Below are 57671 nucleotides of genomic sequence, written 5' to 3'. Positions count from 1 at the left end.
AGCATTGATATTCCACTGACTAGTTTGCCCTTTTCAGTTGTTGCTCCCATGTCCTCCTACCTCCCTGTAGATATTTCGTTTTGAATCTTAACTCTATTATACTAAAATTCTGGTATGTTATATAGTTTAATATATACAAACATAAATTTCTTCAAAGCCACCCACAGACTAAAGCCAGTCTGTTTGACTGGCCTTGTAATACAAGCATGCTATTTCTTACTTCAATACGCTACTTGCTACTTACTACTTACTTATACTTGTGCGAACCTCATCTAAAGCCTTTCCCTCTGCCAATTGCTCCTTTAAAAATTGGACAGCTTCCTCTATCATCCGATCTATTTGCTTTTTTGTAAAGATTACTCTTAGAGGCATTGGAAGCAATTCATATAGCCGATCCACAACCATTTCATATTTTAATGGTCCAGTACCGCTTCCTAATAGTTTTTCTGCCTCTACTACAAGGGCTAAGATAATATTTCTTACTACTTCATCATTACTTTTTTTGTAAGTTAATATTACAAGCCCTATGAATACCAAAGTTGCAATAATCTCAACCCAATAATTATTTAAGAACTCCAGAATTAATTCCATTACGTCCCCTCCTTTTCCCTATACTCCTATAATATGCAATAATAAAAAGTCTGTTAATTAGTTAAAGACATCTATCGTCAAAAAATAAAAAAGAGCAGTATCATCATTGTCTGATGAAATGCCCTTAGATTAAATCATACATTTCTTTTATTTAAAAATAGTTTTTAAATCCTGTCCTTTTCTGTATAATAGGCAATACCAATAGCGCCAGGTCCAACATGCATCCCGATCACTGGTCCGATATCAACAATGGGAATCTCAGTAGATAGACTTTCTTTAATATTTGCTGCTACCTCCTTAGCCTCCTGAAGGCAGTTGATATGATGAACAACGATTTCCCCTAGCCCGAAGTTTTTCATGTCTGTCAGCATTTCCTCCACCATGGTGGCTATAGCTTTTTTCTTTGTTCTGACCTTCTTTAGTACAGTGGTAACCCCCTCTTCCACCGTAAGCACAGGGATGATTTTTAAGAAATTACCCAAAAGGGCATTGGCTCTACCAATCCTTCCCCCCTTTTCTAGATACTCTAGATTGTGGGGAATAAATAAAAATCGACTTCGATTCATATTGTCCTTTACCACTTTGATTACTTCTTCAAAGGTTCCACCTACTTGTGCCTTTCTCGCGGCTACTATTGCAGCAAATCCCAACTGCATACAAGTGGATTTAGAGTCTATGATTTTTATTTCTGCATCTGGATATTTTTCTAAAACCATGTTTTTTGACATATGTACCGTAGAAAAGGTCCCGCTTAATCCAGAGGATAGGAATACTCCTACTAGAGAATCTCCCACCTTTGCTGTAGCCTCCATCTCATGGATGATCTCTCCAATGGCTGGTTGAGAGGATTTGGGAACGCCCTTCTCAGCCATCTTTTTATAAAAAGTATCGTTGTCAATTTCGGTTTCTTTAAAAGATTCATCCTCAAACTTAACGCTTAGTGACACCATCTTAATTCCTAACTCTTCCCTTACTGACTCGTCTAAATAACCTGTGCTGTCGGTTAGTATTTTTACACCCATAGCATAGCTACCTCCTAAAAGTCCTTTTATTGTCCTTTGTAAAAGGAGTCCTTCATGAGAAGGACCCTGATTTATTTTCACTACTCAGATCTATGGATTAACGAATTACTATTTTAATTCCTATCTACTGGTTTAACAACTCAGTTAACTTCTCTTGGACATAATCGACTAATGGTGTTTCACCAATAGTAATTTTGTTCTCATCATGTAAATCAGGCTTTACCCTAAAGAAATTGATGATTAGCTTATTGTCTACTATAGCATACTCGTCTAAGTGACCTGGAACAAAATAGACTTCTAGTTCGTCATGTTTTTCTGGTAGGTTAGTGCTATTTAACTTTTCTTTTACAGATTCTAAGTTAAGAACCTTTAATGGAGTCACCATCATATCAGTATATCCTAAGTCCTCCATCATCCACATATTGTTATTCCAGTACTTTCTTTCCTTTTTACTTCCACCATTCAATAATTCTCGATTGGAAATGGCACTAAGCACTACCCTGACTGATTCTTTATTAAAACCTTCACCATATATGTATTTCATTTCTGGGAAATCAGCCATATTGTTTAGATAGGCTTCTCCCACCTTTTCTCGATCCTTTGTCGCTTGCCAAAAATAAAGCATACCTTCTACTGTGTCAAGTTTCACTACAATTCTCTTAATCATAGTACCCCTCCTTTGTTAATCTTACCAACTTATTATATGACAAAATAGAAAGTAAATCCACCTCCCACAATCTTTTTAATTAGTTTTTTACCAGTGACAGAGAAGATATAGTATTTCATCACGCCAGAATGTAGCCTGTTCAAAATGACTTAGATTCAAGGAACAAGTAAAAACAGGGATCGCCACGTATGAAATAAATACGTAAGGGTGCTGTTTTTATGAAGTGACGAAGAAGATAAGGTATTTTCAACAGGCTAGATTAGGATGACTTGATGACACCCATTACTATAGGCAACCTCCCCTAACCTTTTCATTTCCTCATCAGTAGGAGAAGAGGTATTAATTAAATCCCCTCTGACCCCTAGAGATCTGTACTTGATTAACTTATATCTAATATCAGGATTTAAGGTAGCTATTAATTTACTGGTTTGCTCTACATTTCTTTGATTGTCCAATACTTCTGGTACAATTACTGTTCGAATTTCATATAACTGATCGCGAATGGCGAGATGTTTAATATTTTCTAGTACTACATCACAGTCTACTCCTGTGAGCATTTTATGTTCTTCCGAATCGATGGACTTTAAATCCACCATGAATTGATCCACTAAGGATAAGAACTCCTTTTCCTTCCATAGGGGAACTGAGGCATTGGTATCTACGTAGATGGAAAGCCCCAACTTTTTAATCTCTCTGAAAAGCTCCACTAAGAAAGGGATCTGTAGGGTACATTCTCCCCCCGATACTGTAATTCCAGAAATAAAAGCCTGTAATTTTTTCAATTCTTCAAGGATTTCCTCCACTGTCATGAACTTCACCCTAGGGGTGCTATTAAGATTGCATGTCTTTAGACATTCATGACAATGGGTGCAGCTTTCTTCATTCCATTGGACTTTTCCAGCTTGATGTTTTAACGCTTCTGCAGGACAGGTTTCAACACATCTGCCACAATCGGAACATTGGTTGATGGTTTCTGGATTATGACAATAGAGACAGTTTAAATTACAACCCTGTAGGAATATTGCGGTGCGGTTTCCTGGTCCATCTACAGAGCTGAAGGGAATGATTCGATTGACTGCCCCTCTATTCATCTTTTCTTAACTTTCTATCTAACACTTTTTGATTTTTCACCGCACCTAATCCCAATACCACAGCATCATTTAGCACCTGTCCTCCAGCTTCTAGTTTTTCCATATCAGATCGTTTTACAAGATAGCCAGTAATCCGAACAACATCGCAATCGGTACAATAGAGGGAGAAGTATCTCATGCCTATATTGAAGGCCCCTTTGATAATATCTAAAATGTATTTTGGATTTCCCTTCGCTGTCTCGTCAAACTTAAAAATATCACCAATTCCCGATGGGAAAAATTCGTGGAACTTAGCTGATTGCATTAGATGTTGAGGAATTGACGGTTCATCCCCTATTGGAATACGACAACCAGGACTAATACCGTGGTCAAAGTCAGTTCCCACCTGAGCATGTAATAGATATTTTCCATCTGCACCGTTGCAATAGGGGGCTGGATGTTGACTTACCAACTCATACATTTTTTCTATGATCCGATAGCCCAGTTGATTTGCCTTTTCTCCGTGACCGAATCTATCTTTTAAGTCTTTTGCCTGTAATAGGTGGTTGACTCCCTCTGCTAGTCCAAACATTCCAAACATGGCTGTAAAGTTGTCGATATCAATTAGTCCCTCTTTTACTAAAAAGCTAGTTTGGAAGAATTCACTCTCTTCTACTAAGAACTTTACCCTTTGATCCATATATCGAGTCATTCGCTTAATGGCATCTGGAAGGATAGTCTCCATAAAATGCTTTTCGTCTTGGGCTTTTTGGGCTAAAGCTGATAAGTTTAATCTTACTAAAGTATGGCTTCCTCCACCGATTTTCAAACCATTATAGCAACTAACAATTCCGTAGTTACCTAAATCATTTGTAAAGATTTGATGATTAGCAAAGCTTGGTTTTGCTGTAACAAGGGCTGTTTCAATTGCCTTAATGGCTAAATCATCTGATGTTTCGTCACTGTACTTTAGGGTGATATTCGGGATTGCGTTTTCTAGCTCTTTTTCCACCTCTAAAATAATTCTTCCTGCCTTTGTATCGTGGGGGCCTATATTTCCATGACAGAAGGAATCCGTCAAGGTTCGATCTATATGGGTTAAAAATAATTTAATTGCCTGTCTTGCTTCGTTTTCATCTTTAATAAAAGGTTCCAGTAGGGTATCAATGTTTCCGATATAGACAGGAAAGGAGGTAATGGATGGTACATGTTTATATAAGATTAAGAGACTGTTCACAGCTTCCCAAATGTTTGTTGGTGGTTGTAGCTTTAAAAATTGGCTACCTTCCTCCATGAATTTTTCATAATTAGGAACAATATATCTTGGTCGATAGGGGGCATTTCCTTCAAATAGGTCGCAGATGATCCCCTCTTCTCGATAGACTTGTACCTCATCATCTATTTTTAGCACATTTATAGTGTTTTCTGCTACCCGTGCTAAGCCGATCAATTTCTGCTGGTAGGTTAAGGTTTTGTCTTTGATGGTGCTTAGAGCTTCATTCATGTGATCTGATCACTCCCTGCTTGTTATGTTAGGTTGAAACAATTATCCTAATAACATAATTGTAACATAAAAAAAACAGTCAAGAGAAGTCCCTTGACTGAATATTATTCCACCATATTTATTATATATAAATTCCATCAGTTTTCATATAACTCTCCTATATAATCATTTTCTGATAATGCCAACCACCATACTGCTAAGGTTCCAATAATAGACACAAAAGGAATGACGGTTCCCAGTATTGCTGTAAAGATAATGATGGCAAATACGCCAACCCCCGATTCAAAACCTGCGAAGAATCGAAATGTGACATATAACCCCAATAATACATTGATTAATGGAATAAAAATTAATACTAATGTCCACCATCCGCTCATTCCAGCAACATTAAGTAGTAAAATGATATTAAAAATAGGTATAAAAGCGAAGATTGCATCTTTATATCCCGCTTTTTTAGACAATAAATATATAGGATAACTGGTAACGATATGAATAATGATTACCATTAAGAAACTCATCCCTGGGTAATTGTACATACTTCTTCCCCCTTTTGGCCTTTTTAACATATTTATGCAGTCAAGTGTTTTGAGGTTCTTGTTTTTAAAAACAGGAATAGGATTTTGTTTGATATTCATTATGTATCAACTATTTTTCTCCACAAAAGCCATTTTGGGCTGATTGCAGGTGGGGCATCTCCAATCCTCTGGTAGGTCCTCAAAACTTGTGCCTGCCTTAATTTCGTGGGTCCAATCCCCTCTTTCAGGTTTGTAGACATAGCTACATACAGTGCATTGATGATGATTCATATTTTTTTCCATTTCTTTATCTCCTTTACTTCTAACTTCTACTTGCTAAGCTATTTTGATTATACCCAAAAAGACTTCTAGTACTACTTTAATTTGTCATTCCTTTTTAGTTTTCCTCCCCTTCAATAAATAGTTGTTTTTTCCATTGAGTTACCTGTATTAGGTCTAGTCATAAAACATCCTTCATATACTCCAATGAAGGATATTTTGGAGGGAAAATTAATGATTATTTTAATGAGTATAAAAAAATTAGTCAGGATTTTAGTAACGCTTATTGCAATATTACTGGCAATATTTTTAAGTTTTTCATGGTATTTTAACTGGTTTTCATCCCATGAGATGGCAGCTGTTTTCTCCAGTGAAGAGATTAACCTCATGCTGACAGAGGAGATTCATCAGCTTTTACACCTTAGGAATCAGACCTTATTAGAGAAAAATACAGCGGCTTTAAGTAGCCTATATAACCAAAAGTTGCGAAATGGTGTTTGGGCATATGAACATGAGCTTAAAAAAATGAAGTACCTGCATAAATGGTCGGAGAAACAAGCTGTTACATTTAAGGATATTGATTCAGATGTCATTGTTAGATATTCAAAGCCAAAGGGTGAAGGATTTACAGTTGGTCTATTGGTTTCCACGGAATATCAATATAGTTACAATGATACGCCTGAGGTTACGGATATCTTTAGAATCGGCACTTATCATACTTTAGATTTGATTCCCAATGGAGATAGCTGGGTGATCACGAAGGAATGGTATGCCGATCCCTTTGCTGACTCCCTTCACCTAGATGAGATGACAACAGAAGTGATGAAAAAAATTATTACATCAGGGCAACCAAAGGATCTATCGGATTTGAATGAAAGAAGAGTAAAGGCATTGGAGTACATAGATCAATATTGTGGAGCCGCAAGCTTACCGGAGTTTGGTTTTAAGTATAATCCTAAGTACGGAAATTTCAACGCTCAAGGGGGAAATTGTGCCAACTTTGCTTCTCAAATGCTCTTTGAGGGTGGTGGATTTAGAAAAAATAGAACCTGGAACTATGAAAAAGGTGAAGGTAGCAAAGCTTGGCTAAATGCAAATGCCTTTAATGATTATATGCTCAACAGTGGTAGGGCTTCCCGTATTGCCTATGGCTCTTATGATCAAATTCTGAAGGCCTCCTTTAAACTGTTACCGGGGGATTATGTTGCCTATGAAAAGAAGGGTAAGGTTACCCATATTTCAGTTGTTTCAGGGCAGGACTCAAAGGGGTATGCCTTAGTAAACTCCCATAATTCAGACCGTTATCGGGTTCCGTGGGATTTGGGGTGGAACAATAAAGGAATTAAATTTCATCTTGTTCGCGTCCACTATTAAATCATCTATATCACCAATTCACAATTGATTCGTCTTCCAAGGCAAAATAATCAAAACAAAACCCCAGTTCCCAATACTATGCTAACTACATAGGATGATGGTTTGCTGGGGTTTATATGGTATTATTAAAAAATTTGTTTGTGGTTATGGCAGAGTTCCTGTCCATCCTCTGCTTCTAATTTAGACACATCTTCAATTTTTATTCTCTTAGACAAGATATACGTTAAAAGAAAAGCTGCCAATGTTCTGACCCCCAATAGAAGCCAACCGTTTGCCCCTACTGCAACAAAAAGCAAAGTATCTTCAAACACTGCATGGCAGGTTATTAGGAATACAGTGATTAGGAATAAATCCCTTTTGGACAAATTCCCTTCCTTCGCACTTTGAATGATTACTCCTGCACCATAGGAGAGGCCGAAAATAATTCCCACTAAAAAAGGTAGCACTGATTCTTGGGAAGTATTAAAAATTTTAGATAAGAAACTAAAGGGTCCTGTTGCTTTATCTAGTACTTGATAATCCTTCATAAGCTGCATTACAATCATAATAGGGATGATGATTATTGCAATTGAATAAACAGAATTAAAACTCCCGAGGGCAGCTTCCTTCAATATATCCATCATAGTAATATCCCCATCCTTCCTATAATTATTCCCGATACCACCGCTAGGCTCACTCTAATAAAGACAACCTTAAATCCACTAATCCCTAGCTTTTTGGCTACTGCCGTCTCAACCAGTTGTGAATGGGAGAAGGATAACATCATGGAAAGGGTCGTGATTTCCAATGCACTGAGGTCTACAGCTTTGATAGCTCCTATTGCCGCATAGATATTTAAGAAATTTCCCAAAACTAAAATAATAGCTGCTTCCCCTGGGAGATTAAATAGAGCCATGACAGGTTTAAATAGCTCTGCCACCCAACCTAAAATCGGTGTGTATTGTAAAAAAGTGACTACAAAAAATACTGGCACAATGATTTTAGCCAGCATCCAAGTGGTCTCTAGCCCCTTCTTAAATCCGTCAATTACTGATTTAACAATCATTTTTTTCCTCCTCACGTGTTATGCTCTAGATAGTTTTATCGCTTTTTACTTCTTTGCTTACGCTTTTACTCTTCTCCTGCTTTTTAAAAATTCATCGCTGGTCAACATTCGATTGCAAATTTTATTTTGCCTCACTAAGTATTATATAATATTTTTTGACTATAAGAAAATATTTTATTTCTATTTATACTAGTTTCAATAAAACCATCTCAACATTAGCCTATTCAAAGTCATTAGTAGTGTCCATCACAGGAATATATTGTGGTAGTTGTGTCTATTTCCATGATAGAAAGAACAATTAATTTAAGCTATAATAATTATTAGCTTTCTATTTTGGACTAGAGGGGTGTGATACGATGGCGGATTTTACTAAAGATTTGAAGGAATCAAAGGTTTTAATAAAGGAGGATGTCCTTCGTATTCGGGAATATATTTTAACTAAATATCCCCATTACTCCCCCCAAAGTCGGGCAGAGGTTTTAGCCAATGCCATTGATGGAATCGTGGGCAAACACTTAGAGGGCTTTTCTCCCTATTACCGACACAGAATTCAGGAGCAGATTTTCAAAGGCCCTCTATTAAAAAATCCCGATGGTATTTTTTTACTTGATGTTTTTGAAGTCTCTCTTATCCTTTCCCTTGAAAACAAGGATGAGCAGTTCCTATATGACCTCCATAACTGGGTGAATGGGAATATTAAGTCCCCTATTCAGTTGTCGGAAATCATTACATATCAAAATAACTATCAACATAGTCTACATAATGAAAGTAATGCTCTAAATATTAATGAAGAACATATTGCTTTGGACTTACATTCACAACATGCTTTACTGGAAGATGAGACTCCATTAGAAAATAGTGTGACAAATCATTTTAATGAAATTCATCCGATAAATGTAGAAGTAAAAGAAACAACAAATCGTAATCCTGTTACTTCTAAATGCAAGTTAGTAGCTTATAATCCTAAGTCCATCAAAAAGACCCCTGAGAAGCTTTCCTTTCCCAAAGGCCTTTTAAAATCTGCAAAATTACATACATATATTGCTGTATCAGTACTCATACTATTTTTTGCTGGTCGTTTAATGGTGTCAGTTTCGGCGGATGAAGATACGATCCCAGTCCTTGAATCTCCCAATAATGTCGTTCATTCCCCAGCCCATCTACCTCTTCATTTTCATTATAAGGAGATTAATGGTGATAAGCTGAAGGCATACTTAACTACGAGAAATTCTTTATTGAAGGAGGAACCCTACTTCACAGCCATACTTGATGCAGCTAAGGAATTTGGACTCAATCCCCTTGTATTGTTTGCCATTACAGGTCATGAGCAGGGATTTGTTCCTAAGGATCATCCCGCTGCTTTAAAAATTGTCAACAACCCCTTCAATGTCTTCCATAGTTGGCAGGATTATAACACTGACATAGGTGACTCTGCTAGGATTGCTGCCCGAACTGTCATTAATCTATCAAAGGACCGCCCTGATGACATGGATGCATTCCAATGGATTAACCGTAAGTATGCCGAGGATAAAAACTGGTGGCAGGGTGTAAAATCCATCTTCAATCGATTAGAAAAAGAAGTAGAGTAATTTTGAATATAGTTATTTAATCAACATACCTAGTTCCTTTAACTCTTTACTGGTGAGATCTCTCCATTGACCGATTTTCATCTCACCCAAATGAATGTTCATGATCCGTATCCTTTTGAGTTTTACTACTTCATATCCAAAGACTTGACACATTCTCCTTATTTGTCTATTCAGCCCTTGGGTTAGAATAATGTTAAAGGTCTTGTCATTGATTTTCTTTACTTTACAGGGCTTGGTTTTTGTACCAAGGATTCTAACTCCCTTTGACATTCCCTCGATAAAGGAATTGTTGATGGGCTTATTCACCGTCACTATATACTCCTTCTCGTGGTTGTTTTCTGCCCTTAAAATCTTATTGACAATGTCCCCATCATTGGTAAGGAGAATTAACCCTTGCGAATCCTTATCCAGTCTGCCAATAGGAAAGATTCTCTCTTTATGGTTTACCAAATCTACGATATTCCCTGCTATATGTCTTTCGGTGGTGGAGGTGATTCCTACTGGTTTGTTGAGGGCGATATAGACGGGCTTTCGCTTTGCCCTGATAGGCTTACCATCCACCTTTACTACATCCCCTGACTCCACTGTACTTCCCAGCTCTGCCACTTTACCATTGATGGTAATCCGCTTTGCTTGAACCCAACTATCGGCTTCTCTTCTTGAACATACTCCCGTTTCACTGATGAATTTATTAATTCTCATTTAAAAATCCCTTCTTTACTGGTTTAAAATGCTAGATTTATATCATTATTATTCTAACACTAATTTACCAATTAGATAACACAAAGTCCATAATATTTTTTTATAAAGTATTGACCCACAAAATATTTTACATCTAACTTTTTAGAAACTGATTTATCTTCAACTTTAATTATCTTTATTTTTTATCTTCTTCTATCTTCGTTTTATCTTTTAGTTGGACTTTTCCCCCTCATTTTATGGGGGCCTTTAACTCCCTTTTTCTTTTTATTCTCAAGGAATCGAATTTCTCTTTGAAGCTTTAGATAGCTTTGGAAGCGAGATTCTGCTAGAGATCCATTTTCAATGGCATCCTGTACAGCACATCCTGGCTCATTTTTATGGCTACAATCATTAAATTTACATTGCTGGGCCAATTCTTCAATATCGCCAAAGGTCTGTTGCACACCTTCACTACCTTCCCAAATCTGGAACTCCCTCATGCCTGGGGTATCAATGATCAGTCCCCCGTCCTTTAGGACAACCAACTGTCGATGGGTGGTGGTATGTCTACCTTCGTCATCATCCTCTCTAATCGCCTGTACTGCCAATATTTCCTCCCCTGCTAGGTTATTAATTAATGTGGATTTACCCACCCCAGAAGAACCTAAGATGGCGACTGTCTTGCCAAATCCTAAATATTTTCTAATTTCATCTAATCCTCTACCTTCTAGGGAACTGATGATACATATAGGTACACCTACAGCGATGGCGTCCAACTGACTTACCCTTTCTTCTATATCATCACATAAATCTGCTTTACTGAGGACAATAACGGGATTTCCTCCACTTTCCCAAGCCATAGTAAGATATCTTTCAATCCTTCTAACATTAAAGTCATTATTTAAGGAACTGACGATCAGAACAGTATCAAAGTTGGCAGCAATGATTTGCTCCTCCACATCTCTACCCGCCACCTTTCGTGAAAACTTACTCTTTCTTGGCAATACCCCGTGGATGGTGGCTTTATTTTCTTCTGGTCGTAGAGAAACAACAACCCAGTCCCCCACTGCTGGAAATTCTCCTTGACCTGTGGATTGAAACCTCATTTTCCCAGAGATTTCAGCTAAAACTTCCCCAGCTTTTGTTAAAACCCTGTAGATATGTTTATGTTCGATGACGACTCTTCCTACCTCATATCCCTTTGCTTTAAATAATTCAAATTGCTTTTCAAAATTTTGATTCCATCCATATTGCTCTAGATTTTGATTTTGTACTAAAGTGATCCTTTCATTTGCATTTATGTTTTCTTTTAAATTTTGGTTTAATATCATTATGGTTGATTCCTTCTTTCTTTTTGAGTTTTGGTTTCGATGTTTTAGTTTTATTTTGTTCAATTTTCTAGTGGTGTTCCATTGATTAGAATACTTGATGAGCTGAGTTGAGCATGAGCCTAAAAAAAGGACATAAAAATACCGCTAAGAGAACCTCCTCCTGCGGACCTTGATTTTGGGCATAAAAAAAACACGCTAACCATACCGTGTATTTGCCACAATCTATTTAGGCTGAAAGGTTAAACTCATTGATTCCCCAAAGGCACGACAAAAACAAAGGTGACCTATGGGCTTTATTCAGTTAGTTGAAAAATACCCCAAATACTTTTTTCATAATAACAACACGTCTCCTTTCAACAACTGTGATAGTTTTTTAAATAATTTAATTTGATACTTCCCTAACATTATACTGTATAAAATTGGTATAGTCAATATTTTTAGATAATTTCATTTTTTCATTTCATGCCTCCACCACTAATATTCTATCCCATTAATAAAAACATATTCATGAATGGGATACCCTATATTTTTGACTCAGAAGATAGGGATTTTGAACAGGTTTCTCAAGCCTGTTCAAAATGTATTAGATGCAAGGAACTCGAAGTCTCAGCGAAGGTAGCGTATGAATAATACGTGAGGGTGCTGAGACTTTGCAGTGACGCAGAAAAAAGGTCATTTTTAACAGGCTGAATTGAAGAAAGAAAAAAACTGTTGCAGCTCCCTCTGTTCCATACAGGTTTTTAGGGCAATGAAGTTAAATCCCCTCCGAATTTCAAAGTCAGCTAATTTGATTTGCGCCAACTCTCCCCGTGTGATTTCTTCTTGGGCGGCATCCTTGTACATGAAGCTCATACCGATTTCCTTCTTTACCATATTCTTAATGACATTCACATTCCCCAGTTCGATTAATTTTCCAAAATGATCTAGGGAGTAGTTAAGGTCATACAGTCCCCTCTCCAATACTGCCCTAGAGCCTGATCCTTTTTCCCGTAGTAGAATTGTCTCTTGTTTCAAGTCATCTAGGACTACCTTTTCCTTCTTTACTAGAGGATGATTGACGGGGGCAATCAATATGAAGTTAGCCAATTTAAATAGCTTTGCCTCATAGTCACTACGGTTAAATAATCCCTCCACCAGTGCAAAGTTGATTTCTCCATTTTCCAGCATTTTCAGTACTTTCTCTGTATTGTCCACATACATGGTGATGTCGTATTGATGAAACTGTTTGATAAAGTCTGCCATGATGGGGGCGAGGGTAAATTCTCCTATGGTCAAGGTGGAGGCAAATTTTAAGGTCTTTTTTTCTTGGTTGACTTCCTTGAGTTTTTTCATTATTAAAGTCTCACTTGCCTTTAAATTTTTGGCGTATTTATAAAACATTTCCCCGGGTTTTGTTAGTCTCAACTCCCTATTCTGATATTCTATCAAGCTACATCCATATTGCTTTTCCAATGCTTTGATATGCTGGGTGACGGCTGGTTGGGTGATACAAAGTTCCTCCGCTGCCCTTGTATAGCTACCATGTTTACATACAGTTAAAAAAGATTCTATTCTTAAATCTAGCATATCATCACCCTTTATAAGTATAATTTATCAACACATAAATATATATAATTATATTTTATAGTTAATTCATGTTAAAATCAATGTAGTTAATTAAATTGGGAGTTGATCTTATGTCATTTATTAAAAAAAATGCTCTTGGCATATTGGTGGCGATGGCTTTGGCCTTTTTATCAAGAGCCATCAGTGATAGCCTTCCCTATCATGTCATCGGAGCAGGGGTTTTCGCTTTATTATTAGGGATGCTTTTAAATCCCCTACTTTCTAAATATGAAGGATTTCAGTCTGGTTTTAGCTATACTTCTAAGAAGATTTTAAGACTTGCCATCATTCTAATGGGTTTCTCCCTCAGCTTTACTCAAGTATTGCAGGTGGGTAAGTTTTCTTTAATCGTGATGGTCTTTACCCTTTTTACTGCCTTTGGTGGTGGTTATTTATTCGGTAGACTTTTCAAGATGGATTGGAGACTTTCCAGTTTGATCTCGGCAGGTACAGGAATCTGTGGGGGTTCTGCCATAGCTGCCTTAGCCCCTGTAATCGATGCAGAGGATAGTCAAATCGCCTACGGAATCTCTGCTACATTTATCTTCGATGTTCTGATGGTGGTATTATTCCCAATAATGGGTAGATATTTCGGTATGTCGGATCTAGGCTATGGTCTATGGACCGGTACAGCTGTAAATGATACATCCTCTGTAGTGGCGGCAGGATATGCTTTTTCCAATGCAGCTGGTAATTTTTCAGTAATCGTTAAATTAACTAGAACTCTATCCATTGTTCCAGTTGTTTTAGCCTTCTCCTACATCAATCAAAGAATTGTAAAAAAAGAACTGGAGATGTTGGCTGGTGGAGATGCTGTAGCTACTGAAAGAAAAAAGGTTGATATTCAAAAGATTTTCCCTTGGTTTATCATTGCCTTCCTTGGGGCTGTAACCATCAAGAGTACTGGGGTTGTACCTATGGAGATTAGTAAATCCCTTTCAACCTTTAGTAAGTTCCTCATGGTAATGGCTTTAGGGTCTATTGGACTAAAGACAAACTTCAGCAAGTTGGCTAAGTCAGGATTTAAGCCTATGCTTCATGGTTTTATTATCTCCACTTTAGTAGTTGTGGTATCCTATATGGTGCAAATGTTGTTGGGGCAGATATAAATAATGTTGATAATCTAAAGTACCAATAGTTCTATCCTCATGTCTTCATATGGGGGGCTGCTTTATAATTTAAAATTTGAAATATTGAAACCCTAGTCAAAGTCATTTAGACTCTTCCTAGGGTTTTTCTATGCACTATATTCCCGCTATGTTATTAATTTCATATATTTTTGGATAAACTATATTTTTGAATTCACTATATCTTTGTTTCGATTATCATTAGTTTAGTACTATATTGTTTTCTAAATCCCACACTATTTTAATTTTTCCAACTCAACAGCAATGGCAGAGCCTACTCTAGCGTTGTTGTATACCAGTTCAATGTTTGCCTTTAGGCTATCCCCTTTGGTAATTTCCTTAATATAGCTCAACAGGAAAGGAGTTACTTTTTTGCCCTTTACCCCTTCTTCATCCGCCTTCTTTAAAGCATCTTCAATGGCTTTGTTGATGAATTCTGGATTTAATTCATGCTCCTCTGGAATTGGATTGCCAATCACTAGACCACCCTTTAATCCTAAAGCCCATTTGTCATGAATTAGTTGTGCCATTGTTTTTGCATCTTCTATTTTGTAATCTGCCTTAAAACCACTTTCTCTAGTGTAGAAAGCTGGGAAATCTTCTGTTCCAAAGCCCAAAACTGGTACTCCTTCTGTCTCTAGGTACTCTAAAGTTAAACCAATATCTAAAATTGATTTTGCCCCTGCACAGATTACAGCTACCTCTGTATTTGCTAATTCCTTTAGGTCGGCTGAAATATCAAAGGTTTCTTCTGCTCCCCTATGGACTCCACCAATTCCTCCTGTTACGAATACTTTAATCCCTGCCATCTTTGCAATGATCATGGTGGAGGCAACCGTAGTGGCTCCGTCTAATTTATTGGCTGTGATATAGGGTAAATCTCTTCTACTTGCCTTTAAAATCCCTTTAGCAGTTGAAAAATATTCTAATTCTTCCCTTGTAAGACCTGCCTTTAGTTTTCCTTTAATAATTCCTATTGTTGCTGGTACTGCCCCCTGCTGTCTTACGATTTCTTCCACCTTTAGGGCTGTCTCTAAATTCTGAGGATAGGGCATCCCGTGGGATATGATGGTGGATTCAAGGGCTACCACTGGCTTTCCAGATGCTAGTGCCTCTTGTACCTCTGGGCTGATTTCTAAGTATTGTTTCATGTGTATATCCTCCTTTTTAGCTGATTAGTATGATATTTACTTATACAAAATATAAAATAAATTTTCTATTGTTAGTATTCCTTTACATCAATGGTAACTGTATTGATGATTCTTTGTATTTCTTCCTCTGTCATGAGGGGATTGATGGTGCTGTAGCTACTTAATGCCACATAAGAAGCGGCCGTAGCATAGACTGTGGTTTCGTTTAGGGTTTTATCCTTAAGGTAGCAATCCACAAGTCCTGCCATGAAGGCATCCCCTGCTCCTGTTGCTCCTTTAATTTCCTTCGGTTGGCCTTTTACCACCAATTCTTTATTTCCATCGCATGCAAAGACCCCTTCTTTCCCCATACTGATGAAGAGTTGCTTAACGCCCTTCTTTAATAAAAGCTCCCCTGCTTTTCTTACATCATCTAGGGTGTTAATCTCCATATCTAAAAGTTTTGCTGCCTCGTAGGTGTTGGGCTTCAGGGTATGGATTTTATCTAGGGAATCCTTTACCCTCATTGCCTTTGCGGTGGAGACGGGGTCGCAGAATATGGGTATTTCTTTAAACATGCCACAGGCGTAGTCGATGGTGGTCTTTGGGATGTTGTTGTCGATGACTAATGCACTGGAGTTTTTGATTAGCAACTGATTTTCTTCAATAAAGCCTATGTCGATTTTCTCGTAGATCTCCATTTGAGATATTGCCACCTTCATATCATGGTCCTCATCCATGATGGAGAGATACATAGATGTAGGATATTCCTTTGAACAGAGGATATTCTTCATGTCAATACCGATACTTGTGCCTTCTTCGATTAATTTTCCCCCGTAGAAATCCTCCCCTACTGCTGATAGGAGCCTCACAGGTACAGAAAGTCGAGCAAGGTTTTCGGCTATGTTTCGCCCTACTCCCCCAAGGGAGGTTTCTATTTTCCCTGGATTGGAATCCATTAGAATCAGTTTGTCATTAGGGAATCCCTGTAGGTCTATGTTGGAGCCTCCTAAGACCGACACCATTTTTTCTTCCCTTACGATATAGCCCTTTCCTTGGATGTATCCCTTTTTCATCAAGTTGGCAATATGTACAGCCACTGATGATCGGTTGATGTTTAAAAGATCAGCAATCTCCTGCTGTGGAATCATAGGATTTTTTTTAATTATTTCCAGTATTTCTTTTTCTCTAGAGGTCATTCTATCATTCCTTTGTATTTATTGAAATTGAAAAATAATATTGAAATTAATAGTAAACTTTAGTTGATTTAATAAACTTTAGTTTAAATTTATCATAAATGTTTATGTTGTTCAAGAGTGAAAATAAAAAAAAATTTGTGGATTCTGGGTTAGGATAAAAACAGAGCTGGGGGATTAAGTTTAAAAAAGATATTATTAGCTTTTCCTTGGGTGGGGATTTTATTAGATGAAAAAAAGCCAAGGACTGAGTCTGAGCAGTCTTTGGCTTTTCTGGGTCTTTTATTATAAGTTGTTTTACTGCTTCTGAAAAGGGCTTAAAAATATTTAGAGGTGTAAGAAGTAAAAAAAATGATTTAATGAGTATACTCCAATTACATCATATCTCACCACCTCCCTTCTTTTGTGAAGTTAGGTAGTAACCAACCCTGCTATTTACGATTACCTTTTTCTTATAATATCACTTATTGTAGTTAAATCAGATAATATTCTAAGAATAGTTTTTGTTTTTCACTCATAGTGTTCAATTCCCTCTACTCTATCATTTATCATTTTACTAACTTTAGATAGTTTAACTAAAGTCAATATGCTATAATTTCCATATAGCTGATACAATCGTATAACAAATGTATTGTCAATTCGTAAGGGGGGTTAACTATGGAGAAAAACTTTAGATTAGTTTGCTTTGACATGGACGGAACATTGATTAGAAACACTGATTCAGTAAAATATCTCTGTGGAATTAATGATGGGTTAGAAGAATTATTAAAGATTGAAACACGGGAAGAAAAAAGAGAAATTTCATGGATAGAAGCAGATTATATTAAGGTTAAACTTATGAAGGGTTTGAATATTGAAAAAGTATCATCTTGCTTTAAAGATCGTATTCAATTTATTGAAAATATCGACCACGTAATCCAGTATATTAAAGATCAGGGGATGAAGTGTATTTTAGTAACAGCGGGTCCAGTTCAAGTTGCAAGAATCGTGGGGGAAATGTTTGGTTTTGATGCCGTATACGGAAGTAATTATGAAGTGCAAGAGAATATTTTTACTGGAAGAATCATCGAGCATTTAGGAGAAGAGGCAAAACTTAAAAGTTTGGAGTTATATTGTAGTGAAGTGGGTATTGATATACGTAAAACCATTGCAATCGGCGATGGTGAATCTGATATTGGAGTTTTCAGTAAATGTGGCAAATCAATCGCTATTAACTATTCTGATTGTCTAGTTGGTAAGGCTGATGTTTATTTAAGGACTGATGACTTGGGTGATGTGCTGAAGTATATAGGATAGTTGATATGCGATTTCCAGCATCCCTAGTTTTTGCATTTTCTCAATACTCGATAATAGGCTCTTTCAAAATCTCGGGGGCCAGGCAGGATGATTTACTCTTTTGACTTAATGATTAGAGAAACACCCTGCTACACCGAGGGTGTTTCTCTGTATTGACTCTATCTTTTCCATTATATTATTCTAATCCCTATTAATCTTAATCCATCTCCATCCAAGTATTCTTCAACCATTCATTCAACGCTACTTTACTAAAGATATATTTTCCCTTAACCTTAACATACTTGATCCCCGAGGTTGAGCTTCTTGTAGAGATAATCTTTGCTAAGTCACTTTTACTAATATTTAAGTACTCCGCAGCTCCATCAAAATCTAGAATATCATCTGTGTCAGAAGAGACATTGGCACTTTGATTAGCCACCTGTCTTATGGAATCCCCAATATAAATCGAACCAAATATAATGCTAAAAGCCAATAGTACAATGGCCACTGTTAGAAATTTGTTTTTCTCCATTCCATCTCCTCCTCTTAATGCTAATACTCCAAACTCCCCAAAATGTGCCAAATCTCATCCTTATATTGATTATAAAACTCCTTCGTTATCCTCACCCTTGCGCTATGAAATCCCTCGGCATCTTCCTTCTCATATAATACATACATGTCTACCTTATCGTCAGTTTTCTTACTATAAAAATCACCTTTTTTAGACTTTTGTTCTACAACGACCCAACTTGCAGGATATTTAAAACTAAATGTTTTTTCTCCAAAGCTATAGGTATAATCCTCATATCCTCCATAGTCATATTCAAAATTTGAAGAATCTACCTGATTATGAGTACACCCTACAAATAAAGAAGTAGCTAGAAAAACCTTTTGTCTCTTCTACATTAAATATACCACAATTACCCAGTATTTTATACAACTGCACACCAAATTATGGGATATTACTCGAACTAGACTTTATACATTTCGTGTATATTTATTCAGTTTATGCATAGTTTATCAATGAGTCAAAATGTAGTATTTTACATTATCAATTCATCATAGAAACTAACTAGATTAAAATGCATATTCAACTTCTTAACTTAAGCTACTCAACCTTTCCCCATACAAATTCCACTAAATATCAACATTTCCAATCATCACAACAATCACCCTATATTTTAAAAACCCATCTTCTTTAATTCCGTTTTTTAATTCGTCTAACAGCTTAATTTTACAACCAAAAGTTTCCTAAATTATTTTATAAAAAATTTATCAAAAACCTATTGCATAATTATAAATATATTTGTATAATAACTCAATGAAGTTTATAAAAATTCTACTGGAAAAAATCTAACACTAAAAAAACAAAACATTAAAAGGAGTGACAAAAGAAAATGAAAAAAATCAAAACAATTCAAAAAACAATCATTGCATTACTACTTATGGTAATGGTGGGCAGTCTGTTGACTGGATGTGCCTCCACTACTACTGGTGATGTGGACAGTGATTCTACTCAAAACACTGCTGTTGAAACAAAAACTGATGAAATTAAAAAGGCTGGTAAGTTAGTTCTTGGTACATCTGCCGACTATCCTCCCTATGAGTTCCACAAGGTGATTAATGGTAAGCCAGAGATTGTTGGTTTTGATATTGAAATTGCTAAGGAGATTGCAAAGGATCTTGGGGTTGAGTTAGAAATTAAAGATATGAAGTTTGAAGGTTTATTGGCTGCATTAGAGGCTGGTAATGTTGACTTTGTCATTGCAGGTATGTCGGCTACAGAGGAAAGAAAGAAAAGTGTTGATTTCTCAAAAACATACTATCAAGCAGAGCAGACATTACTTGTTAGAGCCGAGGATCAAGACAAAATTCAGACCATTGAGGATTTAGCTGGATTAACTATTGGTGCTCAGAAAACGACTCTACAGGAGGAGATTGCTTTAACGAAGATCCCTGGAGCAGAAGCAAAACTATTAGGAAAAATCACTGACTTAGTACTGGAATTAAAAAATAACAAAATAGATGGAATCGTCCTATCTTCTTCAGTTGCTAAGGCATATGAAAAAAACAGCTCTGATTTATTTGTTCCTAGCATTTCCTTTGGTGCTGAAGAGGGTGTAGCTGTTGCTATTAAAAAGAATAATGAAGATTTAGTTGAGGCCATCAACCAAACTCTAGATAGATTAATTGCTGAAGATAAGATTAATCAATTAATCCACGAAGCAACTATCTTATCTGAAGAAGAATAGTTACTCCCTTTATAGGGATAGGGATTACAACAAAGGGGGACCGACCTATGGATTTAGAATTTATCACAACATATTATCAATTTTTCCTCAGTGGAACCATCAATACAGTGCTTCTTGCCTTTTTCTCAGTATTAGGCGGGACAATGGTGGGGGTAATCCTTGCATTGATGAAGCTTTCAGAAAAGAAACCTGTAAAGTTCCTGGCTTCTGCCTATATTGAATTTGTCAGAGGAACACCTCTACTGGTTCAACTTTTTCTAATATATTATGGACTACCCCATATTGGTATTGATTTACCTGATATGGTGGCGGGGATTTTTGCAGTATCCCTCAACAGCGGGGCCTATGTGGCAGAGATTATCCGAGGTGGAATCCAGTCCATCGACAAGGGCCAAATGGAGGCAGGAAGATCCTTGGGGATGTCCTACAAAATGACCATGAAGGAGGTTATTATCCCTCAAGCATTTAAAAATATTCTTCCTGCATTGGGGAATGAATTTATCGTCATCATTAAAGAATCTGCTATTGTATCAGTAATTGGTATCCATGAGCTGATGTACAAGACGGATGTGGTACGGGGAATCACTTATAAACCCTTTACGCCCCTGATCGTCGCAGCAATAATCTACTTTGTATTAACTTTTAGTATATCAAAATTCCTTGGAATTGCAGAAAGGAGCATGAGGGCCAGTGATTAAGGTAAGTAATCTTACAAAAAACTTTGGAAAGCTCACAGTATTAAAGAGTATTAATGAATCTATTAAAAAGGGCGAGGTTGTTGTTGTCATTGGTCCCAGCGGCTCTGGCAAAAGCACATTTCTGAGATGTTTGAATCTGTTGGAGGAACCCACCAGTGGTGAAATTAATTTTGAAGGTACTTCCATCACCGATAAATCTGTCAATATCAATCTTCATCGGGAGAAAATGGGGATGGTTTTCCAACAGTTTAACCTCTTTCCCCATATGACAGTGTTGGAAAATATCACAATCGCCCCTATTAAGGTAAAGGGGATTTGCAAGGAGGAAGCAGAAAAAACTTCCCATAGACTTTTAAAAAGAATCGGACTTTCCGATAAAGCCCAAAGCTACCCCAACAAGCTCTCTGGGGGACAAAAACAAAGGATTGCTATTGCTAGGGCATTGGCTATGTCTCCCGACGTTCTCCTATTTGATGAACCCACCTCTGCCCTTGACCCTGAGATGGTGGGGGAAGTATTGGATGTGATGAAGGAGTTGGCATCAGAAGGAATGACCATGGTGGTGGTGACCCATGAAATGGGATTTGCCAGAGAGGTTGCCAGCAGAGTCCTCTTTATGGATGATGGACAAATCGTCGAGCAAAACACCCCAAGTCAGTTGTTTAGTCATCCTCAGCATCCAAGGACTCAGGATTTCTTAAGTAAGGTATTATAATTTGAAATCATAACATAAATTACGTATCGGTCAAGGATTCGTTGAAATACCAAACTAAAAAACTAAAAGCATAGAGATGATTGTTCATTACAATTTCTCTACGCTTTTTTTCTTCATTTTCTCTCTTTGCCCTCTGCTTTTTCTACGATGGTTTGTTTCTTTATTCTATTTCTATTTGTATTTCTATTTCTATTTTTATTTTTATTGTTTTCTATTGATTTATTGTTATTTCATCAATCTACTATCCTACTCCCTATAAATCCTCGGTGGTTAGTCTCAAGGTCTTCACTCCGAAGGTAAAGAATACTAGACCGAATAGCAGTAGTATAAATATTTCATTTCCAATGTTTAATATACTCTGCCTTTCCCATAGTTTTAGAAACGCCTCAATCAACCATTTCTGAGGAGTTAGATTTGATAACTTCTGTATAAAGTCATTCATAAATTCTATTGGGAAGAAGGCTCCCCCAATAAAGCTTAATGTGACGGCAATAATTGTTACCACCATGTTATATTTCTCTCCATCTTTAACAAATCCCACAACCCCAATCCCTAGACCAATGGCTGTCATTAAGAAAATCACCAACAGCAGGAAAACATTTAAAATACTTGTTCCAAAGTCATATTTAAAGATGATTGTTGCTACTATTAAAAATACAGTAATTTGCAAAACCCCTAATACAAAATTGGCCATAAGATGCCCTAATGCCATTTCGTATTCCTTCAAAGGAGCACAGAAACTTCTCATGAAGGTTTTTAGACGTTTATCCTCAATCAACAATTGCATTCCCGTTCCAATAAACATGATAATAAACATTGAAATCATCCCTATTGCAACTTTTGCCTGATGTTGTTTTCCTTCTTCTTCGGCAGTGACCTCCACCTGTGGGGGATTTCCGCCAATAGCTGCTGCCATATAGCCCTCCAGTTCCCCCATGAGATTGATGACATCCTCATCCTGTTTTTGACTAATGAGTTTGATTTTATTTTCTAACCCGATTTCATGTGGAAAAACAACACCGCACTTGATTTTTTTGATTTCAATCAGTTCTTGAAGATTTCCTTCCTCCACCACTAGGACATCATATTTTCCAGTTGCCTCTATATAGTCTATTAGCCCATAGTCATTTTGAGGTATGTTTCCAAGTCCTAGCTTTATTGGTTCTGCTCCACCAAACATTAGCACTGCCAATACCGCCGCAATCACAGGAAAGATGAAAATAAATCCTAGGGAAGTAAGCTCCCTCAATAGTCTTCTCATGACATTTAAAGCAATCAATATACTATTCATATAGATCCTCTCTCCTGTATAGAAAACTTGCAGTCAGTATTAATACTGTTCCAATCAATGCAATGATGGTTAGATTCATGATTATATCCTGCAGCCCACCACCTTGGGCTAAGGTGATATAGGATTCTGCAATCCATTTATTAATGGTGAATTTTGATACTGTATCCAATTTATCTGTCTGAATCAACCCACCGCTCATAAAGGTCATTCCGATAACCACAATGGACATTATCCCACCAGCAATCTTGGGATTATTGAATATTGCTGAGATTAGAAATGACATTGCCGTTCCAACAAAGACTCCCATTAGGGTAACAATCATTGTATTAATCCAAGAGTCTCCCCAAGAAACATCAAATAGTTTAAATGAAGATACAATAATAATGGAAGTAATCATCAATACAGTAGCCGAATGTCCCAGTAATATTCCCGTCAACATCTTAATTTTACTAACAGGAGCAGCATAAATTCTCATCATGGTATTTTGCTCCCGTTCCGCCACGATTGTTGCCCCAGCAATCATACTGGTGATTAAAAGAAATTGTACCAATATTCCTGCAGTAAAGGTTTGTAACAAATCACTGGACCCACTGGTGAGGGTAATTAATTCTACAAAACCCTCTTGAAGATCTATCCCCCCTTGGGCAGCATTTTGACTGATATCGCTAATTAAATAAATCTGCATCAAGGGTATTAAAATTAAAAAGAACAATAGCAGATAATTTTTTGCTAAGTCTTTAAAATTTTTCACTGCAATACTCCACAATACCATTCTAGCACCCCCTTAATCCCTCAAAGTCCTTCCAGTTAGTGAAAGGAAAACACTTTCTAAATCTGGCTCCTGTAGGGATATATTTCTTATCGTTGTGTTTCCTTTACCCATTACAAACAGTATATCCTGTAAAAGCTGTTGGGCGTTTTTAGTGAGTACCTCCAATATATTTTCTTTTACAGAAACATTGATAACCCCCTGTAGCTTTTTGATTTCATTTACAACGTTAAATCTAATATCTGAGGCTTCAATCTGTATCAATTGCTCTTGGTTCATTTGCATTTTCAATTCTTCTTTGGTGCCTAAAGCGATTAGTTTTCCGTGGTCTATGATGCCTACTCGATGACAAAGGTTTTCTACTTCCTCCATATAGTGACTGGTGTAGATTACTGTTGCCCCTCTTCTATTTAACTCCCTTACGGATTCTAAGATGTGATTTCTTGATTGGGGATCGATTCCTACTGTTGGCTCATCCATGATGATAATCTCAGGCTTATGAACAATGGCACAGGCTATATTTAATCTTCGCTTCATTCCCCCAGAAAATTTCTTTGGTTTTTCCTTTTGTCTATCTAAAAGCCCAGTATATTCAAGGGCTTCGTCAACGGCCTTCTTGAGTTCTTTTCCCCTTAATCCGTAAAGGCTACCAAAGAAGCCTACATTTTCTCTAGCTGAAATATTATCGTAAATAGCAATGTCTTGAGGTACCATTCCCAGTAACTTTTTGACCTCCATGCTTTTGCTTTTGATATCCAATCCATGAACAATAATTTCTCCACTGTTGGGTTTTAATAGTCCCATAATCATTTTAATGGTGGTACTTTTTCCAGCACCGTTTGGTCCAAGTAGACCAAAAATTTCCCCCTGTTGAATATTTAAGCTAACTTGATCCACCGCCAGCTTGCTATCATATCGTTTAACTACATTTGTTAGTTTGATTGACATATCCATTCCCCCTGACCCTTTCTATGGTTCTATTTTATACTGAATTCCCAGTATTTTCTATTGTCGAAGGTCATCATGTCTAATGACTTAAGTCACTATGTCTGTTAAAAAGCCCTCATCTACTTTGTCTCCAAATCCTAATCCATCTTTCCACCCTTTAGGTGAAAGATTGCTATCTGGGTACGATCCCTTAGATTTAATTTTGATAAGATATCGGTAACCTTGTTTTTTACAGTACCCTCACTGAGGAATACCTTCTCTGCAATGTCTTTATTGCTGTATCCTTCAGCAATGTGTTTAATAATTTGGACTTCCCCCTCGTTAATATAATATTTAGAATAGTCCACCTCTGGGGTTTTGATTAAAAGTCCTGTTACCTTTGGGGCTACCTCTGGATGAATTAGCATGTTTCCTCCGTGGACAATCTTGATGGCTTCAATTACTTTGTCAGGGGAGATATTTTTTAAAAGATAGCCAGAAGCTCCATTTTGCAGGGCAGCAACTATATATCGGTCATCATCAAAGGTGGTGAGGATTATTATTTTTATATCCTTAAAGGTTTCTTTAATCTTTTTTGTACCCAAGACCCCATCACAGATGGGCATTCGTATGTCCATTAGTATAACATCTACAGGATTTTCTCTACAAAAGTCATAGGCCTCATCCCCATGACAGCAGGTTCCTACTACTTTGATTTCCTGATCCATTGATAAAATGATTTTCATACTCTCTCGAATAATTTGGTCGTCATCTACTATTAAAATATTAATCATTTTCCCACCCCATTTACAGATTATATGATTCCAAGGGAATAACAGTTTTGATAACAAATCCGTCGGTTTGTAGGATTTCCAGACTTCCTCCTACAAACTTTAATCTTTCCTCCATTGAACTGATTCCTATTCCTTTTTTTATGCTTTCACACCCCTTACCATCATCCTTCACCACCAGCTTCACCCAATCTTTATCGTAGGTTATGCTAATAAAGATATTTTTTGCTTTTCCATGGCGTACTGCATTGGTAATTGCCTCTTGAGCATTTCTATACAGCACCATCTCCACCCCTGGATAAAGTTTTTGAATGATTCCAACAACCCGCAATTCCACATTTGTGCCTGTTTCCCTCTTAAACTTTCTAATCATATCCTCAAAGGAATTGATTAGATTTTTGTATTCCTTTGGCATGGTACTTCTAACAGTCTGTCGTAATACTTCAATGCTTTCCCTCAGGTTATCTACTGATGCCTTTAAGAAAGTTTTCCCTGTATTTATGTCATTGTCCAACAGCCTAACCCCTGCCTCCATCTGCATCAAAAGGGCTGTTAATCTATGTCCAATAGTATCATGGATTTCCTCCGAGATCCGTTGTCTTTCCTTGATGGCAGTCAGATGCTCCACCTGCTGAGAATAGCTGGATATTTGATTTTTTGCTACCTCTAGTTCATAGCTGTATCTCCGAACATCGTCATAAACTTCCTCCAGTTCAGATATCTTCTTTGACATACCCTTATAGAAGAAGGCAAAAACCAGTGCCAGTAGAAGAGCAAAAAAACTTAAGATTATTTGTTGATCATCCATCTCCCTGGTTAGGTAATACAACATCCCTCCGATTAAAATGGAGAAACCATACTCATGTCCTTCGCTATTATTAACTCCGTCAAAAGCAGTAATAAACATGGGTAAAAATAAGCTTACTCCAAAGCTCTGATGGATTACAAAAATCAAAATCAAATCTATGATTAAAGAAATTCCAATAGCTCTTTCTTTTAAGAAGACACGTCTAAGCTGGGTATTCAAAGCAAGTAATAACAATAAAGTAATAACCGATGGCATAATTCCTTCCTCAAGCCCAATGACCATAGGTAGCGTAAAAAGGAATACGATTAATCGCAAAAAAGTTACAGCCTTATTTTTCAATATCTTCACCACCTTGTTTATACTCATAAAATGCATGTCTATTTGGTAATTATAGCATATTGTTCCATGTTATTTCTCTCTTAACATATTTTAAAAACGCTTTAATTTTTTTATTTTACCCCTTGACCCTTACGTTACGTCATGGATTATGATAAGTTTATAGGGAGGTGGGAAACATGGAATATACCATAAATAAAATTGCAAAATTAGCGGGGGTTACGCTGCGTACCCTAAGATATTATGACAAGATTGGTCTACTAAAGCCCTCAACCAGAACAGAGGCAGGTTATCGACTATATTCAGAGGAGGATTTGGAACAGCTCCAACAAATCCTTTTCTTTAGGGAGCTGGATTTTCCCCTAGCTAAAATCCAAGAAATTCTAAATAACCCCTCCTTCCAACGCAAGGAAGCCCTACAAATGCAGGTGGAATTCCTTGAAAAAAAGGCTGAGCGTTATTTAAAATTGTCTCAGTTGGCAAAGGATACTTTATTAAGCCTAGAAGGAGGTAGTAATATGAAAAATGAAGATTTATTTAAGGGATTTGATTATGACCAAATGGTGGAGGATCAAAAGAAATACGAGAGGGAAGTAAAAGAAAGATGGGGAGAGAGTCCCCAGTACCAGATCTCTAAGGAACGGACTTCTAAATATTCAAAGGAGGATTGGGAAAAGATTAATCAGCTGCAAATGGATAATCTAAAGGAATTGTGTCAATTGTTTGATGCTCAGATTCCTCATGATGATGAAGGGGTACAAATAGTAGTAGAGACAGCCCATAAGCTGATTAACGATTACTTCTATCCCTGTTCTTTAGAGCTTTTTAGTAATCTTGGCAATATGTATGTGGCTGATGAAAGATTCACTGCATATTATGAAAAGTTTGCTGCTGGTCTTGCCCACTACTACAATGACGCTATTCAGCATTATTGTATTGCAAAGGCATAGATTATCTTTCAACACCTAGAAAGGGGGATTGGACAACTTCAATCCTCCTTTTTTCTAGTTATCCCATGCCTTTGCTACTAGACTGACCCCATTACAGGCTGATTGATTAATGCCCTACCGCAGGCTGTCCTCTGCTGTTGTCCCCCAGAAATCTCATAGGTTCTTTTTTCCAATATTTCTTCTATGTTTAGGATTTGAGCAATTTCCTTTAATCTATCCTCTATTTCATTATTTTTTCTTCCTTCTAATACTAATGGCAGTATGATGTTTTCTTTAACCGATAATGTGTCCAATAGATTAAAATCTTGGAATATAAACCCTAGTTGATTTCTTCTAAAAATGGCTAGTTCCATTATTTGTTTTTTGTGTTATTTTAGTATGTATCATGCTAGTTTCACCAATTTTCTTCACTTTTTATGTCTATACTAAATACACTTATGTCTTTAGGGCAAACTTACAATATAACTAATATTATTAAAACCCATAGTAAAGTAATAAAACTTGCTTGTCCTTGGAGGGAAATATATTGATTCGTACTGTTGCAATAACAAAAGATTACCAATTATTAATGAACTTACCTCTACCAAAATTAAAAGATAATAATATACTTTGGTATTGGATGGACTTTCAATCTCCTTCACAGGAGGAGGTCAGTATACTAGAGAAGCACTTTCATTTTCATCCTTTAGCCATCGAGGACTGTCTTCACTTTCTCCAACGTCCAAAGCTAGAATATTATGATTCCTACAATTTCTTCGTAACCTTAGCCATGAATACCATTACACTGGAGCTGGTGGAGGTAGATTTATTTATTTCTTCAAACTATGCTGTATCCTTCCACAACGGCAAATTGCCTGAAATAGATAATGTATGGGAAAGCTTTATCAAGACTGCTGAATTTCATAGTAGAGGTCCAGTACAGATCGCTTATTTAATTATGGACAAGATCGTTGATAATTATTTTCCTGTTATTTATCATATGGAGGATCTGGTGGATGAACTAGAAGAAACTGGGGGTAAATACTCCTCTAATAATCTAATGCAAAGGGTTTTTGAAATCCGCGGAGATTTAATGAGACTGCGACGTACCATCAACTCCATGAAGGATTTACTCTATCGGATTCTAAACTCTAGCCATTTGACAGACTTTAAAGTCCAAAATATTTATTTTAGTGACATCCATGACCACCTTCTGAAATTATCTGATATGTTGGATTCAAATCTAGATATTACGGCGGATTTAAGGGATAGCTATCTGGCCCTCAATGCCAATCGAATGAATTCGATAATGATGGTCCTTACTGTGATTACTTCTATTTTCATTCCCCTTACCTTTATTGCAGGGATCTATGGAATGAATTTTAAGCATATGCCTGAGTTAGAATGGAAATATAGTTATTTCGTTTCTATAGGGTTTATGGGTTTAATCGCTGTAGTCATGCTCTATTGGTTCAAACGAAAAGGGTGGCTTGATATTGATTAGTAAACCAATACTTAAACAGTCAATACCTCTCTACATTGCCCATCAAAACAATACATTAGGTTGAAAATAAGAAAAGCCAGCCACCTCGAAATCGTATTCAAAAATACGACTGGGTGCTGGCTTTTACATTGAGATAAGTTATTTTTATTACGCTTCTGCTTTACTTACCTTCCTCGGTCTGCCTTTTATATTCATATTTTGCAGTTCCCTCAATGCTAATTCACCTTTGTCGTTTAATATTTCAACAAAAGTTGATACATCCAGTACATTGATAATACCGATATCATCCTTTGTGATCCCTTCAATATTACAAAGGGTACCCACGATGTCTACTGGTCTCATCTTTGTCTTCTTCCCTGCATTAATATGGAGCTTCATAATTTCTTTATTTAGATGAGCCCCTTTTGCTTCTTTGATCTCTGGTCTAGTGGCTATTTTTTCCTTAAATTCTTCTTTTGATTCCTTGATGGTATCTATATCTGGTCTTTCTTTTAAAGGAATTTCTTTTCCGATATACCGTTGTATTTCCCTTAAATACTTCTTTTCATATTTCGTCATAAAAGTAATTGCTCTACCTTCCTTACTGATTCGACCTGTTCTGCCGATTCTATGGACATAGCTTTCACTATCCTGTGGTATATCATAGTTTATTACCAAAGAGATACTGTCAATATCTATCCCTCTAGCGGCCACATCAGTCGCCACCAAATAACGGTAATATCCTTGTTTGAAATCCTTCATCACCCTTAGCCGATCCTCTTGTTCCATTCCACCATGAATTTTTTCACAAGTGTATTGGCGATTAATCAGTTCATCGTATACATCATCCACCTGTTGCTTTGTATTACAAAATATAATACAACTATCAGGGTTTTCTACTATGGTTATATCCCGTAGTAGTTTTGGTTTTTCATCTGCTTCTACTTCATATCGCTCTTGATGGATTCGATCAACTACTGGATTTTCATCTTCTATTTCTACGTATCTTGGCTCCTTCAGATACTGATTGCATAAGGACTCTATATCCTTTGGCATGGTGGCTGATAATAGCATGGTTACACGATTCTTTGGGAGACTATTAATAATTGTCTCAATATCTTCAATGAATCCCATATTAAGCATTTCATCTGCTTCATCTATTACTAAGTACTTTATTTGAGATAAGTCAAGTGTCTCCCTTTGGATATGATCTATCAATCGCCCAGGAGTCCCAACGACCACATGAGTTTTTTGCTTAAGCTCCTTTGCTTGTATACGGAAGGGTGATTTTCCGTATACTGCAGCTACTTTAATTCTTTTAAATCTACCGATATTGAATACGTCTTCTTTAACTTGGATGGCCAATTCTCTAGTAGGTACCATTACCAATGCTTGAGGCTTGTTTTCTTCCCACTCCACTAATTCACAAATAGGGATCGCAAAGGCTCCAGTCTTACCACTTCCAGTTTGGGATTTCACGATTATATCCTTTTCCTCTAATATAGCAGGTATTACTTCTTCCTGTACCTTTGTTGGTGTTTTAAAATTCAACAGATCAATTGCCTTTAATATGTCTTCACTTAATTTAAAATCATTAAAGCTTGATTTTGTCATTTAATCATCTCTTTTCTTATGTATATATCTTTTCCAGAAATATTCCCCAGTTCTCTACATGCCATTATATCATCCGTCACAGCATCCACCAAATCTTTTTCTTTCCTCCATTCTTCTGCTACACTTCCTTATATATAAACCTTATTTCCGATTCATACAATCTTTTAAACAACTTGAATTTTTCTTGAAGTTCCCGTCTTAGTATAAAAATACTGGTGAAAAATTCCCATAGAAACACCCATCCCCCTATGAGGATCCCTTCATGGAAGACCTTCAGCAATACATTAGAATCTGCCCCTCCAAAAAAGTAGCCAATACTTAGGAACAAAATAGATAGGATAAAGTATGAAGCTATCTTCTTATGAAGATTAGTAATTTCTTTTTCTAACCTTGCCAAACCATATTCGTAATAGTTTTGGTAGGCGGAGATTAGAGCTATTTCTTTTTTTGTATCCTTAATTTGTGTAGGTAAATACAGTACGATTGCGATTTTCAAGTTCAAAGGTATATCTTCTGTGGAATTCAGTACAAAATCATTAAACTCATCCTCAATATCCCTCTTTTTGAATGGCGAGGGATCCCAATCATCATACACATCATTATAGTCATCAAGGGATACTTCTATTAGATATTTTTTACTCTCTTCTTCGAATTTATAAAGGTATTCAAAATATCTTCTTTTCCTCATTCACACGGTCCCCCATCAATCATTCTATGTATTTTTTGCTACTGAATTAATTAAAATTATTATTACCCTATGCCGCCTAATCTATCATTATTCTACTTCTCATTTTATGATTCACTTTAGAAATCGATAAAACATCCAATAAGAAAAAGAATCTGGCCAAGGGTAGTCGGATTCTTTTCTTTTAAGGAGTTTATCTATTATGTTATTTTAATATTACGAATATAAAAAAACAAAATTACAAACTTAAATCAATATGACAGTAGCCATTTGGATTCTTTTCTAGGTACTTTTGATGATATTCTTCCGCTGGGAAGTAGGTTTTTAGAGGCTCAACTTCCGTAACAATCTCTTTTGAATACTTCTTTTGTTCTTCTTCTTTTGTTTTTAAGATTGTCTCTAAGTCTGTTTCATCTGTATAATAAATTCCTGTTCTGTATTGATTACCGATATCTGGACCTTGGCGATCTACTATAGTGGGGTCAATAATCTTCCAGAAGTAAGATAATACTTCCTCAAGGCTCACCACTGATTCATCATATTTCACACGGCAAACCTCTGCGTGGCCAGTCCCTTTTCCACAAACATCTTGATATGTAGGATTTTCTACGTGACCATTTGCATATCCAACCTCAGTTTCTAAAATACCATTTTTTCTTGAAATGTAGGCCTCCACACCCCAAAAACAGCCTCCAGCTAATACGATTTCCTTCATGTTTAATCTCCTCCTGTCTTTTAATCTTACTTTTATAATACCCTTATATAAAAATATTTCAATAGGTATTGTTGTTTTTTTTTGCACATATTTAATTTCCTTTATCTTTGTTACGACATTACCTCCTTAAACATATTATATATCAAGGTATGTACTTACCTTTACCCTGAATACAAGGAGTGAAATCAAGTGAACTATAGAGATTACTATCATGCCTATTGCTATAGCAAAATGATGCAACAACCTAACTACCGATATATCCATCCCGGTGAAACTGCACCCCCCTTTACATTGGAGGGAGTATATGAGAATCAGCCAATTACCGTTAATCTGAGGGACTATTTAGGAAAATGGGTGGTTCTATTCTTTTATGGTAGTAACTTTACCTTTGTTTGACCTACGGAACTGGCAGCAGTTGCTGAAAAGATGAGTCAGTTTAAAGACCTCAATGCAGAAGTTCTAGCCATCAGTACCGATAGTATCTACAGTCATAAAATTTTCCTGCAGACTTCCCCCTCTGGCCAATTGGTCAATTACCCTGTTCTCTCGGATCGGAATATGGAGATCAGTAATAAGTATGGTATCTTAAATAAAAAGGATGGTTTTGCCTACAGGGGAGCCTTCATTGTTGACCCTCAAGGAAAGGTCCAGTGGTCTATTCTTAATCCTCAACCGGTAGGTAGAAATATAGATGAGATTCTTAGAATTATTCAAGGATTACAGTATCACCGTGAAACAGGTCTTGGAGTCCCTGCTGGTTGGGAACCTGGTAATCCTGGTATTCCTACTGGTTGGGAGTATGTGGGTAAGTATTAATATTTTGTGTATTGACAAAAGTATACAAAAAAAAGATTCTAAAAAATAATAGTGATGGCAGGTAGAAAATAGTATAGAAAAGGACTGACCTATGGGAGAAAAAAAGAAAATCATTAACCTTCTCACTTAGTCAGTCCTATGTATTTTTTGAGATTTAACTTAGTCCTCTATCGATTGATGTAAATCATATTAATAAATCCTATTACTGGTTTAGACTCGTCTACTTTTACTTTTCCTATTGAACTCATTAAAGTCGCATTTACGTTCAATTACTCATTATTTTCATCAAACAAACTCAAATTTTCATAGGGCTTTTCAATATGATCTTCCTTTTTGAGGAAAGTTCCTATGGCGGGAATTTTGCCCCTATAATAATCTTCATTTTTGAAAATGACTTCATCAAGATTCTTTATTGTTGTTAGGGTACTGCCTTTTTTAGATTTAAGTACCTGCACTCCATTGGAACTCCTAGTTGTCTTTGGTGGAATTTCCTCTGTATTGAAAATCAGAACCTTATTGATACTACTGATTGCCACCAGATCCTTGTCTTCTTGAATATGTTCAAGATAAACCAACTTTGAAGAACTAGAATAGGCGTTTGCCAACTGCTTTCTCTTGGTTTTAGTCTGATAACTCTCCATTGGAATCTTGGCACATTTTCCATTTTCATAGCAGAAGATCATCTCTCCGCTATAATCCTCTGTGGTGGTCATATAGATGATATTTTCCTCCTCATCCATAGACAGTAGATTTCTTAAATAGTCCCCTAAGCTACTGGTTTTCTTATCCTCCAGCTCATAGCTCCTCACCTTGTAGACGATATATTTATCTGAGAACAACAATAAATCCGACTTATTGGTACTATCCAGTTCTTGTATGATAAAGTCATTATCCTTTAGCTTATGTTCATAGTTATTACTTCTGATGGAGGCCTGTAAAGAGGCTATGGAGATTTTCTTCAGATACTGTTCATTGGTTAGGAAAATTTTTACGTTGTAATCTTCTATTAGTAATTCTTCTGTAATGACTTCTACATGCTTTTCTAAGACAATCTCTGTTTTCCTTGGCGTTCCATATTTCTTGGACACTTCTTGTAATTCTTTAATGATGACCTTATTAATCTTGCCCTCACTTTGTAGGGTGTCCTCTAGCTTTTTGATTTCCTTCTCTAGGGCAGTGATATCCTTCGTTTTATTAAGAATATATTCTTGGTTGAAGTTTCTTAATTTAATATCTGCAATGAATTCCGCCTGAAGCTCGTCCACTTCAAAGCCCTTCATTAGGTTCGGTACAACCTCTTTATCCTTTTTAGTATCCTTAACGATTTTTACTGCCTTGTCAATATCTAGTAGTATTTTTTCTAAACCCTTTAATAGGTGTAGGCGCTCATTTTTCTGCTGAATATCAAATGCCAGTTGTCGCTTAATGCAATCAATTCTAAAAATGGTCCATTCCTTGATGATTTCTTTTACCCCTAGGACCCTTGGTTTACCGTTAATAAGAATATTAAAATTGCAACTAAAAGTGTCCTGTAATGGAGTAAGTTTGTACAAGCGATTCATCAGATGCTCTGGGTCAGTATTTCGCTTTAAGTCCAAAGTAATCTTCAGACCTTCCTTATCGGTTTCATCTCGTATATCACTAACATCTTTAATCTTGCCACCCTTAACTAACTCAATAATTTTTTCAATAATTGCCTCTGTGGTGGTGGTATAGGGGATTTCGTAGATGTCGATACAATTATTGGACTTATCGTAATTATATTTTCCTCTGAGATAGACAGTTCCCCTACCTGTTTCATAAATTTGCTTAAGTTCATTTTTATTGAGGATCAGTTGCCCCCCCGATGGGAAGTCTGGCGCCTTTAGATATTGGGTAATATCCACTTCTACATCCTTTAAGAATTCTATCGTTGCTTGGCAGACTTCTTGGAGGTTGAAGCTACAAATAGAACTTGCCATCCCTACTGCGATCCCCATATTCGGATTGACTAAAATATTTGGGAAGGTAGTAGGGAGTAGTTTTGGCTCCTGTACTGTATTATCATAGTTTGGAACAAAGTCCACTGTATTTTTATTAATATCCTTAAAAAATTCCTCACAGATGGTCTCCAGCTTTGCCTCTGTGTATCTGGGAGCCGCATAAGCCATTTCCTTTGAATAGTTCTTACCAAAGTTTCCTTTACTATCAATTAAGGGATGAAGTAATGCTTCGTTCCCCCTAGTAAGTCGCACCATTGTTTCATAGATGGCGGCATCTCCGTGGGGGTTCAGCTTCATTGTCTGTCCAACGATGTTGGCGGATTTTGTCTTTGCCCCTTTTAATAATCCCATTTTAAACATGGTATAGAGTAGCTTTCGATGGGAGGGTTTTAATCCATCAATCTCTGGCAATGCCCTCGAAATAATAACGCTCATAGAATAGGGCATGTAATTCTTTTCTAGGGTTTCTATGACATTTAGATGGGTTAAATTAGATTCCATTGGTTGATCACCCCTTTTGGTTTTTAAACGACATCTGACTCTTCTATATATTTATACCCGAATTCTGCTATAAACTCTTTTCTTCCTGCTAGGTTGTCCCCAAGGAACAATTCAAAGGCATCTTTAGTTGCTTGAGCCTCTGTCGGAGTCACCTTGATTAATCGTCTTGTCTCAGGATTCATGGTGGTTTGCCACATCATTTCAGGCTCATTCTCCCCTAATCCCTTTGATCGTTGAATCTTGTAATTTCCTTTTAATTTCTTTAGTATTTTATTTTTTTCTGTATCCGAGTATGCAAAGTAGGAGTTGTCCTTACTATCGGTAATCTCATATAAAGGTGATTCAGCAATATATACGTACCCCTTTTCGATTAGAGTCGGAGTCAACACATATAGCATCGTCAAAATCAAGGTTCTGATCTGGAATCCATCCACATCGGCATCGGTACAGATGATGACTTTATTCCAATTCAGTTTTTCTATATCAAAGAAACTTAAGTCATTGTGTTTACTTTTTATTTCTACTCCACAGCCCAGTACCTTTAATAAATCTACGATAATATCATTCTTAAAAATTTTAGCATAGTCAGACTTTAGACAGTTTAAGGGTTTTCCACGAACTGGGATGATGGCTTGAAACTCTGCATCTCTACCCATTTTCGTAGAGCCTAAAGCTGAGTCTCCCTCTACGATAAATAGCTCTCGACGACTTACATCCTTTGATCTACAATCTACAAACTTCTTTACTTTATTGGTGAAGTTGTCTACACCCTTACTGAGTTTCTTCTTAAGATCGATTCTAGTCAGCTCTGCCTTTTCTCGACTTCTTTTATTAATCAAGACTTGGTCGATGATTCGATCTAGTTCCGATTGGTTTTCTATAAAGTAAATTTCTAGCTTTTCCTTTAGGAAGGAGGTCATTGCCTCTTGAATAAATTTATTAGTAATTGCCTTTTTGGTTTGATTTTCATAGCTGGTAATGGTGGAGTAGGTGTTGGTCACTAAAATCAAGCTATCTCGAATATCAGTGAAGGTTACCCGTTTCTCATTTTTATTGTATTTATTCTTATCCTTAATAAAGCTATGGAGGGTTGATGAAAAGGCACTATCCACCGCTTTATCTGGCGAGCCTCCGTATTCTAGATAGGAGGAGTTATGGTAATACTCCAGTATTGTGTTTTCATTATTGAAAGCAAAGGCTACTTGGATTTTAAGCTTGTACTCCTCCTTATCCTCCCGATCCCTACCCTTCGTTTCCAATTCAAAGTATTGGGGCTCCGTCAGGGCTTTTTCTCCACTGACTTCTTTTACGTAATCTATTATTCCGTCTTCATAATAATATACGAAGGTCTCGTCGGTTTCTTCATCGTACAATTTAAAGGTGATTCCTTTATTTACGATTGCCTGTCTTTTCAAGGTATCTTGAAAGAAGGTTAAGGGAATATCTATATCATTAAATACCTCTAGGTCAGGCTTCCATTTAATCATACTTCCGGTGTGCTCATATTCACACCTTTCACTTATTAGTCCACCTACATTTTCACCCTTTTCAAAGCGTAATTCATATTTATGTCCATCTCGATAAACCTCTACGTCCATGTATTCGGAGGCAAACTGAGTGGCAGCGGTCCCTAGACCGTTTAATCCGATACTGTATTGATAATTGCTACCGGAGTTGTTGTTGTATTTTCCACCACCATAAAGGATCATGAATACAATTTCCCAGTTGTATTTTTGTTCCTTTTGATTATATTCTAATGGGATCCCACGTCCTTTGTCCCTTACTTCTATGGAGTGATCTTTATATCTAAAGACTTCTATCAAATTACCAAAACCCTCTTGGGCTTCGTCTCTGGCATTTGCTACTATTTCCACAAGGGTATGACGACACCCTTCAATACCATCGCTTCCGAATATTACCCCTGGTCGAAGTCTTACTTTGTCTTTTTCTTCTAGTGTGGAAAGACTATCATTTCCATAATTATGTTGCTTTTCTATAGTCATCTCTAGCCCTCATTTCTTTTTTATACACTAATTAATTCATATAATAACATATTTAAGAGTGATCTTTCCAGCCTATAGATACACCTCTATCCCTTTAGTTATTTGACATTAGAGACTTTTTTCCTTCTACTCCATTATTTTTGGTACTTATTTCACTGTATCTGACACAGTTTTAAGTTTTGAGCTACATCTTGAGTTATGATTTAACCCATTACTTATAATAAATATATACTATAGCAGATTTAGTGTTTTTCTGCAAACCACTCACCCAATTATTAGTAATTTTATCTAATAATTTCGTAGGATTCGATTTGTAATTATTCACATATAAAAAGGAATGAAAAATGCGGTATTTTATGCATGATCTCCATTCCTATAAATTATATTGTAAGTTTTTGTTAAAGGCAGGCCCTCATACGCTTTAGCTCCTTTAATGTTTTATGGTATTCTTCATCCAAGAGGGTTGTATTATCTGTCTTTGAGGGGGCAGACAATCTACCAATTAGTTCTGTAAGTCGAGTCTCCAAAACAAATATTTGTTCTTCAATTTCCTTTGTCTCTTGATTTGGAGGATTCTTTTTTTTATCAAGATACTCTTCATAGCTTCCTTTAAAAATCTTTATCTTCTTTTCCTCTATGGTCATAATGTGATCCGCCACAGTTTCCACTAGCTTTCTATCGTGGGAGACAAATAAGAGAGTCCTATCATATTCCTTTAGGGCTTCCTCCATGACTTCTAGGGATTTAATATCCATGTAGTTGGTGGGTTCATCTAGTATTAGGAGATTGATATCCTGTAACAGGATTTTCACAAAAGAGACCTTTACCCGTTCTCCACCACTGAGGACATTGATTTTTTTATGGAGATCATCCTTTGTAAAAAGTAGCCTATCCAGTAAGATCCTCACAAAGGTTTCATTATATATACTGGTTTCCATGACATTTTCAAGAATACTAGCATCATAGTTGAGATTATTTATCTCCTGACTAAAATAACCAATTTTAGCCCCCTTTGCCCTTCTGATTGGTGCTTTTCCCTCCATAATCATCTTGATGAGGGTACTTTTACCACATCCATTTGGACCAATCAATGCAACTTTACTTCCATTAGTTATTGCAAATTCCGCCTTTTTAAAGATTACTTTACTATCAAAGGCTTTGTGGATGTTTTCTCCTGAGATTAAGATTTTGCTGTGAATTTTTTGGGAATCCTGTATGTCCAGCTTGATGATTGACTCTTCCTTTGGCTTTTCTTTCACCTCCAAACGTTCGATTCTTGACTGAATACTTTTAGTCTGCTTTTCAAGATTTGCCTTTGCACCTTGATTCCCCATTTTATGAAGTCTCGCCTCAGAATTTCCCATTCTCTTTGGGATCTTCCTCATTTTCTTTGCTTGGTCTTTTTTCTCAGAAATAACCTCCTCCAAACGCTTCTTTTCATTAACATATTGGGTGTACTCAAACTCTGCCCTTTCCTGTTCTTCTCTGACTTGTATCAGATAGTCTTCATAGTTACCGTTGTATATTTTTATTTTCCCATCCTTTACCTCTAGGATTTTATTACATAGGGTATTTAATAAATGTCGGTCGTGGGATATGAGGACTAATCCCCCTCTGAATTCTTCAAATTTTTTTCCCAGTAATCCAATTCCCTCCATATCTAGGTTGCTGGTGGGTTCATCTGCTAGAATCAATGGACTTTCCTGTTGGAAAACAACTGCTAATTTAAATCTAGTTTTCTCTCCCCCACTCATGCTGTCTTTCCAAATATTTGAAATACCAAACTTTGAGGCCAATTCATCACTAATGATTTTAACCTCTGGCTCCTGTAGCTGAGTAATATAGGTATAGGGGCTGTAGAGTTTTACAACGCCTTCGTCGGGGCTGATTTTTTGGCATAGGATCTTCATTAAAGTTGTCTTGCCTACCCCATTTGCTCCAACAATACCAATTCGGTCTGTAGCATAAATTTTTAGATTCTCCACATCCAGTACTAATCGATCACCAAAATATTTCTTTATATGATTTGCTTCTATTAATAGCATAAAAAACCCTCCTTATGAATATGGAGGGATAGTGTCTAAGGATATTCTATGGTTGATTGTAATTATAATCATTATATAATTTCTTATCTCAGTTAGTCGGTCCAATAAATGACCCGTGGGACAGTGTTGTGAAAACCACTGATATAAATACTAGATTCCTAATACTAACTAGATCAGCACTACTGGGATTCAATCCCGAAATCTGTATTTAAGACTGAAGAATTATATTGATAAACTATTAATCTTCCATATGAACAAGCTGTCGACAATCTAAAGCACTATCCACTTCCATCTAATAAAACGCATGACAAAAAAGCCTAACTTGATAGCTTTCATGAATTTTTCATTTTAATAAACTGTTAAAGTGAATTATAACTTCATTTTGTCTTTACCTTGCCCTTTCATGATTTGCATTTTTTTACAATCACCTTTATCCTATAATATCATATTTATTATTATTTCAGCAAAGTATTTTAGAATATATTTCCTCTCATCCTAGCTCATGGCTGAATAAATAGATAAAATCCCCATAACCATAATCAATACCAAAGTAAGCTTCCTAAACAACTCTTCATCCACCTTATTTCCTAACTTAATCCCCGTTAATGTTCCAATGATTAACCCTGGGAAAAGGTATGCCGTATAGGTGACTACATCCTTTGTGATTAATCCCCCAAAGAAATAAGTAGGAACGGTGATAATATTTAATATCCAGAAATACGAAGTTAGATTTGCTCTAAACTTCATTTTTTCTACTGATTGGTTCGTCAAGAAAAGCACTACTGGCGGTCCACCTAGGGAGACACTACCATTTAATAATCCACTGACAAGACCCACTGGGATAAAGGATAGTTTTTCATTCTTAACCTTTATCTTGATTCCATAATAGTTAATGATTGCTGTAAAAGTAAGGAGTACTCCCACAAATATTTTTAACACAGTTTCGTCAGTTACCTTTAATAGATATGCTCCAAAGGGTGTACCAATTAATCCTGCCGTTACTAGTATAGCGATTTTCTTGATATCAATATGGTCTTTTATATGATATAAAATCATGGTGTTAAGAACAAGACTGTAGATTACCAACACAGGTACAACAATCTTTAATGGTAAAAAGATCCCCAGTAAAGGCAGCGATACTAAAGAAAAACCAAAACTGGTGATTCCTTGGGTCATTGCTGAGATAAAGATAATAATAAATCCTAAAAGAATTTGTAAAAATAAATTATCCATTTTAATCCTCCATTTTTCATTAGTGAAGAACATTGTAAATCCCCTCGTTTCGAGAGGATTCCAATTGATATTTCTACATCCGAAACAATCTTCCCAGTTTATTATAATCTATTTTAACTACTTCGTAAACAATGTCCTTTTGTTTTTACTTTTTACCAAAATACTTCTTTGCTAGCTTTAATTTTTTATTGTTATAGGGGGCATATCTTAGGGAAGGATCTAGGAAGGTCTTGGTATTGATGATACTTTTCTTATGGGAAAACAAGTCAAAACTGTATTTCCCATGATACATTCCCATTCCACTGTTCCCCACTCCACCAAAGGGTAGATGGGTATTGGCAACGTGTACCATTCCGTTGTTGATACAGCCACCACCAAATTCGATGTTGCTAATGATATATTCCTCTGTTCTTTTGTTTTCTGTATAAAGATACAACGCCAGTGGATAACGATTTTCCCTCACCATTTCCACTACTTCCCTTAGCTCCCTATAGGTTAGAACAGGTAAAATGGGTCCAAAAATTTCCTCCTGCATGATCTGATGCTCAAAGGTGACATGATCAATTATAGTGGGTTCGATATAGAGTTCATCTTTATTTGATCTTCCCCCTACAATGATATTTCCTTCCCCTTCTTTAAGATAGCTGGATAAAATATTAAATCTTTTTTCGTTGACGATTCTACCGTAGCTATCACTCTTTGAAGGATCTTCCCCAAAGAATTCCCTAATATAGTGCTTCATTCTATCGATAAATTCATCCTTTACATCTTCATGAACAATTAAATAATCGGGACATACACAGGTTTGACCAGTATTAAAGTATTTTGCCCAAGTAAGCCTTTTGGCTGCTACGTCGATTTTAGCATCTTCCGTAACAATCACAGGACTTTTTCCACCTAGTTCTAGGGTAACAGGGCTCAGATGCCTTGCTGCCATTTCTGCAATTTTACTACCCACTGCTGGACTTCCTGTAAAGAAGATATGGTCAAACCTCAGGGCTTCTATCAGCATTGGCCCAATCATTGCCCCCGGTCCTTGCACTACACTGATGTACTCTTCTGGAAAGGTTTCCTCCATCAGTTTTTTCACTAGATTTGAGGTGTGCCTTGTCTGGTCTGAGGGCTTGATGATGGCACAATTTCCAGCAGCAATTGCCCCTACTAAAGGAGCAATCAAAAGCTGGAAGGGATAATTCCAAGGGCCAATGATGAGGACTACCCCTAAGGGTTCTGAATAGGTACGACTTTTTGAAGGTTGAAATACCAATGGTGATGCTGCTCTTTGGGGTTTCATCCATTTTTTTAAGTTTTTGATGGCATGATTTATTTCTTCGTACATCACACCTATTTCAGCTGTATAGGCTTCAAATACAGGTTTGTGGAGATCATGATATAGAGCTTCTATTATATCATCCTCATGGGTCTCAATCATCTTGCGTAGCTTTTTTAATTGGGTAATTCTAAAGTCATAGCTTTTTGTATGCCCCCCATCAAAAAATTCTCGTTTTTTATTGAAGGTCAACTGAATTTGATCCTTCATGGTATCCTGCATAACATCCTGCATTTTACAACCTCCCTGTCACTTCTTAATTTTAGCCTTCCTCTTATATTCTATTTGATTCCATTTAACTAACCTTTATTTATTCTATAATCTATTAATTAATCTATAATTTAATCTATTATTTAATCTATTATTTATTCATCCTTGCTAATCCTTTTATAACTACCCATTCCCAACAATAAAAAATCTTAACATTTTATTAAAAATACTGCAAAATCAAAAACAAGGACAACTCTCCCTCTCATAAGGGACAAATTGTCCTTTGAAAACTGATCCTAGATATCAATTCAGCTTATTGACGTTGATAACCATATTGATTCAATAGGTCATCACCTTGGTATTTTTTATTTGCTTTATATATTGCTTATTTTTTACCCACTACTTTATCCAACAGCTCCCTAGCCCATTGCTGAGCCTTCTCCACTGCCACAGCTTGATTATTTGATAGGGGTTCAAAGAAATCAATTTCTCCAATGATATGATTCCCTTGTAAAGCCTTCTTCATATGAACTAGGGTTTTTCCATTTTGTCCTCCGTGGCAGCTAAAAATCCCCATTGAGTGATCATTAAAATCAACCATTTTGAATAGGCTGCCTACGGGAGGTGCATAAGTCCAAGCCCAGACAGGGGTGCCAATAATAATTAGGTCATACTCTGACGGATTCACCTCAAATGGTTCTAATTCAGGTCTTCTATTCATAATAATTTGACTACCGCCCCACAAGTATTTAGAAAACCCTTTCGTTTGTATTTCCTTCTTTGGTTTTAGTCTCAGCAAGTCAGCCCCAATTTCCTCAGCCATAACCTCAGCCATCAGCTTTGTATTTCCCTCATATGAATAGTAGGCAACTAGCTTTTTTATATCTCCATACCCCATTCTATTTTTGTCCCTCTCCTTCTACCCTCTAACTATAATTACAATGTTATTCCATCGATTTCTTCTGTTAGCTTGATAATTTCGTCAATCATATTCCCTATATGTTCTATTGTATCAACTAATGGTTTTTCTGTTGTGATATCAACTCCAGCCATTTTAGCAAGTTCTACTGGTGTTTTTGTTCCTCCAGCCTTCAATACATTCTTCCAATCCTCTAATGCTGGCTGACCTTCCTTCAGTACCCGCTTGCTTACTTCTGTTGCCACCGTCAGACCTGCACTATAGGTATAGGGATATAGTCCTTTATAATAGTGAAGCTGTCTCATCCAAGTAAGCTCTGCTCCATCTATGATTTTAACCGTATCTCCCCAGAATTCCTCTAAAACAGATTTTTTAAGGTCATTTAATTTGCCCGCTTGAACACTTCCACCCTCATCAATAATTTTATACACTTCCCTTTGGTAAGCCGCCTCCAGTAGGTGGGTGACAAAGTTATGATAGTAGGTTCTACTGATCATTGAAGATAGTACCCATCTTCTAAACCTCGGATCATCATTGGTCTTCATTAGATAATTTGCCATCAACATTTCGTTCATGGTGGATGGTGCTTCTATAAAGTACATAGAAGGTCTTGCATCAAAGATGTTTTGATTTTGGTGGGCAAGATAAAAATGTCCTGCATGACCTAGTTCGTGGGCTAATACAAATACTTCCCTCATTCTTTCAGACCATGAGATTAGGATAAATGGATGGCTGCCATAGGGGCTTGCACAAAAAGCCCCTGTGGACTTACCTTTATTCTGAACGAAATCTACCCATCTCTCATCATAGCTTCTTTTCACCATTTCTAAATAGTCTTCTCCAAGTACTGACAAGGCTTCAAATGTGTATTTCTTAGATTCCTCTACAGAGATCTTTGGCTCGTAGGATGGGTCCACCACCAGCTTTAGGTCTGCAAAGGTCATTTCATCAAGCTGATGGATTTTTTGGAGAAGCTTCACATATTTCCTCATATGGGGAGCTAACTTTTCCATAATAATGTCAATTTGACGGTTGTATAAATCTTCATCCACCTCTTGTTCATGTAATAGGCTATCAAACACTGATTCAAAGCCCCTTAAGCTTGCCAGTGTTTTCTCTTTTTGAACTTGAGCTTGATAGGTGGCGGCAATTGTATTCTGATATTCTCTTAACTGTGTGGAAAAGGCATTGAAGGCTGCCCTTCTTACCTTTGTATCGGTTTCATATTCCCAACCATTCTCAAACAAAACAAAGCTCAAGGGATACTCTTCTCCGTCTACAGTGAAGTTTTCGAAACTTAAGTCCGCCAACTTTGCTTGATTATAAATAGCAAATGGGGATTCTAAAGTCCCTGATAATGCAGAAAGCACCCTCTCTGCCTCTGGATGTAGGGCATGTTTTTTATTTCTTTTGATCTGCTTTAAATAATGGGTATTTTCTTTAGATGCTTCAATTGCATCGTTAAGAACATTTTCATCAGCTTCAATAATCTCACTTTGTACAAAACTTAATCGACTTTGTAGATTTGACATAATATTTCTAAGCTTCATATTTCTAGCTTGATTTTCTGTGTTAGTTTGATCAACCGATACTGCAAGGTAAGTATAGGAGCCTGCTAACGTCATCAATTCATAGGCTTTTTTAACTTTATCCAGACAGCTATTGATCATGTGTACTGTATTGAGCTTCCCCTTAAATTCCTCTTCAATCTCTTTTACTAAGCCTTGTACCTTACTAACAGCTTCTTCAAAAGCTGTTTCCGTGGCAAATATTGCTGACAAGTCCCATGTTAACGATTGATCCACATCTTTTCTTTCCTTTAAGGCTTTCTTCATCATAAATCCTCCTTATATTTGAACTAACTAAATCGCACGCCAAAATATTATGATATGAATAGTCTATCTATATATACTTCGCTATTTGTTATAAAATACCTTTAGTAAAACGAAATATTTATTAAATAAACTTAATTATATTTCAGAAGTAATTTCATCTAAAGTAGCCCCCACACATCTCATGTTACAACTTGCTGACGATCAGATTCCCCGACTCATATTTCTGTAGTCCCTTCATAAATAACCAATAGGTAAATACACTCCAACCAACCAATGCTCCCATCAAAAGAAGGAACCAATTCCACGAGAAATCCGTCATAAGCCTTACTGGTACTAAGCTGATAAAGGCAGAAGGTAGCAATGTATAAATGATTAATTTCGTATAACTATTATGGATCCCTTCAGGATAAATGCTAAAGGTGATCATAAATTCAAAGATCAAGCCAGTGATTCCTCGGGAATCCCCCATATAAAAAGTCAGGGTATTGGCACAGATCATTACACTAGCAAAGAAGATCATTCCTGTAAAACAGAAAAATATGAAAAGTCCCAGTCCTATCAAGTCAAACCCATATACTCCAATAAATAGGATTAGTCCATAGAATATATCCCCCCATGCTGAGATGACGGTGCTGGAGGATATAATATTGATGAGGACATCCTTTGGTTGTAGTAGATAAGAATCCAGTTCTCCATTGATAATCATTTGAGATATTCTTCTAATATTACCAAACAACACAAAGGTCAAACCATAGGAGGTGGAGGCAATTCCCCAAATAATCATTACTTCTTTAAATCCATACCCTCCGATTTCTTTAACATTGTTGAATAAAATCCACCAGAAGAAGATAAATGTTGAGTTATTTAAGACCATTCCAAAGGTTTGGGTAAGAAAACTTGCCCGATATTCCATTGATGCAGCTAGGTTAAATTTAAAATACATTCCAATTAGTTTTAGGTTTTTCTTAGCCTCCGTTAACATTGAGCGCCCGTACCCCCTTTCTAAATACCCCTAAGGAAATCAATATAAATATCAGTAAATAGCCCACTTGAAGAAAAACTGTATTGATATAGTTTCCCCAGTTAAAGTCAACAGCTAGTTTTGCTGGTCCATAGGTAACATAGGCAAAGGGTAGATATCGCGCCACCTTCTCCAACCAGTCGGGAAACATTTCTAATGGAATCAGCATCCCCCCAAGGGTAAACACCAGCTTAGTATAAATCCACATAAAGGCAGAATTTTCTTCCAGCCAAAAGGCTGTCAAGGCTAAACTAATGAAAATGAAGAAATTTATGAAGATTCCCAATAGGATTGAAGCTAAAATGAAGGGAAGGTGTATCAAACTGAAATCCTGTAAAGGTCCAACATACAAGAGTCCCATCAGTCCCCCAAGGAAAAGATTTGTCAGGAGTCTTGTTCCCATTTCCCCCAAAGAGTTTGAGAAACAGTAAAGTATATAGTTGTAGGGTTTATTCAGTAAATAGGCGATTTGACCCTTTTTAACATCCTCTGCCACCTCTGAAAATACATTGGATTTTGATAAAACCACCATCTCACCAACGATTAAATACCAAATCATCTGCCTCAAACTGTATCCCGAAATCACTTCACCCTTCTGACCATAGATATTACTCCAAAGAAGCAACATCACATAAACGATAAATAGGAAAAACAAGTTTCTTGTAATAAAGTTCAATACATAAACCAGATTGTTGGATATGCTTACTTTGAAGATATGAAAGTATTTACTAAGCCTTTTCAAGATAACCACCACCAATGTCTTTTTCTTGATAGATACCAGATATAATCTCTTCTAGGGGTGGGTCTGATATGGTTATATCCACTACCTTTCCTAGTTTCATCAAATCGGAAATGGTATTGTCTATATCACACTTTGAGCTGTCTATTTCTATTTTGACTGCATAGCCTTTACTTTTTAGTACCTTTAGCTCTGGATGATCAATCGTTACCGACTCTGCATATTTGATATCAATTACTTTTTGATTCATATAGTTATATTTTAGATTCTTAACTGATTCATTTAATACAATTTGACCATGATTGATAATAATTGCCCTCCTACAGAGTTGCTCTATGTCACCAGCATCATGGGATGTCAAAAAAATCGTTGTTTGTGATTCTTGACTAAGGGTTTTGATTAAGTCCCTGATTTTTTGCTTTACCACCACATCCAGACCAATGGTGGGTTCATCTAAGAAGATAATCTCTGGCTTGTGGAGTAGGGATGCGGCTATTTCACATCTAATCCTTTGTCCTAAAGAGAGTTTCCTTACCGGCGTCTCCAACAAATCTTCTATTTCAAAAAGCTCCGTCAAATATGAAATTCTTTTTTTAATTTCCTCCTCTTCCATTTCGTAGATTCTCCCCAGAAGGTTGAAGCTATCTAATGGTGGTAGGTGAAACCATAGCTGTGATTTCTGTCCAAAAACTGTTCCAATCTTATAGGAGAGCTTTCTTCGATCTGTTGTTGGATTCAAACCAAGTACATTGATTTCTCCTGCTGTAGGATGAAGAATCCCCGTAAGCATTTTGATGGTGGTGGATTTCCCTGCCCCATTTGGTCCTATGAAGGCTAACACCTCTCCCCTAGCCACCTCCAGCGATATATTCTTTACCGCTTGAATTTCTTTGTATTGTGGCGATACCATGGCCTTTAAGCTTCCCTTTAAGCCCTGTTCCTTTGTTTTAACCTGAAAGGTTTTACTAAGGTTTTTAGCTGATATGATACTCATTTTTTTCCCCCCTTGTAGATTTTCAAAAATAAAATAAAAGCCCAACAGGAACGGTCTTGTTGAGACTCGTCCTCCGGGCTTTTTCTCCAGAAGTGTAGATCAGAATCCTGTACCGCTCGGACCAGACGCTTAATTAGAAGCCGGAACCCTAGGTACACTCTCAAATATTATATAATATATTAATATGGAAAATTATATATGTCAAGGTTTTTTTGTAATTTTTACTTAATTATCCTGTAATTTTTAACATCATTACCGCTTCTCAAATATTGACCCTAAAGATAAGGAAAGTATATTAAAAATACTACTTTTTTCAAAGGATCTACCAGAAGATTTAAAAATCCAAGTTAAGTTGGAAAAAATGAAGTTCACCTCATTATATATGTTTTGTTTTAGTATAAAGAAATGTCGTCAAAATACTTGCTCCATTAATAGCTTCCACATGCCTCGGAACGTTAGTAGTGCTGGATTTATTAGCCCTTAGAGTTCTATTAAATAATTCTACAAAACTGTGTTCAGTTTAAAATTCCATCACATTATAAGCAATTTCATATTACACTTAAAAACTTATATCTTGTTTAATTTTTGATAATTCTTCTGGTGATTCCATCCATTTACACAGAATTTCACCTAGTTCACTTCTAATTAATGCATTTAAATTTTGTAATTGATCCTGAAAGGCAGAACTTTCTGCGTCTTCTGTACTTCCCATATTTGTACCATCGCTTTTTGAAATTGGAAATATTTCTTCCAACGCTTCCGTTGCTTCTTTAAAAACGCCATGAATAACTTTATGTCTTAAATAGGTTAACTTCTCAAAAATATGTGTTTCAGATATTTTTTTATTCAAATGAACTTTTTGGGGAAAGCTAAATAAGTCAATGTTCCTATAAAAATATGGAAGCTTTCTACCGCAATCTTGATGAATATACTGCCCTGATTGTCTTTTATTAATATCCTTTAAAACCAGTAGTTCAACTAATGAATAAAAACTTAGTAAAGAACTGAAATTTGGATGATATGAGTCTTCTAAGCACTGCTTTGAAAGATTTAGAATGTGCCATAGATTCTCGATACTGTTCTTCTCTGCATAGAATTCCATTCCCTTAATAATTTAACCATTAAGTCTTCTGTAATTGGTTTACGCTTCATAAAGCTTCATTCAATATTTTAACAATTCTTCATTGTATTTACAAGTCTACAGCAAAATAAAAAAATACCTCTACAGGTGATGTCCATACCAAATACCCTATATCCACCAACAGTACCAGAAATCATTAGAGAGTTCGAACCAAAAAAAGCAAAAAAACTAAACGACCAGAGCCAAATGGAATATCGGGGTCTAGTCGCTTAATTGAGTTTTTCTATTTCCACTGTCTACTTGTGAAGGGGGGAGTTCACATATGCTGAGTTAGACCTTTGAGTAATATTTTATCTACTACCTTTTGATGCAACTCTACTTAATCTTTAAATACAGCTTTATTTTTTCTAATTGATCTTCAAACTGTTTTAAATGTTTCATAGCTTCATCTTTTGAGCCTCTATCCCTTGCCTCTTCATAATCTAAATAATGACCAATCATAAGCTGAATTTCTCCTAAAAGACCCATTTCTTTGTTAGTTACATTTATATACTTAGGAAGGTTATCTATAAATCTAACACTTAAATCAGTTACAGTAAGGCTAGAACTTTTATATATCCCATCTACTTCTGTAATATTTTCTACTACGTAAGTATACAATTCTTTTCTAATACCTTCAGGTGGTACTTGCTTATGGCTACATCCTACAAAAGTTGTAATCATAAGGTTAAAAATTAGTATCAGGAAGAAAACCTTAAGCATTATTTTTCGGAAAGATTTATACTTATCTTTATTAATCACGGCAACTCCTTCTTTCATAAAATTATCCTTACGATTACTTATACAATAACCTTTTCAATTAAAATTGTGGATATATAATTACTCCTGCTAAGCTAGATTTAGTTTGGTAAGACCCTGTCGGTTTATAGTAAGTTGTATCATACTTTGATATAGCTTTTATTCTATGCCCCTTTGTTACTATTACAGAAGCTGCTGCTTCTGATGTATATTGACTACTGGCATCACTAGCTGAAGTAGTAAAGTTTGTGTTCCAATATACATTAGGAGTTGTTTCCCAAGAACGATCAACCGCCTCAGATACCCACATAGAATGATCTCAATCGTACTTCGCTTCCCTAGTACTCTTGGTCATTCCTGACATGAGACGTACATCTACTTACTTCGTAAGTAGTGTTACGGCTTCAACATGCCTCGTATGGGGTAACATCACACTAACTTATCTCCTAGTATAATAATGTCATAGTCAAGAATGACTATGCAGTTAATACATTTCTATAAAAAGCATTACATTATGTAGTAACAGAAGAAGGAGTTCTTCCTTCATCAGATGTTACTTTTATATTTAACATGTCTGACGGTTCCCGGTAGACTCCAGGCTTTTCATAATGTATAATCCTCAAGGATAGGATAAATAATGTTTATCTCCTTGGGGAGTCGGTTTCAACTGACCTATACCTATAAAAAAGTCAATTAGTCCATTCAATGAGGTTTTATGTTTAGGCTGGTTGGCAGCCTCAGGCTATACCCGTATCACATGCTAGGATGTGTACTCATTGTTTGGAAATGGATTCCTATCAGAAAGGAGCTGTCGCTCATGTCAAATATTATTAAATATGATTTATTTATTTCGGTTGGTATTGATGTCGGTGCAGATTTTAGCTGGATGTCTATTGCTCTACCTAACCAAACATTTGTAGGAAAACCTTTTAAAATTCTACATTCTGATTTAAATTTCCTTGCTATGGCTGTTTCAAAAATAAAAGAAACAGAAGAGCTGTATTCTTTGGAAAGTCGCGTTTTCCTCCAATCCACGGGAATTTATCATTACCCACTCTTCTGCTATTTTCGTGATAAAGGATTTCATGTATCCGTGATTAATCCTATCATCACTAAGAATAGCACAAACATTAACATTAGAAAAGTGCATAATGACAGATATGATTCAAAAAAAGCTGCTTTAATCGTTTTAAAACCTGATTTGAAGGATACTAACTTTGTAAAACAGATACACCTTATTGAATCCTTTAAGGGTGCTGGTTTTCTTTCTGCTGTAAGCCTTATGGGTGAAATTGGAGATTTCTCTGCTTTTCGTTCACCTAAACAGCTTTTTGCCTACTTTGGCTTAGATCCTGCAGTAAAGCAATCTGGTAAATTCAATGGCACCAATGTAAGTATGTCAAAACGCGGTTCCAAGATTGCACGAAGGGTCATTCACATCATGGCTTTAATCGCTGCTTAGCCTAATTCCATATTTGAAATTTCTGTTTTTTGAAAACCTTTTAAAAGGCTTATTAATCATGCCTTTTTTTAGTTTCACTGAAATATCAAATATTTTTAAATTAGTTATTGACAATTCTTAGCTGGACTTATTTCATTATCCACCAAGGCTTGGCAATACATTTTTTCTGACTATTTACTCTACTTGAGGTTATTTTTTTGTTTTCTTCAACAAAAATACACTAGTCACATGTTTCTTCCTTAAAGGAATATCGATAATCCTCTGGAGCACAGAAGGTTTCCTTGATTACCCTTGGACTAGTCCAGCGAAGTAGATTTAGCTTACTTCCAGCTTTATCATTTGTTCCGGAGGCTCTAGCCCCTCCAAAAGGTTGTTGCCCTACTACTGCTCCTGTAGGCTTATCGTTAATGTAGAAGTTCCCTGCTGCTTGACCTAGTGCTTTTTCCATTTTAATTAAGACACTTCTATCTTGAGAGAAGATGGAACCAGTTAAGCCATAAGGAGTTGATTCATTACATATTTTTAAAGCCTCTTCAAAATCCTCGTCATCATATAGATAAACGGTAAGAACAGGACCAAATATTTCCTCTTTAATCGTCTTGAAATGAGGATTAGTTGTTAGAATAATGGTTGGTTCAACAAAGTAACCTACGCTGTCATCGCAACCTCCACCTGCAATAATATCTGCATCATCGGCGTCTTTTGCGTATTCGATATATCCTTTAACTCGATCAAATGCTTTCTGATCAATCACAGCTGCCATAAAGCTATCGAAATCCTCAGCATTTCCCATTTTGATGGTGGCAACTTCTTGAATAAGTTTATCCTTTAAATCGGACCAGATTGACTTAGGTATGTATACCCTTGAAGCAGCGGAACATTTTTGTCCCTGATATTCAAAGGCACCTCTAATCATAGCTGTTGCCAATTGATTGATCTTTACATTTTTATGGGCAAATATAAAGTCTTTTCCTCCTGTTTCCCCTACAATTTTTGGATATGTTTTATATCGATCAATATTCTCTCCAATGGTTTTCCACATAGTATTAAATACTGCCGTTGAACCTGTAAAATGTACCCCAGCAAAGTCTTCATTTTTAAAGACTTCATTACCGATCATACTTCCTGAACCTGGTATGAAGTTAATGACACCATCTGGTAATCCTGCTTCCTTTAAAAGCTTCATCACAAAATAATTTGAATATACAGCTGTCCCTGATGGCTTCCAGACTACAGTATTCCCCATTAGTGCAGGGGCTATGGGTAGATTTCCTCCAATGGCAGTGAAATTAAAAGGTGTAACAGCAAATACAAACCCTTCTAAAGGTCTATATTCTAATCTATTCCAGCTTTCATTTGTAGAGATTGGTTGGTCATTATAAATCTCCGTCATGAAATATGTATTAAATCTTAAGAAATCAATTAATTCACAGGCTGAATCTATCTCAGCTTGATAGACGGTCTTGCTTTGCCCCAGCATAGTTGCGGCATTTAATGTAGCCCTCCAAGGGCCTGCCAACAACTCTGCAGCCTTTAAAAATATTGATGCTCGATGTTGCCAAGGCATTTCAGCCCACTCTTTTTTAGCCTTTGCTGCTGCCTCGATTGCTTTTTGAACCTCTTCCTCCCCAGCCATATGGTAGGTAGCAAGCTTGTGCTCCTTATTATGGGGAATAACACATTCTCCAGTGTTGCCTGTATAGATTTCTTCTCCCCCAATAATTACAGGGATTTCAATGGATTTCTCTTTTAATTCTTTAAGTTTACCCTTTAAGGCAGTTCTTTCTGGGCTACCGATTTCGTAGAAAAGTATAGGTTCGTTCTGGGGTTTCTTCACTTTAAAATAAGCATTAGACATAAAAAATCCTCCTTTATTAATAAACTTCTACATGCATCCTAGTAGTTTAATGAAAATCTACCAACTATTCCTTTGTTATAAAGTCTGAATTTTTTTTATTTTTAGACATATACACATTATATAATTTTATTTGGATAACATCAACCCATTTATTAGGATTATATACAATATTCACGTGGAAAATATTGTGAGTACTTTAGTCTTCCACCCTATACTTTTATAATAGTTATACTTTATCCTAAATTTTGATGATACTTGAAGTGATTAGATGGAGTTTTGGTGCCTTATATCTTGATCTATGTAGGTGATCATTTATACATAAAATGCCACCTAAGTCTAGATTAGGTGGCATGGAACAGTATCTTATTTTTTTGTAACCCTTCTATTGAAGGTAACTCGATATCCTTCTTCATTGCTTTCTGGGTAAAGATAAAATCTATAGAAGGTCTTTGCACTATTTTTATTATCCTTACCTACTTTTTCTTTACCTATATTCAGCATCATGACCTTTTTCTCTTCTCCTTCTTCAACAAGGTTAATTGTAAAGTGATCCTCTTCCCCTTCAGCATTTTCTTTGTATTCAATGGAAAAATCCTTTATCATTCCTTTAATGATTGTATCATTCAGATTGTTTAAAATCTCTATTGGCATTTCCTTTTTCATTGTCTTTATTAAAAATCTGATAAAAGATGCATACTCCGATGCAGTGATTTTATCCACATATGTATATTGCAAACAAGCCTCTAGATTTTTTGACGATATTGTATTTCTCATAGTTTACTGCTTCCTTCCTAAACGTATTGATTTTCCTACTAAATTCACTGAATACACTATCAATTAGATCGTTTAAAACTCAATTTCCTGATTCCATCTTTCTAATGCTTCCTTGTCTTTACTGACATCCTTAATCATAATGGAATTACTAGATTTATTTAGGGCTTCCCTAGTGATTCTTGAAGCCTTTAGAACATCTCTATTCTTTGTTTGAGTTACACCTCTTATTTGGTCATTAATGGCTGGGTCATTCATATAAACGATGATTTGTTCCTCTTTTTTCTTGTCAAATTCCCTAAAAAGAATCATCAAGGCAGTGTGATTTACGATTGCTGGTTTTACATATTCCTCTAGACGTGATTTTTCTACGACTAATTCATCATTCTCATATATTCGATATCGTATTTCTATATCTTCACCTTCATAATGGGTTGAAATTCCTACTAAATAAGCTGTGATCATAGGGAGCCTCCATATTTATGTATTTTTATTTGCTTTCAATAGCCGTTAAGTTGATATACTCATTTTGACTATTCATATTATAACCTTATGTTGGGGGAAATACAACTTTCAACATAAAAACCTTCATTAGTTATGCCTTATTAACAAGCTAAGGCACCTACACTAAAGTAGATGCCTAGATATTTTGGGATATTTTGGGATATTTAGATTATTTATATGCACCTTTTAATTTTAGACTAAGGAGTTAGTTTTTTAGCTTTCAGCTCTAATTCTTTCAACAATACTTTCCTTTACCATCACTTTTTTAATCCCCAGTGGTACGATATATCCTAATACCATGATGATGGGCAATGCAATGGCAAGGGGTAGTATGGTGAAGCTATAGGTATAAAAGGGCATTCCCTTTTCAAATCCCTTTAAAATCGTGACTGATATTAGTACACTAAACATACTGGTGATGGCAATTGTTAGTAGCGCATAAATCAATCCTTCCTTTGTTAATAGGGCATTCAACTGTCTATTGGTCATACCAATGCTTTGAAGTAGAGCAAACTCCTTCTTCCTTGTCATGATACTGGTGATCATGGAGTTTATAAAGTTCATAATCCCAACGAGTCCTACAATTAAACTCAAAACGCCCCCTACGATGAGGAACATATTCTTCATCCCTTCATTTTCCTTCACTAACTTATCTCTTGATTCGTAGTCTAGGTCTGACTTTGGGTCTTCAGTTAATTTCTTTAAAAACGCTTCAAAATTTCCTATATAATCAGACTCTACATCAAACTGATAGACCATCACAGATGCATTACTTACTACATTTTTGTAGGTATTTGAGGGGAGATAAACCAATTGAGCCCTAAGCATCTCACCATTCTTCAATTGGATTGAAAAATAGCTTCTTGAAGTGTTTTTATAGCCATAATTGATTAATGCCATTACTTCACACTCCTGTTCCTTCCCATCATTAGTAAGAATGATTTTGTCCCCCACATCATATTTTAGATTTTTTAAATTCTCTGGTTCTTCTCCGTTTACTCCTAATAGAATATAATTTCCCGACATAAATTTTTTTATGTCTAGTTTTCCCTTTACCACTTCTTGTTTTTCAATTAAAAATTCATCTAGTCCAAAGAGTTGAACAGGAGCCCTTCCTTCAAGTTCCACAATTTTTTCATCTTTAACCCAGACTCCATCTTTAACATTGTAATAAATTCTACCACCTTTTTTAAATCCTTCAATTTTTTCGATTAAGTCTATAACATTCTCTGAAAGGCTGTCATTTTCACCACGGAAACGAGATTTATAATATTCCATAGATGCAATATTAAAGTTATTTTAATACTGTTATCCATATTCAGTTGCTGTACTATAATAGGCAATAGCAGATTTCCAACGACATAACCTACCGTCAATCCTAATGGAATCCCTATGGCGGATAGAATCAAAGCTTGTCGCCCAATGATTCTCCTCAATTGCTTTGAGGTTGTTCCAATTGTCTTCAACAACCCATAGAATCGGATATCCTTCAACACTGATATTTGAAAAATATTATAGATGATGAGATACCCCGTTAAAATGATGATGAGGAGGATGACGATTCCACCTACAACTACGGTGGGATCAGCATTCTTAAATTCCTCCGACATGTATGCCCAATTCACTCCTACATCTATATAGGCTGAGTCTTGCGGAAATATGCTATAACCTGATCCCACAATAATTGTATAGAGTCTTTTTTCTATATTCAAGGAGTTTGAAAACTGCACATTTAGGCTAATATTATCCTTTGGTAGATTTAGACCTTCTGCATATTCCTCTGATGTTAAGACCATTCTAGCCCCCATCAATGGATCCACTGGGTAAAAGCCAGATAGGACAAATTCCTCTTGAATAGTCTCGATAGGCTGTTTACCTTTAGCATCAAATATCTGATATTCCAATTGGATTTTCTCCCCTACTTTATGGGGAACTCCTAATAGGTCTAACACTTTTGTATCAGTGATAATTTCATTTTTTTCCTTTGGTAATGTCCCCACCGTTGGATAGGTGAAGCCCCTTTTAAGATAGCATTAAGAATCTGGCCGTTTACAGTAATATTAATTAAGTTCCCTGTTTTACTTTGGAAAATACTAATCTCACCAGCTTTCCAATTAATATTTTCTAGCTTTAGTTTAACGATATCTATTCCTCTGAGTCCAGTTGCACAAGCTAAAAGAATTATTGCATTATCCCTTTTCCCAGAGCTAGTAGAACAATCAATACATTTTAAGACTTTATCTATTTCTTCCATTGTGAAAGCAGGTATAATCTTCTGTGGAGGGGATTTGGGAACAAAATATCCTAGATCCACTTTGATATTTGTGATTCTAGATATATTAAGATATGAGATAAGCACTTTTAAAGAATATATTATGTAATCCATGCTACCAGGGTTAGTATTTCGTGCACTTACAAGGAAGCCCTTGATGGTAGCCACAGAAATATCTTCAACCTTCATACTTTGTGATTCAATATAGCAGAAAAAATGACGCATACAGACATGAAGGCTATACTTAAAACCTTCTTTCAAATCAGTTGCTTCAAGTGCACATTCAATAACAGCTATTGCTTCCGTACTAGGTTTGTATTTTCTTGTATCTACTTTTCTTGTGAAATCTACCTTTCCTAATAAAGCATAATCTCGAATATACTCTAATGATCGCTTCATTGATAGGTAATGATGTCTCTTGATTTTTCCTGATAGATATTGATCTTCATAGTTTTTCATACAAGCTTCAAATGTTTGAGTAGAGTAATTACCAGAATTAGTAGAATTGAAAAATTTAATAATGGGTTGATAAAGTCCTCGTTTATACTGATAGATGGTGGCTTGAGTAAGTCCATGTGTCTCTAATTCATGTAGAACACAGCCAACTAGCTCCTCGATTTTGTTGTTCATAAAAAAAGCCTCCTTTGATATGAATAATATAATTATCATTATTAACAATTCATACCAAAGAAATGCCGATATTTTTTAAGATTATGCTACTAACCCATTGGATATTAGATTATTAATATAATATATGCTAAAAATCGGAATATTTATTTTATCGGGATAATCAGTTTGGAGACTTCCTGAAAACCCACTTAAGAACCCTTTAGGACATGACCCTGATCTTGTCTTTTGATAATCATAAATGACGATAGGGCTATCCTTATCGGGAGACTTATAGAGCCACATGTATTTTTGCTTATTTGACTCCTTACCTTTATCATCTAGAACCTTTAGGACTGTTTCGTCAGCCTGTATATAGTCTCTTTTTAGAAGTTCTTCTTTCATTAGTTTGTAGACTGGCTCCAGTTCGCTAGCTGTGCCAATGATCCAGTTTGAAAGGGTTTGTCTTGAAAGATTTGCCCCCATCATCTTAAAGTAGGATTCTTGTCTGTAAAGAGGCTGTAAATGGTAAAATAAAATGGAGAGATTTTGGCAAACAAAAACGGAGAATAATTTCCAATGTAGTACAATAAGAATACTCCTTCTGATAGAATTAGATAGTTAATTCATCATAGGGGGAATGAAATTGAAGGAGTGGAATATGTTTGCTGAAATTA

The 57671-nt window shown here is 36.2% G+C and carries 58 protein-coding genes (1 of these 58 running past the window's edge); 12 read left to right on the top strand and 46 right to left on the bottom strand.

Annotated elements, in window-relative coordinates:
* The 8 genes from JOC73_RS11260 to JOC73_RS11225 all read right to left on the bottom strand — a co-directional run.
* Nucleotides 1–50, bottom strand: partial view of a hypothetical protein gene (locus JOC73_RS11260; RefSeq protein WP_204403245.1) — the start only. 193 nt of this gene lie to the left of the window's left edge; 50 of the gene's 243 nt are visible here — the first part of the coding sequence; its start codon is at nucleotides 48–50; its stop codon lies off the left edge, out of view.
* A 193-nt stretch (nucleotides 51–243) separates the two neighbouring features.
* Nucleotides 244–591: a hypothetical protein gene (locus JOC73_RS11255; RefSeq protein WP_204403243.1), complete on the bottom strand. Its 348-nt coding sequence runs from the start codon at nucleotides 589–591 to the stop codon at nucleotides 244–246.
* 164 nt (nucleotides 592–755) lie between these two features.
* Entirely contained in the window at nucleotides 756–1613 is an 858-nt protein-coding gene (locus JOC73_RS11250; RefSeq protein ID WP_204403241.1) for a DegV family protein, read from the bottom strand.
* A 124-nt stretch (nucleotides 1614–1737) separates the two neighbouring features.
* A complete protein-coding gene (locus tag JOC73_RS11245; RefSeq protein ID WP_204403239.1) occupies nucleotides 1738–2280 on the bottom strand; it encodes a TDE2712 family protein in 543 nt (180 codons plus the stop codon).
* A 254-nt stretch (nucleotides 2281–2534) separates the two neighbouring features.
* Nucleotides 2535–3371 carry a YjjW family glycine radical enzyme activase gene (locus tag JOC73_RS11240; RefSeq protein WP_204403236.1) on the bottom strand — a complete coding sequence of 279 codons (837 nt, stop codon included), beginning with the start codon at nucleotides 3369–3371 and terminating at the stop codon, nucleotides 2535–2537.
* Nucleotides 3364–4854 carry a YjjI family glycine radical enzyme gene (locus JOC73_RS11235; RefSeq protein ID WP_204403234.1) on the bottom strand — a complete coding sequence of 497 codons (1491 nt, stop codon included), beginning with the start codon at nucleotides 4852–4854 and terminating at the stop codon, nucleotides 3364–3366. The genes JOC73_RS11240 and JOC73_RS11235 overlap by 8 nt, the downstream gene beginning before the upstream one ends.
* A gap of 137 nt (nucleotides 4855–4991) precedes the next feature.
* Nucleotides 4992–5390: a DUF5684 domain-containing protein gene (locus tag JOC73_RS11230; RefSeq protein ID WP_204403232.1), complete on the bottom strand. Its 399-nt coding sequence runs from the start codon at nucleotides 5388–5390 to the stop codon at nucleotides 4992–4994.
* Between the two features lie 105 nt (nucleotides 5391–5495).
* Entirely contained in the window at nucleotides 5496–5672 is a 177-nt protein-coding gene (locus tag JOC73_RS11225; RefSeq protein ID WP_330613175.1) for a rubredoxin, read from the bottom strand.
* Nucleotides 5673–5882: 210 nt separating this feature from the next.
* Between JOC73_RS11225 and JOC73_RS11220 the strand changes: the two genes are divergently transcribed.
* On the top strand, nucleotides 5883–7022 hold the full coding sequence (locus JOC73_RS11220; RefSeq protein ID WP_204403230.1) for an amidase domain-containing protein: 1140 nt from the start codon (nucleotides 5883–5885) through the stop codon (nucleotides 7020–7022).
* A gap of 125 nt (nucleotides 7023–7147) precedes the next feature.
* Here JOC73_RS11220 and JOC73_RS11215 read toward each other — a convergent pair whose 3' ends face one another.
* Both JOC73_RS11215 and JOC73_RS11210 read right to left on the bottom strand, forming a co-directional pair.
* Nucleotides 7148–7645 (bottom strand): nucleoside recognition protein, encoded by a 498-nt coding sequence (locus tag JOC73_RS11215; RefSeq protein ID WP_243427952.1) that lies wholly within the window; start codon nucleotides 7643–7645, stop codon nucleotides 7148–7150.
* Entirely contained in the window at nucleotides 7642–8067 is a 426-nt protein-coding gene (locus tag JOC73_RS11210) for a nucleoside recognition domain-containing protein (protein ID WP_204403228.1), read from the bottom strand. The genes JOC73_RS11215 and JOC73_RS11210 overlap by 4 nt, the downstream gene beginning before the upstream one ends.
* Nucleotides 8068–8423: 356 nt before the next feature.
* Between JOC73_RS11210 and JOC73_RS11205 the strand changes: the two genes are divergently transcribed.
* On the top strand, nucleotides 8424–9656 hold the full coding sequence (locus JOC73_RS11205) for a glucosaminidase domain-containing protein (RefSeq protein WP_204403225.1): 1233 nt from the start codon (nucleotides 8424–8426) through the stop codon (nucleotides 9654–9656).
* 12 nt (nucleotides 9657–9668) lie between these two features.
* On the opposite strand, the gene rluF is transcribed toward JOC73_RS11205, so the two are convergent.
* The 3 genes from rluF to JOC73_RS11190 all read right to left on the bottom strand — a co-directional run bounded on the left by rluF (nucleotide 9669) and on the right by JOC73_RS11190 (nucleotide 13234).
* Nucleotides 9669–10358 carry a 23S rRNA pseudouridine(2604) synthase RluF gene (gene rluF, locus JOC73_RS11200; protein WP_204403223.1) on the bottom strand — a complete coding sequence of 230 codons (690 nt, stop codon included), beginning with the start codon at nucleotides 10356–10358 and terminating at the stop codon, nucleotides 9669–9671.
* A 203-nt stretch (nucleotides 10359–10561) separates the two neighbouring features.
* Complete coding sequence (rsgA, locus tag JOC73_RS11195; protein ID WP_204403221.1) at nucleotides 10562–11668, bottom strand: ribosome small subunit-dependent GTPase A; 1107 nt, start codon at nucleotides 11666–11668, stop codon at nucleotides 10562–10564.
* 678 nt (nucleotides 11669–12346) lie between these two features.
* A complete protein-coding gene (locus JOC73_RS11190) occupies nucleotides 12347–13234 on the bottom strand; it encodes a LysR family transcriptional regulator (RefSeq protein WP_204403219.1) in 888 nt (295 codons plus the stop codon).
* 110 nt (nucleotides 13235–13344) lie between these two features.
* Between JOC73_RS11190 and JOC73_RS11185 the strand changes: the two genes are divergently transcribed.
* A complete protein-coding gene (locus tag JOC73_RS11185; RefSeq protein WP_204403217.1) occupies nucleotides 13345–14382 on the top strand; it encodes a YeiH family protein in 1038 nt (345 codons plus the stop codon).
* Nucleotides 14383–14636: 254 nt separating this feature from the next.
* On the opposite strand, the gene JOC73_RS11180 is transcribed toward JOC73_RS11185, so the two are convergent.
* Nucleotides 14637–15551: a pseudouridine-5'-phosphate glycosidase gene (locus tag JOC73_RS11180; RefSeq protein WP_204403214.1), complete on the bottom strand. Its 915-nt coding sequence runs from the start codon at nucleotides 15549–15551 to the stop codon at nucleotides 14637–14639.
* A 71-nt stretch (nucleotides 15552–15622) separates the two neighbouring features.
* Nucleotides 15623–16729: a PfkB family carbohydrate kinase gene (locus JOC73_RS11175; RefSeq protein ID WP_204403212.1), complete on the bottom strand. Its 1107-nt coding sequence runs from the start codon at nucleotides 16727–16729 to the stop codon at nucleotides 15623–15625.
* Nucleotides 16730–17383: 654 nt separating this feature from the next.
* Here JOC73_RS11175 and JOC73_RS11170 point away from each other — a divergent pair.
* The gene (locus tag JOC73_RS11170; RefSeq protein WP_204403210.1) at nucleotides 17384–18022 is read left to right on the top strand and encodes an HAD family hydrolase; all 639 of its coding nucleotides are present in this window, start codon (nucleotides 17384–17386) and stop codon (nucleotides 18020–18022) included.
* Between the two features lie 196 nt (nucleotides 18023–18218).
* Here JOC73_RS11170 and JOC73_RS11165 read toward each other — a convergent pair whose 3' ends face one another.
* Both JOC73_RS11165 and JOC73_RS15310 read right to left on the bottom strand, forming a co-directional pair.
* Nucleotides 18219–18533: a helix-turn-helix domain-containing protein gene (locus JOC73_RS11165; RefSeq protein WP_204403208.1), complete on the bottom strand. Its 315-nt coding sequence runs from the start codon at nucleotides 18531–18533 to the stop codon at nucleotides 18219–18221.
* 20 nt (nucleotides 18534–18553) lie between these two features.
* The gene (locus JOC73_RS15310) at nucleotides 18554–18679 is read right to left on the bottom strand and encodes a hypothetical protein (protein ID WP_279381052.1); all 126 of its coding nucleotides are present in this window, start codon (nucleotides 18677–18679) and stop codon (nucleotides 18554–18556) included.
* A 719-nt stretch (nucleotides 18680–19398) separates the two neighbouring features.
* Here JOC73_RS15310 and JOC73_RS11160 point away from each other — a divergent pair.
* The 3 genes from JOC73_RS11160 to JOC73_RS11150 are packed head-to-tail and all read left to right on the top strand — an operon-like array spanning nucleotide 19399 to nucleotide 21666.
* Entirely contained in the window at nucleotides 19399–20253 is an 855-nt protein-coding gene (locus JOC73_RS11160) for a transporter substrate-binding domain-containing protein (RefSeq protein ID WP_204403206.1), read from the top strand.
* A 47-nt stretch (nucleotides 20254–20300) separates the two neighbouring features.
* Nucleotides 20301–20951: an amino acid ABC transporter permease gene (locus JOC73_RS11155; RefSeq protein ID WP_204403204.1), complete on the top strand. Its 651-nt coding sequence runs from the start codon at nucleotides 20301–20303 to the stop codon at nucleotides 20949–20951.
* A complete protein-coding gene (locus JOC73_RS11150) occupies nucleotides 20944–21666 on the top strand; it encodes an amino acid ABC transporter ATP-binding protein (protein WP_204403202.1) in 723 nt (240 codons plus the stop codon). Before JOC73_RS11155 ends, JOC73_RS11150 begins: the two co-directional genes overlap by 8 nt.
* A gap of 253 nt (nucleotides 21667–21919) precedes the next feature.
* On the opposite strand, the gene JOC73_RS11145 is transcribed toward JOC73_RS11150, so the two are convergent.
* The 5 genes from JOC73_RS11145 to JOC73_RS11125 form a co-directional block, all read right to left on the bottom strand.
* Nucleotides 21920–22957 carry an ABC transporter permease gene (locus JOC73_RS11145; protein WP_204403200.1) on the bottom strand — a complete coding sequence of 346 codons (1038 nt, stop codon included), beginning with the start codon at nucleotides 22955–22957 and terminating at the stop codon, nucleotides 21920–21922.
* Complete coding sequence (locus tag JOC73_RS11140; protein WP_204403198.1) at nucleotides 22950–23729, bottom strand: ABC transporter permease; 780 nt, start codon at nucleotides 23727–23729, stop codon at nucleotides 22950–22952. Before JOC73_RS11140 ends, JOC73_RS11145 begins: the two co-directional genes overlap by 8 nt.
* A 12-nt stretch (nucleotides 23730–23741) precedes the next feature.
* Nucleotides 23742–24674 carry an ABC transporter ATP-binding protein gene (locus JOC73_RS11135; RefSeq protein ID WP_243427951.1) on the bottom strand — a complete coding sequence of 311 codons (933 nt, stop codon included), beginning with the start codon at nucleotides 24672–24674 and terminating at the stop codon, nucleotides 23742–23744.
* Nucleotides 24675–24811: 137 nt separating this feature from the next.
* Nucleotides 24812–25447 (bottom strand): response regulator transcription factor, encoded by a 636-nt coding sequence (locus JOC73_RS11130; protein WP_204403194.1) that lies wholly within the window; start codon nucleotides 25445–25447, stop codon nucleotides 24812–24814.
* 13 nt (nucleotides 25448–25460) lie between these two features.
* Nucleotides 25461–26618: a sensor histidine kinase gene (locus JOC73_RS11125; protein ID WP_204403192.1), complete on the bottom strand. Its 1158-nt coding sequence runs from the start codon at nucleotides 26616–26618 to the stop codon at nucleotides 25461–25463.
* A 149-nt stretch (nucleotides 26619–26767) separates the two neighbouring features.
* Between JOC73_RS11125 and JOC73_RS11120 the strand changes: the two genes are divergently transcribed.
* Nucleotides 26768–27538, top strand: coding sequence for a MerR family transcriptional regulator (locus tag JOC73_RS11120; protein WP_204403190.1), 771 nt, complete (start codon nucleotides 26768–26770; stop codon nucleotides 27536–27538).
* A 77-nt stretch (nucleotides 27539–27615) separates the two neighbouring features.
* Here JOC73_RS11120 and JOC73_RS11115 read toward each other — a convergent pair whose 3' ends face one another.
* Nucleotides 27616–27891, bottom strand: coding sequence for an ATP-binding cassette domain-containing protein (locus tag JOC73_RS11115; RefSeq protein WP_204403188.1), 276 nt, complete (start codon nucleotides 27889–27891; stop codon nucleotides 27616–27618).
* A gap of 173 nt (nucleotides 27892–28064) precedes the next feature.
* Here JOC73_RS11115 and corA point away from each other — a divergent pair, with 173 nt between their 5' ends.
* Nucleotides 28065–29021 (top strand): magnesium/cobalt transporter CorA, encoded by a 957-nt coding sequence (gene corA / locus JOC73_RS11110; RefSeq protein ID WP_204403186.1) that lies wholly within the window; start codon nucleotides 28065–28067, stop codon nucleotides 29019–29021.
* Nucleotides 29022–29168: 147 nt separating this feature from the next.
* Here the strand turns inward: corA and JOC73_RS11105 are convergent, their stop codons facing one another.
* From JOC73_RS11105 to msrA, 3 genes are all read right to left on the bottom strand, one after another.
* Complete coding sequence (locus JOC73_RS11105; protein ID WP_204403184.1) at nucleotides 29169–30614, bottom strand: DEAD/DEAH box helicase; 1446 nt, start codon at nucleotides 30612–30614, stop codon at nucleotides 29169–29171.
* Between the two features lie 118 nt (nucleotides 30615–30732).
* Complete coding sequence (locus JOC73_RS11100) at nucleotides 30733–31302, bottom strand: hypothetical protein (protein ID WP_204403183.1); 570 nt, start codon at nucleotides 31300–31302, stop codon at nucleotides 30733–30735.
* Nucleotides 31303–31537: 235 nt separating this feature from the next.
* Nucleotides 31538–32014 carry a peptide-methionine (S)-S-oxide reductase MsrA gene (gene msrA / locus JOC73_RS11095; protein WP_204403181.1) on the bottom strand — a complete coding sequence of 159 codons (477 nt, stop codon included), beginning with the start codon at nucleotides 32012–32014 and terminating at the stop codon, nucleotides 31538–31540.
* Between the two features lie 231 nt (nucleotides 32015–32245).
* On the opposite strand from msrA, the gene JOC73_RS11090 reads away from it, so the two are divergent.
* Nucleotides 32246–32830: a peroxiredoxin gene (locus tag JOC73_RS11090; RefSeq protein WP_330613178.1), complete on the top strand. Its 585-nt coding sequence runs from the start codon at nucleotides 32246–32248 to the stop codon at nucleotides 32828–32830.
* A 269-nt stretch (nucleotides 32831–33099) separates the two neighbouring features.
* On the opposite strand, the gene JOC73_RS11085 is transcribed toward JOC73_RS11090, so the two are convergent.
* From JOC73_RS11085 to JOC73_RS11035, 11 genes are all read right to left on the bottom strand, one after another.
* On the bottom strand, nucleotides 33100–35313 hold the full coding sequence (locus JOC73_RS11085; protein ID WP_204403178.1) for a DNA gyrase/topoisomerase IV subunit A: 2214 nt from the start codon (nucleotides 35311–35313) through the stop codon (nucleotides 33100–33102).
* 23 nt (nucleotides 35314–35336) lie between these two features.
* Entirely contained in the window at nucleotides 35337–37316 is a 1980-nt protein-coding gene (locus tag JOC73_RS11080) for a toprim domain-containing protein (protein WP_204403176.1), read from the bottom strand.
* 398 nt (nucleotides 37317–37714) lie between these two features.
* Nucleotides 37715–39361, bottom strand: coding sequence for a ribosomal protection-like ABC-F family protein (gene abc-f / locus JOC73_RS11075; RefSeq protein ID WP_204403174.1), 1647 nt, complete (start codon nucleotides 39359–39361; stop codon nucleotides 37715–37717).
* Between the two features lie 495 nt (nucleotides 39362–39856).
* Complete coding sequence (locus JOC73_RS11070; protein WP_204403172.1) at nucleotides 39857–40594, bottom strand: sulfite exporter TauE/SafE family protein; 738 nt, start codon at nucleotides 40592–40594, stop codon at nucleotides 39857–39859.
* A 145-nt stretch (nucleotides 40595–40739) separates the two neighbouring features.
* Nucleotides 40740–42158, bottom strand: coding sequence for an aldehyde dehydrogenase (locus JOC73_RS11065; RefSeq protein WP_243427950.1), 1419 nt, complete (start codon nucleotides 42156–42158; stop codon nucleotides 40740–40742).
* Nucleotides 42159–42519: 361 nt separating this feature from the next.
* Entirely contained in the window at nucleotides 42520–43032 is a 513-nt protein-coding gene (locus JOC73_RS11060) for a flavodoxin family protein (protein ID WP_204403170.1), read from the bottom strand.
* Nucleotides 43033–43070: 38 nt separating this feature from the next.
* Nucleotides 43071–44888 carry an oligoendopeptidase F gene (gene pepF, locus JOC73_RS11055; RefSeq protein ID WP_204403168.1) on the bottom strand — a complete coding sequence of 606 codons (1818 nt, stop codon included), beginning with the start codon at nucleotides 44886–44888 and terminating at the stop codon, nucleotides 43071–43073.
* 184 nt (nucleotides 44889–45072) lie between these two features.
* The gene (locus JOC73_RS11050; RefSeq protein WP_204403165.1) at nucleotides 45073–45870 is read right to left on the bottom strand and encodes an ABC transporter permease; all 798 of its coding nucleotides are present in this window, start codon (nucleotides 45868–45870) and stop codon (nucleotides 45073–45075) included.
* Nucleotides 45854–46651 carry an ABC transporter permease gene (locus JOC73_RS11045; protein WP_204403164.1) on the bottom strand — a complete coding sequence of 266 codons (798 nt, stop codon included), beginning with the start codon at nucleotides 46649–46651 and terminating at the stop codon, nucleotides 45854–45856. Before JOC73_RS11045 ends, JOC73_RS11050 begins: the two co-directional genes overlap by 17 nt.
* Nucleotides 46638–47642, bottom strand: coding sequence for an ABC transporter ATP-binding protein (locus JOC73_RS11040; protein WP_204403161.1), 1005 nt, complete (start codon nucleotides 47640–47642; stop codon nucleotides 46638–46640). The genes JOC73_RS11045 and JOC73_RS11040 overlap by 14 nt, the downstream gene beginning before the upstream one ends.
* 559 nt (nucleotides 47643–48201) lie before the next feature.
* Nucleotides 48202–48744 (bottom strand): hypothetical protein, encoded by a 543-nt coding sequence (locus tag JOC73_RS11035; protein ID WP_204403159.1) that lies wholly within the window; start codon nucleotides 48742–48744, stop codon nucleotides 48202–48204.
* A 129-nt stretch (nucleotides 48745–48873) separates the two neighbouring features.
* Between JOC73_RS11035 and JOC73_RS15305 the strand changes: the two genes are divergently transcribed.
* Nucleotides 48874–48996: a hypothetical protein gene (locus JOC73_RS15305; protein WP_279381051.1), complete on the top strand. Its 123-nt coding sequence runs from the start codon at nucleotides 48874–48876 to the stop codon at nucleotides 48994–48996.
* A gap of 102 nt (nucleotides 48997–49098) precedes the next feature.
* Here the strand turns inward: JOC73_RS15305 and JOC73_RS11030 are convergent, their stop codons facing one another.
* Together JOC73_RS11030 and JOC73_RS11025 are read right to left on the bottom strand one after the other, a co-directional pair.
* On the bottom strand, nucleotides 49099–49542 hold the full coding sequence (locus JOC73_RS11030) for a hypothetical protein (protein WP_204403157.1): 444 nt from the start codon (nucleotides 49540–49542) through the stop codon (nucleotides 49099–49101).
* 40 nt (nucleotides 49543–49582) lie between these two features.
* Entirely contained in the window at nucleotides 49583–49831 is a 249-nt protein-coding gene (locus JOC73_RS11025) for a hypothetical protein (RefSeq protein ID WP_204403155.1), read from the bottom strand.
* Nucleotides 49832–50338: 507 nt separating this feature from the next.
* On the opposite strand from JOC73_RS11025, the gene JOC73_RS11020 reads away from it, so the two are divergent.
* Complete coding sequence (locus JOC73_RS11020) at nucleotides 50339–50983, top strand: transposase (protein ID WP_204403152.1); 645 nt, start codon at nucleotides 50339–50341, stop codon at nucleotides 50981–50983.
* A gap of 220 nt (nucleotides 50984–51203) precedes the next feature.
* On the opposite strand, the gene pruA is transcribed toward JOC73_RS11020, so the two are convergent.
* The 7 genes from pruA to JOC73_RS10985 all read right to left on the bottom strand — a co-directional run bounded on the left by pruA (nucleotide 51204) and on the right by JOC73_RS10985 (nucleotide 57534).
* On the bottom strand, nucleotides 51204–52841 hold the full coding sequence (gene pruA / locus JOC73_RS11015; protein ID WP_204403150.1) for an L-glutamate gamma-semialdehyde dehydrogenase: 1638 nt from the start codon (nucleotides 52839–52841) through the stop codon (nucleotides 51204–51206).
* A 363-nt stretch (nucleotides 52842–53204) separates the two neighbouring features.
* Nucleotides 53205–53615, bottom strand: coding sequence for a hypothetical protein (locus JOC73_RS11010; protein WP_204403148.1), 411 nt, complete (start codon nucleotides 53613–53615; stop codon nucleotides 53205–53207).
* A gap of 72 nt (nucleotides 53616–53687) precedes the next feature.
* Nucleotides 53688–54077 carry a hypothetical protein gene (locus JOC73_RS11005; protein WP_204403145.1) on the bottom strand — a complete coding sequence of 130 codons (390 nt, stop codon included), beginning with the start codon at nucleotides 54075–54077 and terminating at the stop codon, nucleotides 53688–53690.
* A gap of 252 nt (nucleotides 54078–54329) precedes the next feature.
* On the bottom strand, nucleotides 54330–55394 hold the full coding sequence (locus JOC73_RS11000; protein ID WP_204403143.1) for an ABC transporter permease: 1065 nt from the start codon (nucleotides 55392–55394) through the stop codon (nucleotides 54330–54332).
* Nucleotides 55334–56020 carry an FtsX-like permease family protein gene (locus JOC73_RS10995; protein ID WP_204403141.1) on the bottom strand — a complete coding sequence of 229 codons (687 nt, stop codon included), beginning with the start codon at nucleotides 56018–56020 and terminating at the stop codon, nucleotides 55334–55336. The genes JOC73_RS11000 and JOC73_RS10995 overlap by 61 nt, the downstream gene beginning before the upstream one ends.
* Before the next feature lie 41 nt (nucleotides 56021–56061).
* The gene (locus tag JOC73_RS10990) at nucleotides 56062–57018 is read right to left on the bottom strand and encodes a tyrosine-type recombinase/integrase (RefSeq protein ID WP_204403139.1); all 957 of its coding nucleotides are present in this window, start codon (nucleotides 57016–57018) and stop codon (nucleotides 56062–56064) included.
* 81 nt (nucleotides 57019–57099) lie between these two features.
* The gene (locus JOC73_RS10985; RefSeq protein ID WP_330613177.1) at nucleotides 57100–57534 is read right to left on the bottom strand and encodes an IS66 family transposase; all 435 of its coding nucleotides are present in this window, start codon (nucleotides 57532–57534) and stop codon (nucleotides 57100–57102) included.
* Between the last annotated feature and the right edge of the window lie 137 nt (nucleotides 57535–57671).

Origin of the sequence: Alkaliphilus hydrothermalis (assembly GCF_016908555.1) — a bacterium.
Classification (GTDB): Bacteria; Bacillota; Clostridia; order Peptostreptococcales; family Natronincolaceae; genus Alkaliphilus; species Alkaliphilus hydrothermalis.
This window is presented reverse-complemented; position numbering and strand designations above follow the sequence as displayed.

Bases quoted from the DNA above. Each gene is read 5' to 3' on its own strand.
- JOC73_RS11255 (WP_204403243.1), bottom strand. From the start codon at position 591: ATGGAATTAATTCTGGAGTTCTTAAATAATTATTGGGTTGAGATTATT.
- JOC73_RS11250 (WP_204403241.1), bottom strand. From the start codon at position 1,613: ATGGGTGTAAAAATACTAACCGACAGCACAGGTTATTTAGACGAGTCA.
- JOC73_RS11245 (WP_204403239.1), bottom strand. From the start codon at position 2,280: ATGATTAAGAGAATTGTAGTGAAACTTGACACAGTAGAAGGTATGCTT.
- JOC73_RS11240 (WP_204403236.1), bottom strand. From the start codon at position 3,371: ATGAATAGAGGGGCAGTCAATCGAATCATTCCCTTCAGCTCTGTAGAT.
- JOC73_RS11235 (WP_204403234.1), bottom strand. From the start codon at position 4,854: ATGAATGAAGCTCTAAGCACCATCAAAGACAAAACCTTAACCTACCAG.
- JOC73_RS11230 (WP_204403232.1), bottom strand. From the start codon at position 5,390: ATGTACAATTACCCAGGGATGAGTTTCTTAATGGTAATCATTATTCAT.
- JOC73_RS11225 (WP_330613175.1), bottom strand. From the start codon at position 5,672: ATGGAAAAAAATATGAATCATCATCAATGCACTGTATGTAGCTATGTC.
- JOC73_RS11220 (WP_204403230.1), top strand. From the start codon at position 5,883: ATGATTATTTTAATGAGTATAAAAAAATTAGTCAGGATTTTAGTAACG.
- JOC73_RS11215 (WP_243427952.1), bottom strand. From the start codon at position 7,645: ATGATGGATATATTGAAGGAAGCTGCCCTCGGGAGTTTTAATTCTGTT.
- JOC73_RS11210 (WP_204403228.1), bottom strand. From the start codon at position 8,067: ATGATTGTTAAATCAGTAATTGACGGATTTAAGAAGGGGCTAGAGACC.
- JOC73_RS11205 (WP_204403225.1), top strand. From the start codon at position 8,424: ATGGCGGATTTTACTAAAGATTTGAAGGAATCAAAGGTTTTAATAAAG.
- rluF (WP_204403223.1), bottom strand. From the start codon at position 10,358: ATGAGAATTAATAAATTCATCAGTGAAACGGGAGTATGTTCAAGAAGA.
- rsgA (WP_204403221.1), bottom strand. From the start codon at position 11,668: ATGATATTAAACCAAAATTTAAAAGAAAACATAAATGCAAATGAAAGG.
- JOC73_RS11190 (WP_204403219.1), bottom strand. From the start codon at position 13,234: ATGCTAGATTTAAGAATAGAATCTTTTTTAACTGTATGTAAACATGGT.
- JOC73_RS11185 (WP_204403217.1), top strand. From the start codon at position 13,345: ATGTCATTTATTAAAAAAAATGCTCTTGGCATATTGGTGGCGATGGCT.
- JOC73_RS11180 (WP_204403214.1), bottom strand. From the start codon at position 15,551: ATGAAACAATACTTAGAAATCAGCCCAGAGGTACAAGAGGCACTAGCA.
- JOC73_RS11175 (WP_204403212.1), bottom strand. From the start codon at position 16,729: ATGACCTCTAGAGAAAAAGAAATACTGGAAATAATTAAAAAAAATCCT.
- JOC73_RS11170 (WP_204403210.1), top strand. From the start codon at position 17,384: ATGGAGAAAAACTTTAGATTAGTTTGCTTTGACATGGACGGAACATTG.
- JOC73_RS11165 (WP_204403208.1), bottom strand. From the start codon at position 18,533: ATGGAGAAAAACAAATTTCTAACAGTGGCCATTGTACTATTGGCTTTT.
- JOC73_RS15310 (WP_279381052.1), bottom strand. From the start codon at position 18,679: ATGTATGTATTATATGAGAAGGAAGATGCCGAGGGATTTCATAGCGCA.
- JOC73_RS11160 (WP_204403206.1), top strand. From the start codon at position 19,399: ATGAAAAAAATCAAAACAATTCAAAAAACAATCATTGCATTACTACTT.
- JOC73_RS11155 (WP_204403204.1), top strand. From the start codon at position 20,301: ATGGATTTAGAATTTATCACAACATATTATCAATTTTTCCTCAGTGGA.
- JOC73_RS11145 (WP_204403200.1), bottom strand. From the start codon at position 22,957: ATGAATAGTATATTGATTGCTTTAAATGTCATGAGAAGACTATTGAGG.
- JOC73_RS11140 (WP_204403198.1), bottom strand. From the start codon at position 23,729: ATGGTATTGTGGAGTATTGCAGTGAAAAATTTTAAAGACTTAGCAAAA.
- JOC73_RS11135 (WP_243427951.1), bottom strand. From the start codon at position 24,674: ATGTCAATCAAACTAACAAATGTAGTTAAACGATATGATAGCAAGCTG.
- JOC73_RS11130 (WP_204403194.1), bottom strand. From the start codon at position 25,447: ATGATTAATATTTTAATAGTAGATGACGACCAAATTATTCGAGAGAGT.
- JOC73_RS11125 (WP_204403192.1), bottom strand. From the start codon at position 26,618: ATGAGTATAAACAAGGTGGTGAAGATATTGAAAAATAAGGCTGTAACT.
- JOC73_RS11120 (WP_204403190.1), top strand. From the start codon at position 26,768: ATGGAATATACCATAAATAAAATTGCAAAATTAGCGGGGGTTACGCTG.
- JOC73_RS11115 (WP_204403188.1), bottom strand. From the start codon at position 27,891: ATGGAACTAGCCATTTTTAGAAGAAATCAACTAGGGTTTATATTCCAA.
- JOC73_RS11105 (WP_204403184.1), bottom strand. From the start codon at position 30,614: ATGACAAAATCAAGCTTTAATGATTTTAAATTAAGTGAAGACATATTA.
- JOC73_RS11100 (WP_204403183.1), bottom strand. From the start codon at position 31,302: ATGAGGAAAAGAAGATATTTTGAATACCTTTATAAATTCGAAGAAGAG.
- msrA (WP_204403181.1), bottom strand. From the start codon at position 32,014: ATGAAGGAAATCGTATTAGCTGGAGGCTGTTTTTGGGGTGTGGAGGCC.
- JOC73_RS11085 (WP_204403178.1), bottom strand. From the start codon at position 35,313: ATGGAATCTAATTTAACCCATCTAAATGTCATAGAAACCCTAGAAAAG.
- JOC73_RS11080 (WP_204403176.1), bottom strand. From the start codon at position 37,316: ATGACTATAGAAAAGCAACATAATTATGGAAATGATAGTCTTTCCACA.
- abc-f (WP_204403174.1), bottom strand. From the start codon at position 39,361: ATGCTATTAATAGAAGCAAATCATATAAAGAAATATTTTGGTGATCGA.
- JOC73_RS11070 (WP_204403172.1), bottom strand. From the start codon at position 40,594: ATGGATAATTTATTTTTACAAATTCTTTTAGGATTTATTATTATCTTT.
- JOC73_RS11065 (WP_243427950.1), bottom strand. From the start codon at position 42,158: ATGCAGGATGTTATGCAGGATACCATGAAGGATCAAATTCAGTTGACC.
- JOC73_RS11060 (WP_204403170.1), bottom strand. From the start codon at position 43,032: ATGGGGTATGGAGATATAAAAAAGCTAGTTGCCTACTATTCATATGAG.
- pepF (WP_204403168.1), bottom strand. From the start codon at position 44,888: ATGAAGAAAGCCTTAAAGGAAAGAAAAGATGTGGATCAATCGTTAACA.
- JOC73_RS11050 (WP_204403165.1), bottom strand. From the start codon at position 45,870: ATGTTAACGGAGGCTAAGAAAAACCTAAAACTAATTGGAATGTATTTT.
- JOC73_RS11040 (WP_204403161.1), bottom strand. From the start codon at position 47,642: ATGAGTATCATATCAGCTAAAAACCTTAGTAAAACCTTTCAGGTTAAA.
- JOC73_RS11035 (WP_204403159.1), bottom strand. From the start codon at position 48,744: ATGGAATTCTATGCAGAGAAGAACAGTATCGAGAATCTATGGCACATT.
- JOC73_RS15305 (WP_279381051.1), top strand. From the start codon at position 48,874: ATGTCCATACCAAATACCCTATATCCACCAACAGTACCAGAAATCATT.
- JOC73_RS11030 (WP_204403157.1), bottom strand. From the start codon at position 49,542: ATGAAAGAAGGAGTTGCCGTGATTAATAAAGATAAGTATAAATCTTTC.
- JOC73_RS11025 (WP_204403155.1), bottom strand. From the start codon at position 49,831: ATGTGGGTATCTGAGGCGGTTGATCGTTCTTGGGAAACAACTCCTAAT.
- JOC73_RS11020 (WP_204403152.1), top strand. From the start codon at position 50,339: ATGTCAAATATTATTAAATATGATTTATTTATTTCGGTTGGTATTGAT.
- pruA (WP_204403150.1), bottom strand. From the start codon at position 52,841: ATGTCTAATGCTTATTTTAAAGTGAAGAAACCCCAGAACGAACCTATA.
- JOC73_RS11010 (WP_204403148.1), bottom strand. From the start codon at position 53,615: ATGAGAAATACAATATCGTCAAAAAATCTAGAGGCTTGTTTGCAATAT.
- JOC73_RS11005 (WP_204403145.1), bottom strand. From the start codon at position 54,077: ATGATCACAGCTTATTTAGTAGGAATTTCAACCCATTATGAAGGTGAA.
- JOC73_RS11000 (WP_204403143.1), bottom strand. From the start codon at position 55,394: ATGGAATATTATAAATCTCGTTTCCGTGGTGAAAATGACAGCCTTTCA.
- JOC73_RS10990 (WP_204403139.1), bottom strand. From the start codon at position 57,018: ATGAACAACAAAATCGAGGAGCTAGTTGGCTGTGTTCTACATGAATTA.